Origin of the sequence: Streptomyces sp. NPDC046831 (assembly GCF_040645305.1) — a bacterium.
Classification (GTDB): Bacteria; Actinomycetota; Actinomycetes; order Streptomycetales; family Streptomycetaceae; genus Streptomyces.
The window spans coordinates 127,961-183,316 of sequence record NZ_JBEYXZ010000002.1 but is presented as its reverse complement, the minus strand read 5'-3'; the positions used below and the strand labels follow the sequence as shown (position 1 = coordinate 183,316).

At 71.3% G+C, this 55,356-nt stretch carries 53 protein-coding genes, 3 pseudogenes and 1 riboswitch (1 of these 57 running past the window's edge); of the genes and pseudogenes, 33 read left to right on the top strand and 23 right to left on the bottom strand.

Going from position 1 to position 55,356, the window contains the following annotated elements:
- Positions 1–959, bottom strand: the 5' portion of a protein-coding gene (locus ABZ920_RS02750) for a hypothetical protein (RefSeq protein WP_361498055.1). 52 nt of this gene lie to the left of the window's left edge; 959 of the gene's 1,011 nt are visible here — the first part of the coding sequence; it begins with the start codon at positions 957–959; its stop codon lies off the left edge, out of view.
- A 110-nt stretch (positions 960–1,069) separates the two neighbouring features.
- On the opposite strand from ABZ920_RS02750, the gene ABZ920_RS02745 reads away from it, so the two are divergent.
- The 7 genes from ABZ920_RS02745 (at position 1,070) to ABZ920_RS02715 (ending at position 8,869) form a co-directional block, all read left to right on the top strand.
- Positions 1,070–1,456, top strand: coding sequence for a PPOX class F420-dependent oxidoreductase (locus ABZ920_RS02745; RefSeq protein WP_361498053.1), 387 nt, complete (start codon positions 1,070–1,072; stop codon positions 1,454–1,456).
- Positions 1,457–2,165: 709 nt separating this feature from the next.
- Complete coding sequence (locus ABZ920_RS02740) at positions 2,166–3,341, top strand: glutathione-independent formaldehyde dehydrogenase (protein WP_361498052.1); 1,176 nt, start codon at positions 2,166–2,168, stop codon at positions 3,339–3,341.
- Between the two features lie 435 nt (positions 3,342–3,776).
- Complete coding sequence (locus ABZ920_RS02735; protein WP_361498050.1) at positions 3,777–4,715, top strand: SRPBCC family protein; 939 nt, start codon at positions 3,777–3,779, stop codon at positions 4,713–4,715.
- Positions 4,712–5,887, top strand: coding sequence for a zinc-dependent alcohol dehydrogenase (locus ABZ920_RS02730; protein ID WP_361498048.1), 1,176 nt, complete (start codon positions 4,712–4,714; stop codon positions 5,885–5,887). Before ABZ920_RS02735 ends, ABZ920_RS02730 begins: the two co-directional genes overlap by 4 nt.
- A 292-nt stretch (positions 5,888–6,179) precedes the next feature.
- A complete protein-coding gene (locus tag ABZ920_RS02725) occupies positions 6,180–7,250 on the top strand; it encodes an NADH:flavin oxidoreductase/NADH oxidase (protein ID WP_361498046.1) in 1,071 nt (356 codons plus the stop codon).
- Positions 7,251–7,308: 58 nt separating this feature from the next.
- Entirely contained in the window at positions 7,309–7,695 is a 387-nt protein-coding gene (locus ABZ920_RS02720) for a TraR/DksA C4-type zinc finger protein (RefSeq protein ID WP_361498044.1), read from the top strand.
- A 73-nt stretch (positions 7,696–7,768) separates the two neighbouring features.
- Positions 7,769–8,869: an FAD-dependent oxidoreductase gene (locus ABZ920_RS02715; protein ID WP_361498042.1), complete on the top strand. Its 1,101-nt coding sequence runs from the start codon at positions 7,769–7,771 to the stop codon at positions 8,867–8,869.
- Between the two features lie 142 nt (positions 8,870–9,011).
- Here the strand turns inward: ABZ920_RS02715 and ABZ920_RS02710 are convergent, their stop codons facing one another.
- The 3 genes from ABZ920_RS02710 to ABZ920_RS02700 all read right to left on the bottom strand — a co-directional run bounded on the left by ABZ920_RS02710 (position 9,012) and on the right by ABZ920_RS02700 (position 12,485).
- Positions 9,012–10,187 (bottom strand): zinc-dependent alcohol dehydrogenase, encoded by a 1,176-nt coding sequence (locus ABZ920_RS02710; RefSeq protein WP_361498040.1) that lies wholly within the window; start codon positions 10,185–10,187, stop codon positions 9,012–9,014.
- Positions 10,184–10,690, bottom strand: coding sequence for a hypothetical protein (locus ABZ920_RS02705; RefSeq protein ID WP_361498038.1), 507 nt, complete (start codon positions 10,688–10,690; stop codon positions 10,184–10,186). The genes ABZ920_RS02710 and ABZ920_RS02705 overlap by 4 nt, the downstream gene beginning before the upstream one ends.
- 637 nt (positions 10,691–11,327) lie before the next feature.
- Positions 11,328–12,485 carry a hypothetical protein gene (locus ABZ920_RS02700; RefSeq protein WP_361498361.1) on the bottom strand — a complete coding sequence of 386 codons (1,158 nt, stop codon included), beginning with the start codon at positions 12,483–12,485 and terminating at the stop codon, positions 11,328–11,330.
- 253 nt (positions 12,486–12,738) lie between these two features.
- On the opposite strand from ABZ920_RS02700, the gene ABZ920_RS02695 reads away from it, so the two are divergent.
- A complete protein-coding gene (locus tag ABZ920_RS02695; protein ID WP_361498036.1) occupies positions 12,739–14,520 on the top strand; it encodes a helix-turn-helix domain-containing protein in 1,782 nt (593 codons plus the stop codon).
- A 172-nt stretch (positions 14,521–14,692) separates the two neighbouring features.
- Here the strand turns inward: ABZ920_RS02695 and ABZ920_RS02690 are convergent, their stop codons facing one another.
- Positions 14,693–16,117 (bottom strand): NAD-dependent succinate-semialdehyde dehydrogenase, encoded by a 1,425-nt coding sequence (locus tag ABZ920_RS02690; RefSeq protein WP_361498034.1) that lies wholly within the window; start codon positions 16,115–16,117, stop codon positions 14,693–14,695.
- A 230-nt stretch (positions 16,118–16,347) separates the two neighbouring features.
- On the opposite strand from ABZ920_RS02690, the gene ABZ920_RS02685 reads away from it, so the two are divergent.
- The 3 genes from ABZ920_RS02685 to ABZ920_RS02675 all read left to right on the top strand — a co-directional run bounded on the left by ABZ920_RS02685 (position 16,348) and on the right by ABZ920_RS02675 (position 17,491).
- Positions 16,348–16,728, top strand: coding sequence for a fic family toxin-antitoxin system, toxin component (locus ABZ920_RS02685; protein ID WP_361498032.1), 381 nt, complete (start codon positions 16,348–16,350; stop codon positions 16,726–16,728).
- Positions 16,729–16,804: 76 nt separating this feature from the next.
- On the top strand, positions 16,805–17,278 hold the full coding sequence (locus tag ABZ920_RS02680) for an ATP-binding protein (protein ID WP_361498031.1): 474 nt from the start codon (positions 16,805–16,807) through the stop codon (positions 17,276–17,278).
- Positions 17,279–17,359: 81 nt separating this feature from the next.
- Entirely contained in the window at positions 17,360–17,491 is a 132-nt protein-coding gene (locus ABZ920_RS02675; protein ID WP_361498029.1) for a hypothetical protein, read from the top strand.
- Positions 17,492–17,508: 17 nt separating this feature from the next.
- Here ABZ920_RS02675 and ABZ920_RS02670 read toward each other — a convergent pair whose 3' ends face one another.
- From ABZ920_RS02670 to ABZ920_RS02660, 3 genes and pseudogenes are all read right to left on the bottom strand, one after another.
- Positions 17,509–17,808, bottom strand: a complete 300-nt coding sequence (locus ABZ920_RS02670) for an anti-sigma factor antagonist (protein ID WP_361498027.1) — start codon at positions 17,806–17,808, stop codon at positions 17,509–17,511.
- Between the two features lie 38 nt (positions 17,809–17,846).
- The gene (locus ABZ920_RS02665) at positions 17,847–19,181 is read right to left on the bottom strand and encodes a GAF domain-containing SpoIIE family protein phosphatase (protein WP_361498026.1); all 1,335 of its coding nucleotides are present in this window, start codon (positions 19,179–19,181) and stop codon (positions 17,847–17,849) included.
- A gap of 400 nt (positions 19,182–19,581) precedes the next feature.
- Positions 19,582–19,881 (bottom strand): annotated as a pseudogene (locus ABZ920_RS02660) (MFS transporter); the annotation flags it as partial.
- Positions 19,882–20,017: 136 nt separating this feature from the next.
- Here ABZ920_RS02660 and ABZ920_RS02655 point away from each other — a divergent pair.
- Positions 20,018–20,377, top strand: coding sequence for a metalloregulator ArsR/SmtB family transcription factor (locus tag ABZ920_RS02655; RefSeq protein ID WP_361498024.1), 360 nt, complete (start codon positions 20,018–20,020; stop codon positions 20,375–20,377).
- 63 nt (positions 20,378–20,440) lie between these two features.
- Here the strand turns inward: ABZ920_RS02655 and ABZ920_RS02650 are convergent, their stop codons facing one another.
- From ABZ920_RS02650 to chrA, 3 genes are all read right to left on the bottom strand, one after another.
- Complete coding sequence (locus tag ABZ920_RS02650; protein WP_361498022.1) at positions 20,441–21,157, bottom strand: DUF1775 domain-containing protein; 717 nt, start codon at positions 21,155–21,157, stop codon at positions 20,441–20,443.
- 61 nt (positions 21,158–21,218) lie between these two features.
- Complete coding sequence (locus ABZ920_RS02645) at positions 21,219–21,869, bottom strand: hypothetical protein (RefSeq protein ID WP_361498020.1); 651 nt, start codon at positions 21,867–21,869, stop codon at positions 21,219–21,221.
- Between the two features lie 315 nt (positions 21,870–22,184).
- On the bottom strand, positions 22,185–23,603 hold the full coding sequence (chrA, locus tag ABZ920_RS02640; protein WP_361498018.1) for a chromate efflux transporter: 1,419 nt from the start codon (positions 23,601–23,603) through the stop codon (positions 22,185–22,187).
- Positions 23,604–23,904: 301 nt separating this feature from the next.
- Here chrA and ABZ920_RS02635 point away from each other — a divergent pair, with 301 nt between their 5' ends.
- The 3 genes from ABZ920_RS02635 to ABZ920_RS02625 are packed head-to-tail and all read left to right on the top strand — an operon-like array spanning position 23,905 to position 25,254.
- Positions 23,905–24,417 carry a Chromate resistance protein ChrB gene (locus ABZ920_RS02635; protein ID WP_361498016.1) on the top strand — a complete coding sequence of 171 codons (513 nt, stop codon included), beginning with the start codon at positions 23,905–23,907 and terminating at the stop codon, positions 24,415–24,417.
- Positions 24,414–24,848, top strand: coding sequence for a chromate resistance protein ChrB domain-containing protein (locus tag ABZ920_RS02630; RefSeq protein WP_361498014.1), 435 nt, complete (start codon positions 24,414–24,416; stop codon positions 24,846–24,848). The genes ABZ920_RS02635 and ABZ920_RS02630 overlap by 4 nt, the downstream gene beginning before the upstream one ends.
- Positions 24,849–24,885: 37 nt before the next feature.
- Entirely contained in the window at positions 24,886–25,254 is a 369-nt protein-coding gene (locus ABZ920_RS02625) for a hypothetical protein (protein ID WP_361498012.1), read from the top strand.
- A gap of 186 nt (positions 25,255–25,440) precedes the next feature.
- Here the strand turns inward: ABZ920_RS02625 and ABZ920_RS02620 are convergent, their stop codons facing one another.
- Both ABZ920_RS02620 and ABZ920_RS02615 read right to left on the bottom strand, forming a co-directional pair.
- A complete protein-coding gene (locus tag ABZ920_RS02620; protein WP_361498010.1) occupies positions 25,441–26,211 on the bottom strand; it encodes a CbtA family protein in 771 nt (256 codons plus the stop codon).
- A 24-nt stretch (positions 26,212–26,235) separates the two neighbouring features.
- Complete coding sequence (locus ABZ920_RS02615; protein ID WP_361498009.1) at positions 26,236–26,457, bottom strand: CbtB domain-containing protein; 222 nt, start codon at positions 26,455–26,457, stop codon at positions 26,236–26,238.
- Between the two features lie 36 nt (positions 26,458–26,493).
- A riboswitch (cobalamin riboswitch) is annotated at positions 26,494–26,647 on the bottom strand.
- Between the two features lie 84 nt (positions 26,648–26,731).
- Here ABZ920_RS02615 and ABZ920_RS02610 point away from each other — a divergent pair.
- Entirely contained in the window at positions 26,732–27,316 is a 585-nt protein-coding gene (locus tag ABZ920_RS02610; RefSeq protein WP_361498007.1) for a histidine phosphatase family protein, read from the top strand.
- A 119-nt stretch (positions 27,317–27,435) separates the two neighbouring features.
- Here the strand turns inward: ABZ920_RS02610 and ABZ920_RS02605 are convergent, their stop codons facing one another.
- Complete coding sequence (locus ABZ920_RS02605; RefSeq protein ID WP_361498005.1) at positions 27,436–27,609, bottom strand: hypothetical protein; 174 nt, start codon at positions 27,607–27,609, stop codon at positions 27,436–27,438.
- 183 nt (positions 27,610–27,792) lie between these two features.
- A complete protein-coding gene (locus ABZ920_RS02600; protein WP_361498003.1) occupies positions 27,793–28,797 on the bottom strand; it encodes a DUF1259 domain-containing protein in 1,005 nt (334 codons plus the stop codon).
- Positions 28,798–29,556: 759 nt separating this feature from the next.
- Here ABZ920_RS02600 and ABZ920_RS02595 point away from each other — a divergent pair.
- Positions 29,557–30,135 (top strand): annotated as a pseudogene (locus ABZ920_RS02595) (IS5 family transposase); the annotation flags it as partial.
- A 61-nt stretch (positions 30,136–30,196) separates the two neighbouring features.
- Here the strand turns inward: ABZ920_RS02595 and ABZ920_RS02590 are convergent.
- A pseudogene (locus tag ABZ920_RS02590) lies at positions 30,197–30,343 on the bottom strand (pyridoxal-5'-phosphate-dependent protein subunit beta); the annotation flags it as partial.
- Positions 30,344–30,494: 151 nt separating this feature from the next.
- Between ABZ920_RS02590 and ABZ920_RS02585 the strand changes: the two are divergent.
- Complete coding sequence (locus ABZ920_RS02585; protein ID WP_361498001.1) at positions 30,495–30,875, top strand: DUF2267 domain-containing protein; 381 nt, start codon at positions 30,495–30,497, stop codon at positions 30,873–30,875.
- Positions 30,876–31,006: 131 nt separating this feature from the next.
- Here the strand turns inward: ABZ920_RS02585 and ABZ920_RS02580 are convergent, their stop codons facing one another.
- The gene (locus tag ABZ920_RS02580) at positions 31,007–31,897 is read right to left on the bottom strand and encodes a LysR family transcriptional regulator (RefSeq protein WP_361497999.1); all 891 of its coding nucleotides are present in this window, start codon (positions 31,895–31,897) and stop codon (positions 31,007–31,009) included.
- A 266-nt stretch (positions 31,898–32,163) separates the two neighbouring features.
- Between ABZ920_RS02580 and ABZ920_RS02575 the strand changes: the two genes are divergently transcribed.
- The 3 genes from ABZ920_RS02575 to ABZ920_RS02565 all read left to right on the top strand — a co-directional run bounded on the left by ABZ920_RS02575 (position 32,164) and on the right by ABZ920_RS02565 (position 34,931).
- Entirely contained in the window at positions 32,164–33,351 is a 1,188-nt protein-coding gene (locus ABZ920_RS02575) for an MFS transporter (RefSeq protein WP_361497997.1), read from the top strand.
- 100 nt (positions 33,352–33,451) lie between these two features.
- A complete protein-coding gene (locus ABZ920_RS02570) occupies positions 33,452–34,297 on the top strand; it encodes an aldo/keto reductase (RefSeq protein ID WP_361497995.1) in 846 nt (281 codons plus the stop codon).
- A 22-nt stretch (positions 34,298–34,319) separates the two neighbouring features.
- Positions 34,320–34,931 carry an NAD(P)H-dependent oxidoreductase gene (locus tag ABZ920_RS02565; protein WP_361497993.1) on the top strand — a complete coding sequence of 204 codons (612 nt, stop codon included), beginning with the start codon at positions 34,320–34,322 and terminating at the stop codon, positions 34,929–34,931.
- A gap of 49 nt (positions 34,932–34,980) precedes the next feature.
- Here ABZ920_RS02565 and ABZ920_RS02560 read toward each other — a convergent pair whose 3' ends face one another.
- The 5 genes from ABZ920_RS02560 to ABZ920_RS02540 form a co-directional block, all read right to left on the bottom strand.
- The gene (locus ABZ920_RS02560) at positions 34,981–36,039 is read right to left on the bottom strand and encodes an LLM class oxidoreductase (protein WP_361497991.1); all 1,059 of its coding nucleotides are present in this window, start codon (positions 36,037–36,039) and stop codon (positions 34,981–34,983) included.
- Positions 36,040–36,375: 336 nt separating this feature from the next.
- Positions 36,376–36,966 (bottom strand): thioredoxin domain-containing protein, encoded by a 591-nt coding sequence (locus ABZ920_RS02555; protein ID WP_361497989.1) that lies wholly within the window; start codon positions 36,964–36,966, stop codon positions 36,376–36,378.
- 71 nt (positions 36,967–37,037) lie between these two features.
- Positions 37,038–38,120 (bottom strand): glycosyltransferase family 4 protein, encoded by a 1,083-nt coding sequence (locus ABZ920_RS02550; RefSeq protein ID WP_361497987.1) that lies wholly within the window; start codon positions 38,118–38,120, stop codon positions 37,038–37,040.
- Between the two features lie 5 nt (positions 38,121–38,125).
- Entirely contained in the window at positions 38,126–40,309 is a 2,184-nt protein-coding gene (locus ABZ920_RS02545; RefSeq protein ID WP_361497985.1) for a glycogen debranching N-terminal domain-containing protein, read from the bottom strand.
- Positions 40,310–40,317: 8 nt separating this feature from the next.
- A complete protein-coding gene (locus ABZ920_RS02540) occupies positions 40,318–40,695 on the bottom strand; it encodes a DUF2267 domain-containing protein (RefSeq protein WP_361497983.1) in 378 nt (125 codons plus the stop codon).
- 538 nt (positions 40,696–41,233) lie between these two features.
- Between ABZ920_RS02540 and ABZ920_RS02535 the strand changes: the two genes are divergently transcribed.
- The 12 genes from ABZ920_RS02535 (at position 41,234) to ABZ920_RS02480 (ending at position 52,847) form a co-directional block, all read left to right on the top strand.
- Positions 41,234–41,683, top strand: a complete 450-nt coding sequence (locus tag ABZ920_RS02535; RefSeq protein ID WP_361497981.1) for a DUF1931 family protein — start codon at positions 41,234–41,236, stop codon at positions 41,681–41,683.
- A gap of 220 nt (positions 41,684–41,903) precedes the next feature.
- Positions 41,904–42,467 carry a type 1 glutamine amidotransferase domain-containing protein gene (locus ABZ920_RS02530; protein WP_361497978.1) on the top strand — a complete coding sequence of 188 codons (564 nt, stop codon included), beginning with the start codon at positions 41,904–41,906 and terminating at the stop codon, positions 42,465–42,467.
- A 214-nt stretch (positions 42,468–42,681) separates the two neighbouring features.
- The gene (locus ABZ920_RS02525) at positions 42,682–43,209 is read left to right on the top strand and encodes a general stress protein (protein ID WP_361497975.1); all 528 of its coding nucleotides are present in this window, start codon (positions 42,682–42,684) and stop codon (positions 43,207–43,209) included.
- A gap of 78 nt (positions 43,210–43,287) precedes the next feature.
- Entirely contained in the window at positions 43,288–45,192 is a 1,905-nt protein-coding gene (gene dnaK, locus ABZ920_RS02520; protein WP_361497972.1) for a molecular chaperone DnaK, read from the top strand.
- Between the two features lie 10 nt (positions 45,193–45,202).
- The gene (gene grpE / locus ABZ920_RS02515) at positions 45,203–45,787 is read left to right on the top strand and encodes a nucleotide exchange factor GrpE (RefSeq protein WP_361497969.1); all 585 of its coding nucleotides are present in this window, start codon (positions 45,203–45,205) and stop codon (positions 45,785–45,787) included.
- Between the two features lie 6 nt (positions 45,788–45,793).
- Positions 45,794–46,729 carry a J domain-containing protein gene (locus ABZ920_RS02510; RefSeq protein WP_361497966.1) on the top strand — a complete coding sequence of 312 codons (936 nt, stop codon included), beginning with the start codon at positions 45,794–45,796 and terminating at the stop codon, positions 46,727–46,729.
- Positions 46,726–47,100, top strand: coding sequence for a chaperone modulator CbpM (locus ABZ920_RS02505; protein WP_361497963.1), 375 nt, complete (start codon positions 46,726–46,728; stop codon positions 47,098–47,100). Before ABZ920_RS02510 ends, ABZ920_RS02505 begins: the two co-directional genes overlap by 4 nt.
- A complete protein-coding gene (gene clpB, locus ABZ920_RS02500; RefSeq protein WP_361497960.1) occupies positions 47,091–49,730 on the top strand; it encodes an ATP-dependent chaperone ClpB in 2,640 nt (879 codons plus the stop codon). The genes ABZ920_RS02505 and clpB overlap by 10 nt, the downstream gene beginning before the upstream one ends.
- Positions 49,727–50,173 carry a thioredoxin gene (gene trxA / locus ABZ920_RS02495; protein ID WP_361497957.1) on the top strand — a complete coding sequence of 149 codons (447 nt, stop codon included), beginning with the start codon at positions 49,727–49,729 and terminating at the stop codon, positions 50,171–50,173. The genes clpB and trxA overlap by 4 nt, the downstream gene beginning before the upstream one ends.
- Positions 50,174–50,178: 5 nt before the next feature.
- Entirely contained in the window at positions 50,179–50,442 is a 264-nt protein-coding gene (locus ABZ920_RS02490; RefSeq protein ID WP_361497954.1) for a UBP-type zinc finger domain-containing protein, read from the top strand.
- A complete protein-coding gene (locus tag ABZ920_RS02485) occupies positions 50,442–52,256 on the top strand; it encodes an FAD-dependent oxidoreductase (protein ID WP_361497951.1) in 1,815 nt (604 codons plus the stop codon). The genes ABZ920_RS02490 and ABZ920_RS02485 overlap by 1 nt, the downstream gene beginning before the upstream one ends.
- A gap of 48 nt (positions 52,257–52,304) precedes the next feature.
- Positions 52,305–52,847 (top strand): Hsp20/alpha crystallin family protein, encoded by a 543-nt coding sequence (locus tag ABZ920_RS02480; protein WP_361497948.1) that lies wholly within the window; start codon positions 52,305–52,307, stop codon positions 52,845–52,847.
- 302 nt (positions 52,848–53,149) lie between these two features.
- Here ABZ920_RS02480 and ABZ920_RS02475 read toward each other — a convergent pair whose 3' ends face one another.
- On the bottom strand, positions 53,150–55,327 hold the full coding sequence (locus tag ABZ920_RS02475) for an FUSC family protein (RefSeq protein WP_361498359.1): 2,178 nt from the start codon (positions 55,325–55,327) through the stop codon (positions 53,150–53,152).
- Positions 55,328–55,356 lie beyond the last annotated feature (29 nt).

Genomic DNA, 55,356 nt, shown 5'->3' with positions numbered 1-55,356 from the left:
TGCGCCGGCGGACCGAGACGGGCCCAGCTCGCGGCGTCGCCCCACACGGAGGACGCGCCGGCATAGGGCCGCAGCAGCGCGGTCAGCTCCGCCTCCCCGCGCCGGTTCAGCTCGTCGGAGGCGAGCTTGCGGGCGATGCCGGCGAGGAAGTCGGCGAGCTGCACCCGCGGGTCCTGCCGCGAGTCCACGAGTTCCAGCCCGGTCAGCCGGACGCCCTCCTGCCGGGCCGTCCGCACGATCCAGGCGACGCGGTCCGCGGTGAGCATGTTCTGCTGGTCGTGCACGAGCCGGACGGGAGCGCCGTGCGCGCTCCAGTGGGCGGCCGTGCGGACGATGGCGGGCAGCAGCGGGTTGAGCAGCGGGGCCACGGCGGGTCCCTGGAGCGTCCGGGTCCGGAAGGAGCCGGCGCGCGCCCGGCTCCCGGCGAGCCGCGCCAGCGTCGCCGCGACGTGCGGGTCGCAGGGCAGGGCGCGCAGCGCCGCCACGGCCCGGAGGAAGTCGTCCACCGGCGCGGCCGGGTCGGCGGTGTGCCGCACGCGCAGGAGGTGGTTGGCCGCCTCCAGGAAGGTGCGCCACGGCTCCTCGCCGAACGCCGCCGGCCCCGTCCGGTACAGCGTCGCCGCCTCCGCCGGGTCGCCGAGCAGCACGCCGAGGGCCCGGTCCACGACGAAGAACGCCTTCTCGGTGAGGTGCACGTGCGCGTGCCCGTACAGTGGGCCCGCGGGGGAGAGCAGCCATTCCAGTACCGCCCGGTGCTTCTCCCGCAGCAGGTGGTTGGCCTTGTACTCCTCGGCGGGCGAGCGGATCCGGTCCCGTATCTCCCGCACGCACCCGGCGGCGACCGCCATGGGCAGCCGCACACTGGCGTGGGCGAACACGTCGGTGTTGCCGCCGGTGAGGTTCTCACCGTCCGACCCCGACTCGTCGCAGGCGACGTCGAGGAGAGAACCCTCCGCCATCCGCCGCGCCCCGTCCTCGTGATGCCAGGTCAGCTCCGTGTCCGACCCTACCTTTCCCGTGCCGTGCGACGGATGTCATTTTCCGCGGGCGGCTGCCTACACTGCCGCGCATGGACGACACCGTGGTGGAGCGGCTCGCGGCCGGCAAGTACGTACTGATCACCAGCTACCGGCAGAACGGCACCCCGGTCGCCACCCCCGTGTGGGTGGTCCGGGACGGTGACGCGCTAGGGGTGTGGACGGCCGCCGGCTCGTGGAAGGTGAAGCGGATCCGCAACCGGCCCGACGTCCTCGTCGGGCCCTGCGACGTACGCGGCAACCCGACCGGCGACCAGCTGCCGGCGACCGCGGAGATCTGCGACCCGGCCACCACCGCACGCTACCGGGGCCTGATCGCGCGCAAGTACGGGGTGTTGGGCCGTCTGACGCTGCTCGGCAGCAGACTGCGCCGGGGCAAGCGGGGCACCGTCGGCATCCGGGTCACCCCGGCGCGCTGACGCCGGCGCGCCGGCCCCGAGCCGGGCGGCGGGCCGCGCCGGTCGACGCGCCGGATGGTGGACGGCGCTCGCGATCTCACCCTCGGCGGCGGGCGAGGCGGTCCCGCGCACGCCGGCCGGCGCTGCTGGTGCCGCCCCGGCGGCAGGGCGTTCCGGTCCCGCGCACGGCGGCCGGCGAAGCCCGTCCCGCGCCGGGAGGCCGGCCGCCGGCGCTTCCGTGACGCCACGTGACCGGCTTTCCGTTCGTGCCGCCGAAGGCGATCGTGGGGACGCGTCACGCAAGCCGGCCTCCCCTCCAGAGGGTGGCCGACCCGCGAGAGAGTGATCCCCCTCCATGTCGGGGACCGCATCCGCCGGGCAGCCGGTCACCCACGCTCGTGGGGACACATCGATACCGACCGATGGGATCCGCTGACCACGAACTTCTGTTGAGTTCTACGGCAGCGGCCGGAACCTGCGCCCCTCCCGACCCGCCGTGGTTGTTTCGGGTGGAGGCTGACGGGGACCCGGACCGCAGGCCGTCGGCGGGCCGGTTCTGCCGCAGGGCCGACGGCGGCACCGTCGTTCCACCCGGTCCGGGTGAACGGCCTTCCAGAGGCGTGCCGGAGCGAAGGCCCCAGCCGCAGCAAACTCACGGGCCTCAAGGCTCCTCGCGCCGTTTCCGTCACCGCTGCGCTGCGGCCGTGCCGCGGCGCCGAGGGAAGTCATCATGAAAGCAGCCGTATACGAGGGACCGCGAACGGTCGCGGTGAAGGACGTACCGGACGCGAAGATCGAACACCCCTGCGACATCATCGTCAAGATCACCACCACCAACATCTGCGGTTCCGACCTGCACATGTACGAGGGCCGCACTTCGTTCGAGTCCGGCCGGACCCTGGGCCACGAGAACATGGGCCAGGTCGTGGAGGTCGGCTCGGCGGTGCGCAAGGTCAAGGTCGGCGAGTACGTGGTCCTGCCCTTCAACATCGCCTGCGGCTTCTGCAAGCAGTGCGAGCGGGGTCTGACCAACTACTGTCTGACCATGCAGCCGGAGCCGGACCTTGCCGGAGCCGCCTACGGGTTCGCCGACATGGGCCCGTACCAGGGCGGTCAGGCGGAGTTCCTGCGCGTGCCCTACGGCGACTTCAACGCGTTGCGTCTGGGCGAGGACGCCGCCGAGCGGCAGACCGACTACGTGATGCTGGCCGACATCTTCCCCACCGGCTATCACGCCACCGAGATGGCCCATGTCAGGCCGGGCGCCCAGACGATCGTCTTCGGGGCCGGTCCGGTCGGGCTGATGGCGGCCTACTCCGCCCTCATCAAGGGTGCCGGCCGCGTCTGGGTGGCCGACTTCCACCCCGACCGGTTGCGCAAGGCGGAGGAGATCGGGGCCATCCCGATCAACACCGCCGAGCAGAAGCCGGCGGAGGTCGTCAAGGAGGCCACCCTCGGTCTGGGCGCCGACAACGGCTGTGAATGCGTCGGCTACCAGGCGCACGACCCCCAGGGACACGAGGACGCCAGCCTCACGCTCAACGGCCTGATCGACTCGGTCAGGTTCACGGGCCGCATCGGCGTGGTGGGCGTGTTCCTGCCCGAGGACCCCGGCGGTGCCGAGGCCCAGGGGGAACTGGAGGCGCACGGCAAGGTGCCGATCGACTTCGGCAAGATGTGGTTCAAGGGCCAGCACATGGGCACCGGGCAGGCTCCGGTGAAGAGGTACAACCGGGCGCTGCGGGACCTGATCGCCGGCGGAAAGGCGAAGCCGAGCTTCGTCGTCTCCCACGAACTCCGCCTGGACGAGGCCCCCACCGGCTACGAGCACTTCGACGCCCGTGACGAGGGCTGGACCAAGGTGGTCCTGCATCCCGACGGACACGGCAACGGCCACAAGCAGTGAGGGACTCCGACGCCGCCGTCCCGCCTGTCTCTCCGGGCCCATCCGGGGGACGGGTGGCGATCTCCCCGGCTCCGCCGGTAGGGGACGGGCGTTGCCGCCCCTGCGCTCCGGTCGGACCACCAGCGGCGGTCGCCCGCCTCCGGCCCGGTAGGACGGACGCCGACTCCGCCCGCCCGGCTTGACGGGCGCGTACCTCGACGCGAGGTCTGAACCCGTCCCTCAAGTCAACGCCATGGGCCTGCCGGTCATGACGCTTGGCAAGCCCATGGCGCGCGTCACGTACACGCGCGACCGGACGACTGCGCCGGTTGGGCCGACGGAGGCTGACGTCGAACGCGGGCCACGCGGCAACTCCGGCGTCGTCCGCTGTGCGTGCTTCAGCTTCTCCCTCACGTGACCTGCCTCCCTTCACCTCATCTCACGTTTGAAGCACCCATGAAGACAGACACCCACTCCACCTCCCGCCTGCAGCACGATCCGCTCGTACGCGGCCTCGGCTGGGCCAGTGCGCTCATGGGCGTGCCCCAGATCGCCGCCCCGGCGGGCTTCGCCCGGGCACTGGGCGTGGGCGGCGCCCCCCGGCACCGTCTGGCCACGACCGCCGTCGGAGTGCGCGAGCTGGCGGCGGCGACCGGGCTGCTGGGGCGCCCGCATCCCGCCTGGCTCTGGGGCCGCGTCAGCGGGGATCTCATGGATCTGACGATGCTGGCCCGGGCCCTGAAGAACCACGACGGCCGCGGCCTCGGCCGCACCGTTGCCGCGACCGCCGGGGTCACCGCGATCACGGCCACGGACGTCTACGCGGCCGTGACCCGCACGCGTAGGAGCACTCCCATGGAACTGACCGCGACCACCACCGTCGTCCGGCCCCCGGACGAGGTGTACGGCCTGTGGAGCGACCTGAAGCGGCTGCCGGAGTTCATGGCGCACCTGGACGAGGTGCGCGTCACCGGCCCGCGCACGAGCCACTGGCGGGCCAGCGCGCCGTTCGGCAAGACGGTCGAGTGGGACGCCGAGACCACCCAGGACGTCCCCGGCCAGCTGATCGCCTGGCAGTCGGTCCACGGTGCCGACATCGGCAACTCCGGCGAGGTCCGCTTCGTGCCCGCTCCCGGCGGCCGGGGCACGGAGATCCGGGTGACCCTGCGCTACGACCTGCCCGGCGGGGCGCTGGGCAAGGCCGCAGCCCGCTACTTCGGCGAGGAACCGCACCAGCAGCTGGACGACGACCTTCGCCGGTTCAAGCAGGTCGCGGAGACCGGCGAGGTCGTCCGCTCCGAGGGCGCACCGGGCGGCAAGCGGGCCCGCGGGGAGTTCCCGCAGCGTCCGGCCCGACCGCTGACCGAAGACGAACTGAAGGAGGCCCTGGCATGAAGGCGAACTGCTGGACGGGACGCAACACGGTCGAGGTGCAGGACGTCCCCGAACCGTCGATCCTGAACCGCCGCGACGCCATCGTGAAAATCACCTCGACGGCGATCTGCGGCTCCGACCTCCATCTGCTCGACGGCTACGTCCCCACCATGGAAAAGGGCGACATCATGGGCCACGAGTTCATGGGTGAGGTCCTCGAGGTCGGCCCCGGCATCAGTGACGACAAACTGCGCGTCGGCGACCGTGTCGTCGTGCCCTTCCCCATCGCCTGCGGCGCCTGCGCGGCCTGCCGCGCGGAGCTGTACTCGTGCTGCGAGAACAGCAACCCCAACGCCGGCCTCTCCGAGAAGTTCTTCGGTCACCCCGTCGCCGGCATCTACGGCTACTCGCACCTCACCGGTGGCTTCGCCGGCGGCCAGGCCGAGTACGCCCGGGTGGTGCTCGCCGACGTCAACGCTCTCAAGATCGAGTCGGACCTCACCGACGAGCAGGTGCTGTTCCTGTCGGACATCCTGCCGACCGGGTACATGGGCGCCGACATGTGCGACATCGAGGAAGGTGACGTCGTCGCCGTCTGGGGCGCCGGTCCGGTCGGCCAGTTCGCCATGGACAGCGCCCGCGTCCTGGGCGCGGAGAAGGTCATCGCGATCGACAAGGAGAATTACCGGCTGGAGATGGCCGCCGCCCAGGGCTACGCGACCGTCGACTTCGAGGACGTCGACGTACGGTCGGCTCTGCTGGAACTCACCGGCGGCCGCGGCCCCGACAAGTGCATCGACGCGGTCGGAATGGAGGCCACCCACGGTGCCTCCCACATCCACCTCTACGACCGAGCCAAGCAGGCGGTCCGCGCCGAGACCGACCGGCCGCACGCCCTGCGCCAGGCCATCCTGTCCTGCCGCAGCGGCGGCGTGGTGTCGGTCATCGGCGTCTACGGCGGGCTGATCGACAAGTTCCCGGCCGGTGCGTGGATGAACAGGGCCCTGACCCTGCGGACGGGGCAGTGCCATGTGCAGAGGTACATGAAGCGGCTGCTGGGTCTGATCGAGCAGGGCAGGATCGACCCCACCCGGGTGATCACCCACCGGCTGCCCCTGACCGAGGCGCCTACGGGCTACGACCTGTTCAAGCACAAGAAGGACCGCTGCGAGAAGGTCGTCCTCAAGCCGTGAGCGCCGCGCCGGTCAACTGCGGCCCCCTGTGCCGCTGACGCCGGCGAGCGAGCCGGCCCAGGGTGACGTGCCTTGGGCCGGTGTCTCGGGAGCTGCGCCGCCTCAGCGGACCATGGACCGGCCGTACGCGCCGGGACCTGGGCGGCGCGCCCGGCCGGTGGTGTGTGTGGCACCAGCGGCCGGGTACCCGGGTGCACCGACCGCGAGGGGCGCCCCGCAGGAGCCCAGGCCGTCACGGCTCGACGGCTGCGGGGCACCCGTCCGTCCCTCATCCCTCCCTGCGAGGCCTGCGATGAGCCGTCTCTTCTCGCCGCTCACCCTCCGCGGCACGACCTTCCGGAACCGGGCCTGGGTGGCCCCCATGTGCCAGTACAGCTCGGTCGACGGGTATCCGCAGGACTGGCACCTGGTCCATCTCGGCTCCCTGGCACGCGGCGGGTCCGGCCTGGTCATGCAGGAGGCCACGGCAGTGGTGCCTGAGGGCCGGATCACCCCTTCCGACGCCGGCATCTGGGACGACGGGCAGGCCGCCGCGTACAAGCGGATCACCGACTTCGTCCACGGGCAGGGAGCCATCGCCGGCATCCAGATCTCCCATGCCGGCCGCAAGGCGTCGACGGCACCGCCCTGGGAGGGTGACGTCTACGTCGGACCGGAGTCCGGTGGATGGCAGACGGTGGCGCCGTCACCGCTGCCGTTCGGCGACTGGCCGACCCCACGGGAACTCGGCGCGGACGACATCCGCGCTCTGGTCCGGGCCTTCGGCGAGGCCGCCACGCGGGCGCTGTCCGCCGGCTTCGAGGTCCTGGAGATCCACGCTGCGCACGGCTATCTGCTGCACCAGTTCCTGTCACCGCTGTCCAACCACCGCAGCGACGAGTACGGAGGCGATCTCGACGGGCGCAGCCGGTTCCTCGTCCAGGTGACCGACGCCGTACGGGCGCAGTGGCCGGAGACCCGTCCGCTGTTCGTACGCTTCTCGGCCACGGACTGGGCCGACGGCGGCTGGACCCCGGAGGAGACCGTCGAGCTGTCGCGGCACTTGGTGGCCCACGGCGTCGACCTGGTGGACGTCACCAGCGGCGGGCTCGTGCACAACGCCCGTATCGAAGTGGAGCCGGGCTACCAGGTGCCCTTCGCCCGAGCCGTCCGCGAGGGCGCGGCCCTGCCCGTCTCCGCGGTCGGCCTGATCACCGCACCGGAGCAGGCCGACCAGATTCTCGTGGACCGCTCGGCCGACGCGATCATGCTGGCGCGCGAACTGCTGCGCAACCCGACCTGGCCCCTCCGCGCGGCCCGCGTGCTCGGTGACGACGTCCCGTGGCCGAAGCAGTACCAGCGTGGCCGCCCGCGTCATCGCTGAGGCCGCCGTCGCCCGGGCACCCGGGAATTCAGCACGAGGCAAGGAGGTTTTCTCCGATATGAGCGATCCAGGCAGCAATGCCTCCTTTCCCGCACCTCAGAGCGAGTCGGTACGTGAGCTGCTCGCGGCCGACCGTGTCGGCACGCTGCAGCAGATATCCGCCCTGAGCCGTGAGTTCGAAGGGATCGTCGAGTCGAACGCACTGGTGGCCATCGACGACGAGCACGACCCGGAAGGGGCGAGCACGGCCTTCGAGCGGGCGCACGTCGCCGCCCTGCTGTCCCAGGCGCGCGAGCATCTGAACGATCTGGATCACGCCTTGGAGCGGTTGGAGAGAGGCGACTACGGGCGCTGCGAGCAATGCGGTGAGCCGATCCGGAAGGAGCGTCTCGAAGTTCGTCCGGCGGCGAGGACCTGCGTGCCCTGCGCGTCCGTGGCTCATTGAGGCGTGCACGGCTGAGGAGCGCGACATGTCGTCCTGTCCTGGACGGCTCCGGCAGGCGAAGTGAGGCGATCGAATGGACCGGGCCCCCGAGGTGGCCGTGATAGGAGCCGGCATCGTCGGACTCTGCACCGCCTACGCGCTGGCCGAACGCGGAACGACGGCGCGGGTCTATGAAAGGGGCGTTCCGGGCCACGGGCAGTCCAGTGGTCAGTCCCGCATATTCCGTCACGCGCACGACGACGCCCGCCTGGTCGAATTCACCCGGCAGGGCCGCGCCGTCTGGGACGAGTGGGCCGACCGGTTGGGCGCCGAACTCGTCTCCCAGGACGGAGTGGTCGCCCTGGGCGGTCCCGTACCTCGGAGACTGCGTATTCTGCAGGATGCCGGCGGCATACCGGTCCGTGCCGTGGACAGCGCCGAGCTTCACGCCCGCATGCCGCTGCTCGCCGACTACCGCGGTCCCGCGATGCTCGACGACGGCGGCGGTGCCATCCGCACCCGTGCCGCGGTCGAGTGCCTGGCCGGCGCGCTGGGTGACTCTGTCGTCACCGACGAGGTCATCTCGCTGCAGCCGACGGGCCGCGGCACGGTGGAGGTGCTCAGCGCCGCCCGCCGCGAAGAGTACGCAACGGCCGTGGTGTGCGCGGGCCTGGGCACGGCGCGACTGGCGCGCACCGTGGGGCTTTCGCTGCCCGTACGGCCGGCAGCCCACGTCCGTCTCACCTTCCAGGTCAGGGGAGCACCGCCGGAACGGGTCGCCTGCCTGCAGGACAGCAGCGGCGACTTCGGGGAGGTGGGCGTCTACGCAGCCCCCTACCCCGGCAACAGCCGCTACGCGGTGGGCCTCAGCCAAACGGTCGAGGTGCGGGAGGACGGCAGCTTCGTGGACCCCGAAGCGCTGACGGCGCTCGCCGACCGCGCCCGGGGGTACGTCTCCCGCGCACTCCCCGGCCTCGACCCCGAGCCCGTCGAGTACCTGCACTGCTGGGTGACAAGCCTGCCGTGGAGCGAGGACGGCATGGCGGTCTGGGAAGCCGACAGGATCTTTTTCGCCGCCGGGCACAACCTGTTCAAACAGGCACCTCGACTGGGACGGGCACTGGCCGGCGCGGCCATGGCCGAAGGGCTCGAGGAGGACCTGCGTCCGGCGGCAGCACTCGGCCGGCCCCGGTGAAGGCCCCAGCCGCTTGACGCGGCCCGCTCCGACGACAGGGCTCTGCCAAGGCGCGGTGAAGCCGGTACGGGTGCCGCAGGCCTGCTGCCTGCGGCACCCTGTGTCTGCCTGCGACGCGCCTTTGCCGGGGATCCCTCATCCCTCACCGGCTAGGTTGGAAGACGGCGCGTACGCACCCGTCGAGCTTCTCCTTGAAGAGGTGGTATCCCTTCGGCCCGTCGTCGAGGGACATGACGTGGGTGGCCAGGTGGGCCGTCTTCAGCTCGCCCCTTTCCATCCGCTCCAGGAGCATGGGGATGTAGCGGTGGCCGTGCTGCTGGGCGCTGCGCAGGGTCAGGCCCTTGTTCATCACCGCGCCCAGCGGGAATTTGTCGACGAGGCCCGCGAAGACGCCGAGGATGAATACGCTGCCGCCCTTGCGGCATGCCAGGATGGCCTGGCGTACGGCGGCGGATCGGTCGGTCTGCAGGTGCAGCTGCTGTTTGGCCTGGTCGTAGAGCTGCTGGACTCCGGGGCTGTGGGCTTCCATGCCGACCGCCTCGATGCACACGTCCGGGCCGCGGCCGCCGCTCATCTCGCGCAGCTCGGCGTCGATGTTGGTCTTCTCGTAGTTCAGGGTCTCCGCACCGATGTGCCGGCGGGTCATGTCCAGGCGGTACTCGAAGCGGTCGATGGCGATGACCCGGTCGGCGCCGAGCAGTATCGCCGCCCGCGCGGCCATCTGGCCGACCGCTCCGCAGCCCCACACGGCAACCACGTCGCCCGGCTTCACCCCGCCGAGGTCGGCACCCATCCACCCGGTCGGCGCCGAGTCGGATGCGAACAGCGCCGTCGTGTCGTCCAGGGCGTCCGGTACCGGGAAGGCCCCTTGGTCGGCGTACGGGACGCGGATGTACTCGGCGTGGCTGCCGGCGAAGCCGCCCAGGGCGTGGGAGTAGCCGTAACAGCCGCCCGGGGCGGAACCCCAGAGGTGCTCGGTGATGGCGGGATTGGTGTTGCCGTTGTCGCACAACGAGAAGAGACCCTGCTTGCAGTACCAGCAGCGGCCGCAGGAGATGAAGGAGCAGACCACCACGCGATCGCCCACCTTGTGCCGCTTCACCCGCGGTCCGGTCTCGACGACCTCGCCGATGAATTCGTGGCCGAGGACGTCGCCGGCCCGCATGAACGGGATGTACCCGCCCAGCAGATGCAGGTCTGAGCCGCACGTCACGGTCTGCGACACCTTGACGATCGCGTCCTGCTCGTTGCGCATCGCGGGGTCGGGTACCTGCTCGACGGACAGGTCGTTGGTGCCCTGCCAGGTCAGTGCCTTCACAGCCGCCCCCCGCCTCGAGCCTTTTCGATCATCTTGTCCAGCGGGCGCCCGGTGACCGTGGGCCGGTTGGTCGGAGGCCAGTCGGGGAGGAGGATCTCTCCCGTCTCGACCAGCGCCTTGGCCTCCCGCAGCGCGGTCCGCAGTTCCTGGACCGGGTCGTCTCCGGTCTCCCGCTCGGAGGTGCCGCGCGGCCCGGCATGCTCCTTGTCGTGCAGCCGGGAGGCCAGTTCCGTCCCGCGGTCCCCGGGGGCGGGGCGCAGCTGGGTGTCGATGGCGTCGCCGAGCCGGGCGAGCGGCTCCGGCAGCTTCCCGCCGGGCGCCACCTCGTCGGCGGACGCGCAGACTGTCATCACGTGCCAGCGCGGCTCGGTCTCCTGGGCGTGGGAGGCTCCCGGTCGGATCGCTTCGCCGGCGCGGCGGGCCACTGAGACCGCGGCACTCAGGGCCTCGGTTCCCATGTCGACCACGGTGGAGACCGCGCCGCCTGCTGTGGGCTTCTTCACGACTTCGTTCCTTTCTGAACGGCGACGTCGTCCCGGGCTGACCCCGTAGGCGCGTGAGTTGTGGAACGTCCTGCGGGGGCCTGGGACGCAGCTTCTCGCTGCCGGGCTGGGCGCGGACCCCGCGTGACGAGGCCCGCTGTCCCCGTCAGTGGGCCGGACGCGGCGGTCTGCCGTTGATGGGGGCCGGCCGGAGCGCGGGCGGCGATCGCCCGTCCGGTTCCGCGGCGCCGGGGCGTCTGTCACCCGTTCGCCGGACCGGTGCGGGGCAGGCAGGTGGTACGGCGGCCCTGTGGTTCTTCACTGCCCTTCGATCTTCGCGTCCGGCACGTCCATCACCGTGACCGTTCGCGAGCCTTGATGGACCGCTGCTTTCATGAGTGCTTCCCTTGGCGCCGCGGCACAGCCGCAGCGCAGCGGTGACGGAAACGGCGCAAGGACCTCGGGACCCGTGAGCCTGCTGCGGCGGGGCCTTCGCTCCGGCACGCCTCTGGGCGCCGTCCCACCCGGACCGGGTGGAACGACGGTGTTCCGCCGGCCCTCCGGCGGAACACCGGCCCGCCGACGGTCTGTCGTCCGGGTCCCCGTCAGCCTCCATCCGAAACAGCCACGTACCGATCGGCCAACGGTCGTCCCCGCGTCATTCCTGCTCTGTGCGAGAGCCGTTCGAAGACGGCCCCTCGTCACCGCGGTCGTCCTGCAGCATCCGGCGACGTTCACTTTCGCGCTTGGAGAAGGCGGCTGCCCGGATCGCCTCCTCACTCTCCAGGCCCGATCCCAACGCGCCGCCCACCGTGGCAATCGAAGCGACGAGCCAGGCCAGCGTCCAGTACTCCGCGGCGTGCAGCGGAGTCCGTGTCGTGGAGGCGAACACTCGGTCGTTGAGGATGAACAGCGCCCACACCAGGTTGACGACCAGCAGACCCGCGTAGCAGACAAGAACCCCGAAACCCACGGTCACGATCGTCGAGGCGTTGTAGAGGGTCGTCCTCTTCCTCTCCTCCAGCGAGGTGTCTGTCGATCGATGCCACAGGTGCGCGTCCAGGATCAGCCAGACGATCATGAGCGTGACAGACCCGACCATGGCGATCACGAGGCGCAGCGTGCTCTGGGACTGGGCCAGGCTCCAGATGGTGGAGTTCACGGTGGCGATGGCTCCCGTGGCGAGTGCGGCGGCCAGGGCTTTCTTCAGACCCGGCACCAACCGCCACGGCCGGTTGGCGCGGACCATACCGCCGAGCACCCTCAGGTAACCGCGCGGCCCGCTGACGACGTACCGCAGATCGGCGATCTCGTCCTCACCGATCGGGCCCGGGTGAATAGGCGCCAGACGACTGGCGAAGCGTCCCAGCGGCTGACGCTGCGGAGGTTCCTCAGCCCCGGTGGCCCGCGGACTCGCCAGGCTGAGCACGACTTCTTCCACCGCCCGCAGGGCCTTTCTCCTCAGACGCAGACCTCCCAGCGGAGGAAGGGACAGCAGCGCCACGCAGTGTTCGTGGCTCAGCTCCACAACGAGCTTGCGCCCATGGGTGTGCAGCGGAAGGTCGGTGATGGCGACGACGATGTCCCAGTTCTCCGCTTTCCCACGGTCGATGATCCGGCGTATCAAGGTGGGGAGGTCCTCGGTCCCTGCGGTGAAGGGCTCACTGACTACCTGGACGTCGAACCGTCGTCCCTGGCCCGACCTCTTGGCGAGCCGAGCAGGAAGTATCCCGGCCATGTGCTCCGCGATCACCGTCGGCGTGTCCGGATCCGCCAGGAGAGCCACGCACGTAACGCTCTGCGACGACATCCGTATCACCGGACCCTTCTCGTCGGCTGCCCCGCCGGTCACCAGTGCCCGAAATGTCCCCGGGGTAACGCCGGCGCTCCGTGACACGCCGGCCCTCGCCCACAGGCGCAGCCGGTACGGCCGGGTCCCCCCGTCCTCCCGGTGCAGGACTCGGCCCACGAGTACCAGAGAAGGGATCCACACATCTCGGGTAAGCAGCCCGGGAGCGGGTACGCGAAAGCCGCTCGCCTCCTGACGGGTCGGAGGACGGAGTGATCCCATGGCCGGCAGTTGGGCGCACAGCCTGTACCACCGCTACTCCCACCGGAAGGGCGGCCTTCCGCGAGGCAGAGCGTGGCGGCACCCCGGAGTCACGCGCAGAGGGCCCCGCCCACCCGCTCGCACCCCGGCCGACCCTGCCCTGCCCGAGCTGGTCGTGCTCTCCCGCGCCCTGTTCGAGGCCTCGGACGAAGGCGAGATCCTGCGCCTGGCCATGGACCACATAGCCGCCGCGGGGCCGTTCAGCGCCGAGGCCGGATACCTCATGGTGGGCGGCGACCTGGTCCCCGCCCCGAGGAACGGGCAGATGCATGCCTTGTCCGTGGGCCGGAGGGTGCGGGAGCTGGCCGGGCAGGACGGCTCTGTGATCGTACCCGGCAGACCATGGGGCCGGGCCCTGGGACTACGCGGGCCTGAGGGACTGCACGGCTACCTCGTGGTGACGTCCCGCTCCCGGCCCAACGAAGCCGAGCGATTCCTGCTCGCCACGCTCGTCCGGCACACCGCTGCCGCCCTGTCGGTCGCCTTCGCACAGCGCCGTCACCGCGAGGACGCGCTGGAGCTGAACCGACTGAGGGGCGAACGCGCAGCCCTCCAGAGGCAGCTGATCTCCGTCGTGGCCGAGCTGGGGTACCAGCGGGCCGTTCACGCGCTCATGGCCGACGTCGCCGCCTCGGGTGGCGGCGAGGAAGCCATCACCCGGGCACTGCACAGGCTCACCGGACTTCCAGCGCTGGTCGAGGACCGCTTCGGCCGGCTGAGGTCCTGGACCGGCCCCGGCCGCCCCGATCCCTATCCCGAACCGGACCCCGTACGCCAGGACGAAATACTGCACGTGGTCGCCAGGGAAGTCGGGCCGGTGCGGATAAAGGACCGGCTGATCGTCCCGGCCCGCCGACACGGCGAGATCCTCGGCGTGCTGGCCCTGGTCGATGCCCGGGACCAGGCGGACGAGCACACCGTACTCGCCCTCGGACACGCCGCCACGTCGCTCGCCCTGGAGCTGGCGCATCTGCGCAACCTGGCCGAAGTGGAGCTGAGGCTGCACCGCGAACTGGCCGACGACCTCCTGACAGGGACGGACCGGGCGAGCGCCTACGCCCGGTCCGAGGCGGTCGGACACGACCTGCACCGCAGCCACTACATCGTCGTGGTGCGATGGTCGAACCGGACCGCGGACGATTCCTTCACACGGACCGTGAGCCGGGCGGCCTCTGCCGTGGGCATGCGCTCGCTGCTGACCCGCCGCTCCGACCACGTCGTCCTCATCGCGGACGACAGACCGCACGCCCACGCGTTGTACGAGGCGCTCGCCCGGGAGACGGGGACACGGTCCGGGACGATCGGGGTGAGCGCCTGCTGCGACTCCCTGGACGACATCCCCCACCACTACCGCGAGGCGCAGCGCGCCCTGGAAGTGCGCCGCCACTGCCGCGAACGCTCCGGCACGTCGTTCTTCGACGAACTCGGCATCTACCGCATCCTGGGACCCGGCAACGACTACCGCGAACTGGAGACGTTCGTCCGGGAGTGGCTCGGGCGGCTGATCGACTACGACTCCCGGCACCACGCGGCCATGGTGGAGACCCTGGCCCGGTACTTCGACTGCGGCGGCAACTACGACGAGACCGCGGAATCCCTCGCGATCCACCGCAGCACGCTGCGCTATCGGCTCCAGCGCATTCGCGACATCAGCGGCAAGGACCTCGGGAACGTCGAGGACCGGCTGAACCTCCAGGTGGCGACCCGGGTGTGGAAGATCGTGCTGGGCGGGCCCGGCTGACTCCTCGCTGGAACCGTGCGCGAGTTGTGTCAGCAGCAGTGGGGCCGGCGGCACGTCAGACGGTGATGCTTTCCCACGCCGGCCACCCACAGCCGGGGGGCCGGCGTCCCGTCACCCGGCAGCCGGTCGGCGCCGCCACGGGCATCCGCCGAGCGCGCGACCGGCTCGGAGGTCAGCCCAGCACCTCTTGGATCGGGGCGTCGGCGTCCACGTAGTGCACGAGCTTGCGGTTCGCGAATTCGACGATGCCCAGATCGCCGAGTTCGCGCCCGTAGCCCGAGCGCTTGATGCCGCCGAAGGGCAGTTGCGGCCGGGACGCGGTCGGGTGGTTGATCCACACCATGCCCGCCTCCAGCCGGTCCGCGACTCCGCGAGCACGTTCCGGGTCGGCGGCGAAGACCGCGCCTCCCAGGCCGTAGCGGGAGGTGTTGGCCAAGGCCACGGCCTCGTCCTCGTCGGCGACCCGGTAGACCGTGGCCACGGGGCCGAAGAGCTCTTCCCGGTAGGCCCGCATGTCCGGTGTGACGTCGGTGAGGACGGTCGGCTCGACGAAGGCGCCCGGCAGGTCGGGCCGCCCGCCGCCCAGCACCACCGTGGCTCCCTTGTCCACCGCGTCACGGATCTGCTCCATCAGGAGTTCGGCCGCGGTCTCGGAGGACAGCGGGCCCAGCGTGGTGGCGGGGTCGGCCGGATCCCCCGGTCGCACCTCGCTCATCCGGTCACGCAGCCCGGTGAGGAAGGCGTCGTAGACGTCGGCAAGGGCGATGAAGCGCTTGGCCGCCACGCAGCACTGCCCGGTGTTGCCCATCCGGCCGAGGAACGCGGCGTAGACGGTGCGCTCGAGGTTGTGACCGTCCAGCACGACGAAGGGGTCACTGCCGCCCAGCTCGAGGACGGACTTCTTGACGTTGTGGCCGGCGATCTCGCCCAGGCTCATGCCCGCCCGCTCGCTCCCGGTCAGTGACGCTCCCTGCACACGAGAGTCATCGATGATCTTTCCGACGTCCTTGCCCCGCACGAAGAGATTGGCATAGACCCCGGGCGGCACACCCGCGTCCATGAACAGCTGCTCGAGTGCCAGTGCGGACTGGGGGCAACTGCTCGCGTGCTTGAGCAGGATCGTGTTGCCCAGGACGAGGTTCGGACCCGCGAACCGGACCACCTGGTACAGCGGGAAGTTCCACGGCATCACCCCGAGAAGGACGCCGAGCGGCTCGTTCACCAGCACGGCCGTGCCCTCGGGCACCGGCAGGGCCCGCTCCTCCAGCAGCTCGGGGCCGTGCTCGCCGTAGTAGGTGAGGATGTCGGACGCGAGGTCGACCTCTGCACGGCTCGAGTTGATCAGCTTGCCGACCTCGAGGGTCAGCAGCCGGGCCAGTTCCTCCTTGCGCTCCCTCATGAGCCGGCCGGCGCGTTGCACCAGGGCCCCGCGGTCGGCCCTCGACCGGGCACGCCAGCCGGGAAAGCTCCGGTACGCCGCGTCGATCGCGCGCCCCACCTCCTCCGCGCTCAGCGGGGGGAACTCCCGGACCCTTTCCCCGGTGTACGGATTGACCGTGGCGATGGGGCTTCCCTGGGCAGTGGCGTGGGCGTCCATGACGCCTCCCTGAAGTCGGGACACCTCGGGTCCCCACGCCCGGACCCGCTCACACCTGCCGATGTCTCCGCCGTGGCCCGGCCTGTCGTGGCCCCTTGACGAGCGCGATCGCAGGTGAAGCGACAACGGTTGCCTGCCTGCGGCGGCCCCGGTTCGCAGGAGCGTGGCCCGACCCCCGCACCCATGGGCAGCCGCGACCTGAACGGGTTCTCGCAGCACGGTCACGCGGCGTGATCCGGTTCCTTACCCCGCAAGAGCTCCTGCAGATCGCGCAGACCCTCCCGGGCGATCCGGCCTGTCTCGACCTGGGCGTGTCGGACGCCGTCTGCGCCCGGGTCCAGGCCCACTACATGGGCCGAGACGTATACGCGAGCGACTGGCTCAAGGCTGCGGCCATGCTGGAGACCATCGCGCTGCACGAGCCGCTGGAGGCGAAGAACCAGTTCTTCGCCTGGCTGGTCGCCGAGACGTTCCTCAACACCAACGGCGTCACACTGGACTACGAGCCGGAGGAAGCCGTCGCGCTCGTCATGCGCGCCAAGCACAAGGGCGCCCGCGTTCGACGACACCGAGGCCCGCGCAGACGTCCCAGATACCGGCCTCCTGCCTGACCCGCGCACGCCTGATGTGAGGATTCGGGGGTAAGCAAGCGAAGCACGTTTGGGCACGGGGGCAAGGCGGACCGGCATGGTACAGACAGCAGGCGACGAGCCCGGCCAATCGCTGCTGGGGGACGTCCCAACGGTATCCGGCGCGTTCGAGGGCAGCGAGGACATCGCCGCAGCTCGTGACCTGGCCCGCGCCTTCCTCACCGATGTCCAAGCTGTGCACGGTCTGCCAGTGTCCGGGCGCGCGATGGGCATGGTGCAGCTCGTGGTCAGCGAGCTGGTCACCAACGCCCGTAAGTACGCACCCGGCCCGTGCCTGCTCACCTTGGAGAGCAACGGCGGCGCGGTCGGGGTGACTGTGTGGGACAGCAACCCGACCCCGCCTGTGCTCCTCGCGCCCGATCCGACCCGGATCGGCCAGCACGGGCTTGAGATCGTCATGGCGGTCGGCCAGAGCTTCGCCATCCACCGCGAACCCGCGGGCAAGCGGATCACCACGGCGATCGTGCTGGCCGATGATCCCGGCGGGGACGCTGCCGGCCGTCAGCTGTGACCGGATGGGACTGCGGCAGGCGGTCATGCACCGGCCGTCGACCCCTCCGCCAGCACCACCTTCGACGTCCGCGACCAGGACATGGCCCGGCTCTCCCCGTTCGTCCGGCACCACGTCAACATGCTAGGCCGCTATAGCTTCCTGATGCCCGAGATGCCCGAGATGCCCGGCGGCCTGCGCCCGCTGCGCGACCCGGACCGCGGTGAGGCGTGAGCGCGGCGGCCGGGGTTTCAGGTGGTGAGTGCGGCGGTGAGGGTGGGGTGGACGGTGAACCAGGCGCTCAGGCCGGCGGTGTGCACGCGGCGTTGGAAGGAGGGGCTGAGGGGGCCCACCAGGTCCAGGCCGCCGGTGCGGCGGGCGTTGATGAGCAGGCCGAGCAGGGCATCGTCGCCGAATTCCAGGGCGCCGAAATCCACGATCAGCCGCAGAGCGGAGGCCGTGGCCCAGGCGAAATCCGCTTCGAGGTCCTCACCTGCGCTCGCATTGCTGCGATGGCTCAGGACGTAGGCGGTGGGGAACGGGGTGTGCATCACCAGCAGGTCACGCCGGTCGGATCCGCCCGGGCCGCTCACCGGTTCGGCCCGTCCGGGTCGATACGCAGGGCCAGCAGGGCGGTGTCGTCGCTGGACCAGCCCCCGTGCTGGGCCTCCAGAACGGCGGCCAGCTGCTTGACGGTGGCGGCGGCATCGAGGCCCCGGGTGGCGGCCAGGGCCCGGGCGAGGTCGTCCTCGCCGAACACCGCGCCCGCGTCCTTCGGGTCGGTGCCAGGCCGGGGGCGGGCCTCGATCGCGCCGTCGGTGTAGAGCAGCAGCACATCCCCCGGGCCGAGGGTGAAGGGCAAGTCGGTGAGCTCCACGTCAGGGATGACGCCCAGCACGGTGCCGGTGGCGCCGAGCTGCTCCACGGCCCCGTCGGTGCGGCGGATCAGGGCGGGCGGGTGCCCGCCGAGGGCGATGGTGCCGCTGGCGCCGGCGTCGGTGAGGTGGAAGCCGACGTAGGCGCAGGTCAGGAAGCGGTCGGCGTTCTGGGCGAGCATGGCGGTGTGCAGACGGGCCAGCAGGTCGGCCGGACTGCCGGTGTCGGCGGCATCCGCGCGGATGGTGTAGCGGGCCATCGAGCTGACCTGCGCAGCCTGCACGCCCTTGCCGCACACGTCGCCCATCACCGCGGCCCAGTTGTCCCCGTGGGTGCGGAACAGGTCGTAGAAGTCGCCACCGACCTCGATGTCGGTGCGGTCGCGCCGGGAAGCGGGCAGGTAGGACGCGGCGGCCTGCAATCCGGGGACGGTGCGCAGCGCGGCGGGCAGCAGGCCGGCCTGGAGGCTGTGGGCGAGGGCGGCCGAGCGGCGCTGCGCCTGCCGGGAGGCGGCCAGGGCCTGGCGGAGGTTGATCTCGGCGGACACCGAGCGGGCCAGGGTGGCCAGGTTGGCGAGGTCGGCGTCCGACCAGGTGCGGGGGGCGATGTCGATCACGCACAGCGCGCCCAGCACGTGTCCTTCGGTGTCGAGCAGGGGCTGGCCGGCCCAGGCGCCGATGTGCATCGGGGTGGTGGCCGGGTGGTCGGCGGTACGCGGATCCGCGGCGGTGTCGTCCACGACGAACGGCTCGCCTGCCGCGCCGACCACGAAGGGGCAGTAGCTCTCCAGCACCGGGCCCTGCCGGTCGGCGGGGTCGGTCAGGTCCACGCCCGCGCACGCCTTCCAGAAGGAACGGTCGGCGTCGACCAGGGTCACGAACGCCCGGCCCGCGCCGGTGATCCGCGCGGCCAGCGAGGCGAGGTCGTCGAAGACCTCTTCCGGGCCGGTGTCCATCAGCCCGGTCGCCGCGACCGCCCGCAGCCGCGCCGGGTCCGACAGCGCCGCCGGCAAACCGTCCGCCCGCACCCCGCCCGGGTACTCCACCACCGCTGTCCGCCCTCTTCCCTGGCTCCGTGTCGCCCGCGAGTGGACCTTGCCTCCCGTCCCCTCCAGTGTGCCCGGAACCTCACGCCGCACCGGCGCACGGGGGCGGCAAGTGGGGTCAGACGATCGCATGCCCCCGAACGCGCTCCCGGTCGTCTTGCCCTAAATTCTCGCGTCAGATGTGATCCACGGAGAGCGGTGGCGGATGGGTGGGGACGGCCTCGTTCCAGGGTCTGCTCGGCTGCACCTGATCGACGGTCTTCCGCTGCTACGGCCGGACGAGCAGGTCTTCGAGGCGATGATCAAGCGCTGGCGCAACCAGCAGCTTGCCCGGAACCTCTCGCCGGGATACGTCGATGACCAGGAACGCACGGTCCGCGCCTTCACCCGGCACGCCGACGCTCTGCCAGACCTGGTCCACGAACGGCAGCGTCAGCGCGACACCGGCCCGGATCAGGTCCGCGCCCACCAGCACGGTCCGCCGGGGGAACTGGTGGGCTACGGCTCCGACGGCCGGGGCGATCGCGACGTACGCCACCATCTTGATTGCCAGCGCAGTACCGAGTACCGAGCCGGCGTCGGCGCCCGCGATGTCGTAGGCAAGCAGCCCGAGGGCGACCGTGGCCAGGCCGGTGCCGACCAGGGCGATCACCTGGGCGGTGAAGAGGTGTCGATAGGTGCGATTGCGCAGTACGGAGAGCATGCGGCGATCCCTGGTCGGGCGAAACGAGCGCGACTAGACTCCCACTGTATCCGTCAGGTGCGCACGTGTGCACTTATAGGTCTGCTTCGCATCCGGGCGGCCACTGCTACTAGGTTTTGGCCTCTACGCTGTGTGCATGCCTGCTCGCGAAGCCCTGCCAACTGCACCTGGTGCACATCTGCGCCCACCGGACAGCGCGCGTCTCGCAGAAGCAACCGAGGTGTTCGCGATGCTCTCCGACGTGACCCGGTTGCATCTGCTGTGGCTGATCGCGCAGGGCGAGTCGGACGTCGGCTCGCTGACCGACCGGTGCGAGGCGTCCCGGACGGCGGTTAGCCAGCACCTGGCGAAGCTGCGTCTCGCAGGGCTGGTGACGACGCGGCGCGAAGGGCGGCACGTTTACTACAGCCTCCGCGACGGGCATCTGCGCCGGCTGGTGATGGAGGCGCTCAGTCATGCGGACCACCGGGTGAGCGGGCAGGCTCCGCACGACTGACATGTGAGGGCCCTCGCACCCGAGCTGCGGACGGAGTGCGAGGGCCTGCGGAAGAGGCGGCGACTACTGCTGGGCGCCGTTCCGGCGGCGTACGACGACGACCACGGCCGCAGCCACGACGAGGATCGCCGCGACGATGCCCGTCCAGGCACTCGCCGAAAGACCGCTGTCGTCATCCTTCTCCGTCTCGGCCGCCTGCGAAGAGGGCGAGGCCGGAGTCTCCTCGGCGGCGGGCGTCGGCGAGGCAGATGCACTCGCGCCGGCAGAGGGGCCGGTCGGCTTCGAGCTCGCGGCCGCCGCCTTCAGTTCAAGAACCGGGGCCGGGTTCTCGCCGCTGTTGTCCAGCTCGATCCAGCGGTCGACGCGTCCGTCGCCATAGGTCTGCAGTGTCTTGAAGGCCAGCTCCTTCGCGTCAGGCAGCTGCTGGACGACGATCGAGTACTCGGCGTTCTCACCGATCTTCACAGCCGGACCCTTGACGGTATAGCCGTCGGCGGCAGCAGTGAACTTCCAGCCCTTGGGGCCCTCGCCATACCTCACGGCGGCCGGGGCGATTCCCTCGGGCAGGACGACTCGGATCTGCGTGATCCCGGCGGTGTCGGACTCCGACTCGGCCTCGAAGTGGATTTCGACGTCCTCGGCGAGCGCCTGCGCCTTGTCGGACTCGACCTCCACGTGGGCGGCGGCCGGAACGGTGGTGAGCAGGAGGGTGGCCGCGGTGGCCACGGTGACCAGGGTCAGGCGCCGGGCAGGGCTGTGTGCCTTCAGGGCATGCAACACGGGTGTCTCCAGGAATGGGGGATCGCGGACGGACGTGCGGGACGCCGCCTCGATGGGTCAACTACGCGAGTGGACCCAGCCCGGGAGGGCCCCTGCGTACGACCACATCCGCGAGCACCGCCCCACGAGACGGTGCCCGTACCTGCCGGACCAGGGCCGGCGAACACACACCGGCCACGGGGGGAACAGGACACCTGTCCAACAGAGTGCGTGCCATGCCGATCCGCACGCGGACCGCGTCGACCGCCGCCGTCAGACCGCGAGTCAGTGACCAGCACACGGTGTCCGCGCGGTGCAGCAGCACGGCGACAAGGACGGCGGCGAGGGCGTGTACCGCCGTCATCGTCCACGAGGCGTGCAGTCGCTCGTGCAAGGCCTCGTGGGTGCCGGCCGCGTGACGCATGTGTGCAGGCACGGCCATGGTCATCGGGGGTGCACCGGCGGCATGCTCGGCCATCAGCCAGACGTGCAGCCCCGCCTGGGCGAGACAGCACGTCACCGCCACTGCTGCCAGTGAACGAGGCTGACGAGCCCCGACGAGGCCCAGCGCGTAGAACGCTCCCATCGCCATTGCACTCTGCCGCCACGGCACCGGACCCGCGGCGACCAAATGGTGCGCGCACACCCCGAGCACGGTCCCGACGACGGCGAACACGGCTGCCCGCAGAAGGGGCAGTGGCGCCTGGTGCGGCGTCGTACCGGGTTCGGCCATGGTCTGCCCATCATCATGCATGGCGCGGGCGCGCCGGAGGCGGGATCGTCAGAAGCGGTGCGTCTTGGCTGCCGGCGGCCGGCCCAACTACAGGAGCGATCACATGCGTACGACGGCGTGTACGTACGGCGAGGACACGCCGCTCACCTGACCCTCGGCCTATGGCGGGCAGGGTGATCGCCGCCGGACCGGATGAGCACCCGCTCCCGCCGTCCTAACGTGAGGGCCGAAGGGTGAACTCGCCCGCCTCGGCGGAGGGAGACGCAATGATCGCCTGGAGCCAGATCGGCTACGGAGCAGCGCTGTCAGCCAGGCTCAGGTGCCGGGCAGGCCGACGAGGACGGCGCCGAGGCCGAGGGCGGCGCAGACGCCGAGGGTGCGCAGAACGCTCCAGCGCAGCTTGAAGATCAGCAACGCGGCGGCGAGGGCGATACCCAGGGCGGCGGGGCGGATGGTGGCCGGGTCGGGCAGGGGCAGCTGCAGCGGCCCCGCGGTGTAGGTGTTGATGCTGGTGAAGAGGGTGTGCTCGGCGAAGTACAGGGCCAGGTTGGCGATGACTCCGACGACGGCGGCGGTGATGCCGGTCAGGGCGGCGGAGACCGAGCGGTTGCCGCGCAGGCGCTCGATGTAGGGGGCGCCGAGGAAGATGAACAAGAAGCAGGGCACGAAGGTGACCCAGGTCGTGAGCAGCGCGCCGAGCAGGGCGGCGGTCCATGGGTTGAGGGCGCCGGGGTCGCGGTAGGCGCCGAGGAACGCCACGAACTGGACCACCATGATCAGCGGGCCAGGCGTGGTCTCCGCGAGGGCGAGTCCGCGGACCATCTCGCCGGCGGACAGCCAGCCGTAGTGCTGGACGGCCTGCTGGGCGACGTAGGCGAGGACGGCGTACGCGCCGCCGAAGGTGACCAGCGCGGTGCCGGAGAAGAACAGCCCTTGTGCGGTGAACGTGCTGCCCGGCCCGGTGAGTGCGGCGACAGCCGCGACCGGGATGGTCCACAGGACCAGGCCGGTCAGCAGGATGCGGACCGCGCGGCGGCGGCTGGGAGGCTCGTGGTGCAGCGCGTCGTCCGGGATCAGCGGGGCGGGCCCGTTGCCGGCTGTGTGAGCGGCTGAAGGTTTGAGGGTGTGCGGGGCGTAGCGTGCCAGGAGCCATCCGATGGCGGCCGCGGCGGCGATGACGGCGGGGAACGGGACCGCGAACAAGGCGAGTGCGGCGAAGGAGGCGACCGCGAGGCCGATCAGGGCCGGGTGGGTCAGGGAGCGGCGGCCGACCCGCCATACCGCCTGGGCGACGATGGCCACCACGGCCGGGGCGAGGCCGGCGAACAGGCCGGTGATCGCGGCGGTCGTCCCGAAGCCGACGTACAGGGCGGACAGGGCCAGCAGCGCCAGTACGCCGGGCAGGACGAACAGGGTGCCGGCCGCCAGTCCGCCGCGGGTGCCGTTGAGCAGCCAGCCGATGTAGATGGCCAGCTGCTGGGCTTCGGGGCCGGGCAGCAGCATGCAGTAGGACAGGGCGTGGTTGAAGCGTTGCTGCCCGATCCAGCGTTTGTCCTCGACCAGGGTGCGCTGCATGACCGCGATCTGCCCGGCCGGGCCGCCGAAGGTCTGCAGCGAGATCGTGAACCATGCCCTGACCGCCTGCCGGAACGGTATGAGATCACCGGCCGCGTCCTCCGCGGGGGCCGGGGCTGCCCGGGGCGGGGACGGCGGGGTGTGGTCGGGGGCGGTCACTGGCGGTGTTCTCCGTCCGTGAGGGTTACAGGCGGGTTCGTCGTCCGGGGAGGGCGGATCGGGCGGTGCCGGGTGTTGGTGTGTCGGCGAACGCCCGGCACCCGTCCGCCCGATGATGTAACCGTGGTTACATCATCATGGAGGCTCAGGAAGGGAGCCCGGAAGCGATGAACGTGAACACTTCGTTGCGGCTGCTGGCTGCGGCCGGGGCAGCGCTGCTGGTCGGCCCCTGCGGGTCAGGCACCGGAGGCGGAAGCACCGGAGCACCGGAGGCCGCCCCCGGCATGCGGAATGTGCAGGGATGACCGGCCAGGACCGCCCGGAGCCCTCCGCCGGCGGGCCGGGGCGGTGGGTGCTGCTGTCCTACCGGCTTCCGCGCGAGCCCTCCACACCGCGCATCACCATCTGGCGCAAGCTCAAGCGGCTCGGCGTCGCCCAGATCAGTGACGGCCTGATCGCTCTCCCGGCCGACGCCCGCACCCGCGAACACCTGGAGTGGACCGCCGAGGAGATCACCGACTTCGGCGGCACCGCCACCGTGTGGATCGCCCACCCCGCCAGCACCGAGGAGGAGCGCCGTCTCGCCCGCACCATGGCCGACGCCCGCACCGCCGAATACCAGCAGGTCCTGGCCCAAGCCGAACAAACCCGCGCCCTCGGCGCCGAGGAACGGCAGCGAATAGTGCGCAAACTCCGCGCCGAACTGCGGCGTATCCACCGCCGCGACTACTTCCCCCCACCCGTCCGGCGTGCCGCCGAGGCCGCCGTGGCCGCCCTGCACCCCGCCAACGACCCGACCGAGGAGAGCGCATGAAGTGGGCCACCCGCGCCGGCATCCACATTGACCGCGCCGCCTGCGCCTGGCTGATCCGCCGCTTCATCGACCCCGACGCCGTCTTCGTCTTCGTCACCGACCCGGCCCAGGTCCCGGCCGACGCCACGCCCTTCGATATGCGCGGAGTCGATCTCGGCCACCACCACGGCGACTGCAGCTTCGAGACCATCCTGCGCCGCTACGAACTCACTGGCGACGCCGCCCTGCAGCGCATCGCCGAGATCGTCCACGAAGCCGACCTCGACGACGAACGCTTCGACGCCCCCGAAGCCCCCGGACTCGACGTCGTCCTGCGTGGCCTGTCCATGATCGGCGACGACGAGCACACCATCACCGTCACCCGCCCCGTCTTCGACGGCCTGTACGAGTACTACCAGCGGGCCACCCTCCTGGGCCGCGAACCCGCCTGACCCACCCGCCCGGCCCCCCGGAAAGGACCCCACCGCCGTGATCTCCTGGAGTCAGATCCTCTACGGTGCCGCCCTGTCCGCACTCCTGACCGCCGTACTCCTCGCCTTCGCCGCCCGCCCCCGGCGCCTCGCCGTCATCACAGCCGGCGCACTTGCCGCAGCAGCCGGGCCCATCGCCTGGAACGCCATCCTGCGCGCCGCCCACGGGGAGGAGTTCTTCACCGACGCACCCCTGGCCGTCTTCCCCGTCAGTTGGCAGGACACCGGCTCCGGCGTCTTCGCCCTCGCCACCGGCGCCATGGCCCTGGGCCTCGGCCCGCTCTGCAACGAACCCGCCCACCGCACCGCCACCTGTGCGCTGCTCGCGGGCCTGGCCGCCCTCGTCGTCGACGTCTACCTGTACTGACCCCAGCAACCTGCCGCGCACGGACAAGCCACCGGCCCAACCTCGGGTGCGCCGGCCGCCAGTCTTCGTGTTCCTCGTCCTCGATGGCGTCCGGGTCCAGGAAGGGACGCAGGCCCTGGCCGGGTCCGCTGGCCTTGATGTTGAACAGGTAGCGGCCCAGGAAGTTGATGTGCCGGTAGGACGTGCTCACTGCGGCACGGGGGCCTTGCGTGTGCCACTGCTCTGTTCACCGGCACCGGCCCTCGAGGGAGCCAGTACCCGTTCGGCGAGAGCTCCGAAGACCAGCCCGAAGGCAGTCCACAAAGTCACCTGGACGGCCAGCGCGGCCAGCCGGAACTCCCACAGCACGGCGGCCGGGAAGTGCTCCGGGACCTTGCTGAAGGACGGCAGGAACGCGTACGCGAGCCCGACGGCCAGGACGAAGAACGCGCCCGCGGCGACCGTTGCGTTCCAGTTGCCCAGCCGTGGCGCCAGGCGCTTGCCCAGGATCACCGCGCCGACAGTGAGCAGCACCCCGAGCACCATCATCAGCAAGTACGAAGTGGTGCGCTGGCCGATCGTGTCGGGGTCACCGACCGCGGGCGGGTTGGCCGGGTACTTCAGGAACGGTACGACGTACAGGGCGATCAGGCCGAAGGCCGCGAGGAGCAGTGCGCTCGCACGCGGCCCGAAGCGCCCGATACGGCCCAGCGCGAAGCAGTAGGCGAGGGCGGCGATGCCGCCGAAGGCGACACCGTAGACGAGGACACCGGTCGACAGGCCGGCGGTGGACTGCATGGTGCGGCTGACGACTTCCACGCCGTGTTCGTGTTCGTGGGCGTGTGCTTCCTCATGGGCGATGGCCGCGTCGACGCTCGGCTCGCCCAGGAAGTAGGAGACGAGGAGCGCGAGCATGCCCGCGGCGAGGCCCGCGAGCATGCCGCGCACGAGAAGTGTGCGGACGGTTGCCGAGTTCATGGGCTCGTGCGTTCCCTGCTGCCGTCAGTGGCAGGGGAAACCGAGCAGGTGGCGGGCGTCGTGCACCCATTCGTGGACGTCCTCTCCGCTCATCACGGAGGTGGCGCTCTGCTCGACCCCGACGAAGTAGAGCAGGACCAGCGTCAGGATGCCGAAGAAGACCGCCCAGGGCGCGATGGCGCCGATCGGCAGTTTGGCGGGTACGGCGGTGGGTGTGGTGGTCGGCTGAGCGACAGACTGCGCCATGGCAGGCCCTCCTGGGGAACTCGCGTCCCGTCTCGGTGGTGCACAGGACGACGGGGCGGGTCTGACTTGCGCGGCCCGCACCAGGGGTGCGAACCGGGCTTACAGTGGCGCGACCGTGCCGGAATCCCACCGGCTTCCGCGAATCCGTCGTCGATATCGACGAGAAGGTACCGCGCGGGGAGCAGCCGGCCAAGGGCGCGTGGAAGCACGACATTGAGGCACGGGGCTGTGAAGTCCACGAGACAGCAGCGATGTTGGAGGCCAGGGCGGACGTATGACGAGCCGAGTGACGTTGATCTCACCAGCCATCAGCGCGGCGCTGCGGGAGGCCCGCTTCGACGACGGGTGCCCGCTGGACGCCTCCGGCCTGAAGCTCGCACGGGCATCGGCTGAGGCCCTTCCCCCGGTGGACCGTGCCTGGGTCGCTCCAGCGGTGCGCTGTCGTGAAACGGCGAAGGCCCTCGATCTGGACGCGACTGTCGTACCCGAGCTGGCCGGGCTGGATGTAGGTCGCTGGCGTGGCGCGACCCTGGCCGAGGTGAGCACGCAGGAGCCGGCGGCAGTGGGCGAGTGGCTGGCGGATCCGGACTCGGCACCGCATGGCGGAGAGTCGGTACGGCACTTCTGCGACCGGATCGCTGCGTGGCTGGAGTCGGCCGCGGAGCCGGCGGGGCGTGGTGTGGCAGTGGTGGAGCCGGACGTGGTGCGGGCTGTGGGGGTGCGAGTGCTCGGCGCCCCAGAGTCGGCATTCTGGCGGATCGACGTTCCGCCCCTGTCCACAACAGAGCTCAGCGGGCGTGTGGGGCGCTGGAACATTCGGCTCGGGCAGCCTCTCAGGCGGCCGACCGCATCGCCCTGAAAAGGTCCTGCGGCCATATAAAGCCGCCGCTCACAGCCTCGAAGCCTCGATCACACCGACCACCTGCAGCACGGAGCCGACCCGCACGCCGCCCTCGCGCACCACAGCGTCGCGGTGCTTCAGTACAGGTAGACGTCGACGAGCAGGGCCGCGACGGCGGCCAAGGGCGCATAGCGGATGCTGGTGCGGGTCGGCTGTGCGACAAGCGGACCGAGCCCGTAGCCGAGGGAGGCAACGGCGAGGGTGAAGGCGCCGGAGCCGGTGTCCTGCCAGCTGACGGGAAAGACGATCACGGGTGCGTCGAAGAACTGGTCTCCATGGGCCGCGCGCAGGATCGCGTTCCAGTACAGGGGGCCGACCGCCGCGGCCAGCGCACCGGTCGCGACGACGGCACGGCTGCGGCCACGGGGGAAGGGCGACGAGGACGGCTGCGACGACGGCCGACAGCACGGCGCCGTAGACGATCTGGCCCCCGATCACGGCATGGGGGCCAGCGCGGTCGCGTCCAGGGCCGGCCGGAGTGCCTTGGCCAGGGTGACGCCGTCGCAGGTGGCCCAGAAGTGCATGTAGAAAAGGCGCGGCTGGTCGTTCAGGGTGTGGTTGTGCAGTTCGACGATGTCGATGCCTCCCTTGCGCAGCGCGCGGATGACCTTCTGCACCTCGGAGGCGGTCATCACAAAGTCGCCGTTGATGGCCGCCCTGTCGCCCCCCAGCGGCTGGAAGTTGGCGGCGGTGGTGATGCCGAGCGCGGGCGGCAGCACGTGCATGCCGTCGGTGATGGTGTCCCTGCGAGGGATGGAGAACTTGTAGATGCCGCCGTCCGCGGTGCCCTTGCGGCCGAGCGCCTTGTCGACCCCGGCGGTGTCCAGGCCGATGGGCGGCTGGGTGGCCGGAGACGGCGAGGAGGGCGGGATGGCAGTGGCGGCCAGCGCGGACTTCAGGCCCTTGGCCAAAGTGACCGGGTCGCCCATGGCATGGACGTGTGTCCACCAGATCGCCGGGGACTGCTGCAGCAGGTGCTTGTGCAGCGCGGTCTGCTCGATCCCGGCGGCCTGCAGCGCGCCGGTGACCCGGGGCAGCTCGTCCTCGGTGACGACCAGGTCGCCCATGAGCATGGTCCCGTCGCGGTACTTGGCGAAGGCCGCGTAGCCACCGAGCGCGAGGCCCGGCTGGACGGCGACACCCCGGGTCGTGACCTTGAGGTCCTTGCGGGGCAGCGAAACACGGTAGACGGTGCCCTTCATCAGGGTGCCGGTGCGACCGAGAGCGTCGGCGAGCGGCTTCCAGCCAGCTGTCGTGGTCTGCACGGGCTGCTGCGCCTGGCCGTGGATGGCGGTCGGCGCCGCGTCCGTCTGCGTACCGCCCCCCGCAGGGCCGTCTGCCGTCGCGGTGCCGCAGCCCGCCAGCAGGCCGGAGCCGACTATCAGAAGGCACGCGGCCGCTGCTCCTGCGGCCGGCTTCAGGTGTGAACGGGGTGACATGGCCACTCCTCGTCGAGTTTGTCGTCGATGGCGCCTGTGTGGCCAGACAAACCGCCGCCGACCAAGCTGGCATGAAGAGCGCCTCCAACCGGTGCGCACGGCGCGGTCCTTGGCTGCGCACTTCTCGAAAGATCTCGCCGTCCCTGATCATCCGCTTGAGAGTGAAGTAGCCGTAGACCCACAGCCGGTCTCGCGTCTCGGACGGGATCTTCGCGGGGCGTCCATCGGCCAGGACGCCGGGATCCGGATCGTCGTCTTCGTACCACTCATCCGCGGACACCGCGGCCGTGTCGTCATCGCCCTCGTACTGCACCGGCCAGCCGCCAGCCGACTCGGAGGCGGCCCATGGAGCGGCCTGCGGTACCGGAGCGTCACCGAACAGCCAGTCATCGTCCGCCTCATCCAGCGGCTCCCCGTAATGAGGGCACACGTGCTTCATCCTCAGACTCCTTATTTTTTCGGTGCCCTCTCTTATGTAGAAACCAGTCTTCATCCCACGCGAAATGCCGAACGAAATTTAGCGACGCGACGAAAACGCTTTTGACGTGCACAAATGACCTTCGACGGCGGTCCCTGCGCCCCGGGATGCACGCGCGGCGCCCAGCCGGAGCATGCGGGGGTCTCCCGCAGGGCCGACGCTCGCGGCGGCAGGAGCACTACCAAGGCCGTCTCCCGGACGTCAGAGATTCGACAAGGTGTTCCATTGGCGGGGCGCCGGCGGCGATCCCTCCGACGAGCGGTACGTCGACCGGTTTCAACTGGGCCGTCTCGGTCGACTCCACGATCGTGCGTGCGGGCCCACCAGCACGCGGCCGGAGCCCGCAAAAAAGGGCCCCGGCCGGCGAACCCGGCGACCACGCCATCGGCCGCTCCCGCGGCGGACTGACCACAAATCTCCACCTCGCCGCCGATGCCCGCTGCCGGCCCCTCGCGTTCGTTCTCACCGCAGGCCAGGCCGGTGATGCGCCTGCCTTCACCGAGGTCATGGCCCGCCTCCGCGTTCCCCGTCGGCGAGGCCGACCTCGCACCAGGCCGGACTTGGTCCTGGCCGACAAGGCGTACTCCTCCCGCGCGATCCGCGAGCACCTGCGCAAACGCAGCATCCGGGCCGTGATCCCCGTCCCCGCAGACCAGCGCAGCCACCGGCTCCGTCGGGGCAGCCGAGGCGGCAGGCCACCAGCCTTCGACCGCGAGACCTTCAAGCAGCGCAACACCGTCGAGCGGTGCGTCAACCGCCTGAAGCAGTGGCGAGGCATCGCCACCCGCTACGAGAAGACCGCCACCATCTACCTGGCCGGACTCGACATCGCGGGCATCTTCCTCTCGTCCGCCCGATGATCCAAACGAAACTGCCTAGTCGTCCTCGCGCCCGCGGGGCCACCCGCTCGCGCCTGGCCTACTGCCAGCCCCGTGCCGGGTGCGGCTCCCTCACGATGTGGACCTCGGCACCGTAGGCCCGCAGCAGTCCGGCGACCTAGGGTTCCATCCCCGGGGCGGTGACCACCGACACCGGATGCCCGAACGCCACGCCGGCCAGCACCAGCCCGCCGGGCCCTGCGCACCACGGGGTACGGAGGCGGCAGGCTGCGGGTGGCCGTGGCACCGCCGTCCGTGCGCGGGCGCGGGCCGGGGCGGCGTGGGAGGCTGGCAGGGGGTCGCGCCGTTCGTCGCAACACAGCAGCGAAGGAGGACGACGCATGGATGAGCAGGAATTCGTCCGAACCGTCGCCGAGCGCACCGGACTGAGCCGCCAGGAGGCGGCGGACCTGACCTGGGCCACGCTCGAGACGCTGGCCCACAGGCTGAGCCCGGGGGAGGCCAGGGACCTGATCACCGAACTCCCCGAGGGCCTCGCGGAGGCGGTGCGCCGGGGGGCCACGGACCGCATCGAGCGCTTCGGCCACTCCGACAGCGTGCGGCGCGTGGCCGAACGCACCATGCTCAAGGAGGAGGAAGCCGACCGGGGTGTGCGGGCCGTACTGGCCGTGCTCCGGGAGGCGATCAGCGAGAAGGAGTTCAACGACCTGATGTCGCAGCTCGGGACGGACTTCTCCCAGGCCCTCGGATCCGCCGGGTGACCGTTCTCCGGCTCCGCCGACCGTGCCACGGCGGCAGCGGCCGCCGCTGCGGATGTCGCGGCCGGAGCGGGGCGGGCGCAGGGGGCCGGACACCACCGACGGGTGACGCCCCGGGCAGCGGGCCCGGGGCGTCACAGGGCGATGACGTGGAGGTCGACCAGGTCGAGCAGCGCCCCGAGGGCCGAGCTGGGCCGCCGGGTCGACGACGTGCCGAGATGCATGCTCCAGCGCAGCACGGTGCCGTGGACGTCCAGGACGTGCAGTCCGGGGGTGCGGGCGACGGCGAAGGCGGGCAGGAAGGCGATGCCCAGCCCGTGCCGGACCAGTGCCGCCCCCATGTCGATGTCGGGCACTTCCAGCGCCACCCGGCGTACGACGCCCGCCGCCGCGAACGCCCGGTCGACCACCTCGCGGTTGCCGTAGCCCGGCGGGAAGTCCACGAAGGGTTCCGCCGTGAGGTCCCCGAGTGCCACCTTCCCCCGCTGCGCGAGCGGGTGGCCGGCGCTCACCACCAGGACGAGCGGCACGGTGGCCAGCTCCCGTGCGTCGATCCCGGCAGGCTTGTGCTGGGGCAGCGACAGGAAGGCCACGTCCAGGTCCCCGCTGAGCAGCGCGTGCGCCAGTCCGGCCGAGCCGGTCGTCGCCAGCCGCAGCCGTACGTCGATCGCCGGATGCCGTGCGTGCAGCTGCCCGAGGAGCGCGGGCAGGTCCACCACCTCGACCGAGGCCATGGCGCCCACGTTCACCGTGCCGCGCAGCGTGTCCTGTGCGGCGCGCACGGCGTCCTGGGCGGCCTGGGCGGCGTGCAGGGTGGCCCGGGCCTCCGGCAGCAGCGCCGCGCCCGCCCCGGTGAGCCGGACCTGCTGCGAGGTGCGCTCGAACAGCGCGCAGCCGAGCTCGCGCTCCAGGGAGCGGATCGCAGCGGACACCCCCGACTGCACCACGTGCAGCCGACGGGCGGCACGCGTGAAACTCAGCTCCTCGGCGACCGCGATGAAGTGCTCCAGCTGACGTAGCTCCACCCGTGAAGTATCACTCGCATTGCTCGATCCCAGCAAAAACATTCGTTGGCACTGATCCTGGCTGGTGAGGAGGATGGAGGAGGCCATCCACTTCCGCCCGAGGAGGGGTACTCCTGCCCGCCCTACCGACGCCGCTGAGCCGTCCCGCAGCCGACGCTCCCGGCGATCCGACCCACCGGACCCCCGCACCCGCTCGCGCCGACCTGCCGCCCCCTGCCCCCACCCGGCGCCGTGCCTCGCACACGACCGGCTTCTGGTTCGTGGCGGTGGCCTTCACCGTGCTGATGGCCTTCGGCACCGCGCCGACCCCGCTGTGGCCGCTGTACGAGGCCCGGGACCACTTCGGCGCGATTACGGTCACGGTGGCCTACGCCTCGATGGTGGTGGGCGCGGCGGCCGCCTTCCTCGGCCTGGGCCACCTGTCGGACCGGCTCGGCCGGCGGCGCATCATCGTCCCGGCGCTGCTCGTCGGCATCGTCGCGTCGGTCGTGCTGATCCTGTGGCGGGACCTGCCGGGGCTGATCGCGGGCAGGATCCTGAACGGTGTCGGACTGGGGCTGATGGCCTCGACCGCGACGACGTACCTGCACGACCTCCACCACGAGGCCCGTCCGGAACGGACGGGTTCGGTGCTGCCCGGCATCGTGGCCACCGCCGCCAATCTCGGCGGCCTGGCCTCGGGGCCCCTGGTCGCCGGAGCCGTCGCCGAGTGGCTGCCCACGCCCCTGATCACCACCCAGGCGATCTTCACGCTCGCCATGGCAGTGTGCCTGGCGCTGGTGCTGTGCACCCCGGAGACCGTGGACCGGGAGCTGCCCGCGGCCGAACCGCCCACCCGGTTCGTCCTGTGCCCCGGCGGCCGGCGGACGTTCGGCGCGGCCGGCGCGCTGGGCGCCTTCGCCTTCGCGATCCTCGGCCTGATCTCCTCCCTCGGGGCGAGCGTGCTCCACGGCACCCTGCACACCGATTCGCACCTCGTGGTCGGCGTGGCGGCCTTCCTCATGTTCGGTTCCGCGGCGGCCGCGCAGCTGGTGCTGGGGCGTCTGCCGCTGCCCCGGGTCCTGACCGTGGGGGCAGTGGTCTTCCCGGTCGGCCTGGTCCTGTGCGCCGTGGCCCTCTACCGTCCGGCGCTCGGGCTCTACCTGGTCGCCGTGTCCCTGTCGGGGGCGGGCTCCGGGCTGCTGTTCAAGGGAGGCGTCGAACGGGCCGTGTCAGTGGCCGGGCCCGCCTCACGCGCGGGGGTCCTCGCCGTGTTCTTCGTCGTCGCCTACGTCGGAATGGGCCTGCCGTCCGTCCTGTTCAGCATCGCCCTGCGGCATTTCGCCGTGCAGACCGCGATGATCGGCTTCGCCGCGGTCCTCTCCTGCGGCGCCGTCGTGTCGGTCGCTTTCGCGTTGCGCGACCGCGCACCCGGTTCCGCCCAGTTCCCGGCGCGGTCCGCCGGCTCCTCCTGACCCCTGCGGCGCACGCGACACCGGTTGTCTGGGAGGCGCGGTCCTGGGCACTCGGTGCGCGTGCACGTGACACGGATCCGCGGCGGACGGGAGGCCCAAGATGTCTGCGGAATCGGCCGGAACGATCGCGCTCCCCTCCGGTGAGGAGATCGCGGCCCTCGGGCAGGGCACCTGGTACCTGGGCGAGGACCCGGCCCGGCGCGAGCAGGAGATCGCCGCGCTGCGGCTGGGCGTGGACCTCGGCATGACCGTCGTCGACACGGCGGAGATGTACGGCGACGGCGCAGCCGAGGAACTCGTCGGGGAGGCCCTCCGGGGACACCGGGAGGAAGTCTTCCTCGTCAGCAAGGTGCTGCCCGGCCACGCCGACCGGAGGGGCACCGTCGCCGCCTGCGAGGGCAGCCTGCGGCGGCTTCGTGCGGAACGGCTGGACCTCTACCTGCTGCACTGGCGGGGACGGTGGCCACTCGAGGAGACACTCGCGGGATTCACCGACCTGATGGAGGCGGACAAGATCCGTTACTGGGGCGTGAGCAATCTGGACGCCGCCGACATGGCCGAGCTGACCGCCCTCCCCGGCGGCGACGCCGTGGCCGTCGACCAGGTGCTGTACAACCTCTCCCGGCGCGGCATCGAGTGGGATCTGCTCCCGTGGTGCCGCGAGGCCGGGGTGACGGTCATGGCCTACTCTCCGATCGAGCAGGGACGGCTCCTGAAGGTCGGGGCACTGGGTGCCGTGGCCCGGGCCCTCGGAGCCACGCCGACCCAGGTGGCACTTGCCTGGGTGCTGGCACAGGGGGTGGCCGCGATCCCGCGTTCCGGATCACCCGACCATGTGCGGGAGAACCGCGGCGCGGTGGACCTCCACCTTCCCGCCGAGGCGCTCGCCGCCCTCGACGAGGCGTTCCCGCCGCCCAGCGGGCCCACGCCCCTGGAGATGCTCTGAAGGACCTGAAGGAGTTGTCGGGATGGCGCACTCCCCGCTCGTCGTCGGAATGGGGGGTTCGCTGCGCACTCCGTCGACCAGCCTCACCGCACTGCGCGTGGCGGTCGAGGGGGCGGCCGATGCGGGCGCCGACACCGTGGTGCTCGACCTCAAGCGGCTGAATCTCCCGTTCTACACGTCCGGGCACGGGATCCCTCCGTCCGCTCGCCGGCTTGCGGACACCGTTCAGGCCGCCGACGCCCTGCTGTGGAGCAGTCCGACGTACCACGGGTCGGTCAGCGGCGCGTTCAAGAACGCGGTGGACTGGCTCGCCCTCCTGGCCGACCACGACCCGCCCTACCTGAGCAACAAGCCCGTGGGGATGCTGACGACCGCCGGGGGAGTGCAGGGCCTGCAGGCGATCAACGCGATGGAGTTCATCGTGCGGTCGCTGCGCGGCTGGGCCGTGCCGCTGGTGTTCGCGGTCCCGCGGTCCTCCCGGCTCTTCGACGGCGACGGACGGCTCACCGACCAGGCGGTCGCGGACCAGTTGCGCGGCCTCGGCGCGGAGGTGACCAGGGCGGCCCTGCAGTTCCGGGCGGAGGGCACGTGCGACTACGCGCTGGAGCGGCTGTCCGGGGCCGTCCCGGACTGAGCCCGGCTCTGCCACGCAAGGGGCCCCGGGGGCTGTCCGTCCCTCCTCCTCAGGGCCCGGTCCGCTCCACGGGCGCTTCGGGGCGCACACCGCGCGCCCCGGAGCGCCCGGGCGGGAAGTGCGGCAGCACGTGCTCGGCCAGTTCGTCGATCACTTCGGCGACCGGACGGCGGCTGTGCTTGAAGTTGATCATGAGCTGGTCGATGCCGATGTCCTGCCAGGCCCGCATCATCGCCAGGAACGACACCCGTCCCACCGAGAAGCCCTGGTGGATGCGCCGGGGCAGGGCCAGCGGGTCCTCGGTCAGGTCGAGGTAGGTGGCCTGGGCGTACGGCTTGAAACCACCGCCGTCGCCCTCCGTCAGCTCCCGCCACCGCTGGATGTTCTCGGCCTGCTGCTGGAGCGGCGGGGTGTAGTAAAGCCAGCCGTCCATGTTGTCGGCGATCCACCGGACGTCCTGCCTGCCGCGTCCCGTCATCAGTACGGGGATCCGCTGGTACACCGGCTTGGGCAGCAGATCGGTGCCGTGCATCCGGCCGAGCGGCGACTCCACGCGCGGGAAACGGTGCTCGAGGACGACACGGAAGTACTCCAGCGACTGCCGGAACCGCTCGGCCCGGCTGCCCAGGTCCTGTCCGAGGGCCGGGAACTCCACGGGCCGGTCACCCGTGGCCACCCCGAGCAGGAGCCGTCCGCCTGACAGCTGGTCCACCGAGGCGGCCGCCTTGGCCGTGTGCAGTGGATGCCGCAGCGGCATGACGATGCTGGCGGTCCCCAGGGTGATCGAGGTGGTGCGGGCGGTGAGCAGCCCCAGGTACACCCACGGGTCGAAGACCTGCCCGGCGTCCCCGAAGCTCGGGTCCAGCAGCGGCACGTCACGGACCCACACCGAGGCGAAGCCGGCCCGTTCGGCCTGCTGGATCCGTTCGATGTGCCCGGCCAGGGACGGGACGGGCCCGTCGAAGCCCTCCAGGGGCGTGATGGCGCCCACGGTCATCCTGCCGCCGGGATACGCCCTGGCCATGGCCGCGTGCTCGGAGAACGGCCGCTGCGCCACGCCTTCGACGTCCACGGGTGCGTCGGCTGAGGGAACTGTCGGTTCTGTCATGCGATCCTCCGGCGAATCGGCCGTGTCCGGGTCCGCATCCGTGCGCTGCGCCATGCGCGTCGTTCCAGGGCCCGTGACGCCCGCCCAGGCGGCGGGTTCCCTTGCCGCCGAGGGCAGATCCGTGCCGGCCCGGCACTCCCGAACCCGCCTCGGCGATGTCGTGCGGCGCGTGCGCGATCGTGCCGCAGTGAGCGATCAGAAGCCCGCCGGGGGACGCGCGCGGTGTTCCCGGCCGTGCGCAGGCCCGTCACCGGCGGGGAGTTCCGGCCCGTCATGGCGCGGCCGTCGAGCGAGTTCCACGAGCTGGTGGAGCCGGTCCGCGGCTGCCCGGGCGCCTCATCCGCCGACACCGGCGCGGGCGGCACGGACCGCGGCAAGGATGGTCTGGGGGTTGGCCGGCACCGCGACCCCCTCGACCGCCACGGTCGGCGTCCCACCCACGCCCCGCTCGACGGCCACCGCCGTCACGTAGGCACTCCAGTCCAGGTAGACGCCCTGCCGGACGCACTCGGCGAACGAGCTGTCCGCCAGTCCCACCGCGCGGCCGAGCTCGACCAGTTCGTCGTCGGACAGACCCGGCCCGCCCTCGGGGGGCTGGTTGGCGAACAGCGCGTACAGGTACTCCATGAAATGGCCGCCGTCGGACGCGCAGCCCGAGGCCGCCGAGGAGCGGGAGGAGTACCGGGTGGTGGACAGGTCGTCGAGGAAACCCATCGGGTGGTAGACGAGACTGATCGCCTCCTCGGTCACCAGCTCGTCGAGGAGCGGCCCGCTCTTCCCTTCGAACTGCTTGCAGAACGGGCACAGGAAGTCGATGAAGGCGTCGACCTGTACCGGGCCGGTTCCGACGACGATGCCGTCCCCGGTCGGCGAGGCATGGGCCGGAACACGGGAGGGCGAGCTGATGCGGGGCGTCTGAGTACTCATGCCGGGTCCTCTGTCGTGAAGTCGATCCGGGCGCCGGGATGTCCGGCGCCGGACGAGTCGTTCCGATGTGATCAGTGGTGTAGTCGGCGCCCTGAGGCGGCCGTCGCCGGTTCGGTCCGGTGGCCGGCCACCAGGTGATAGAGCGCCTGGTACGCGCAGGCCATGTTCAGGGTGTCGAATCGTTGGCGTACTCGTTCCCGGCAGGCCCGCGGAGAGAGACGGTCGACGCAACGGAGCGCGGCGGGCAGTTGTCCGGGCCGGTCGCAGATGAAGCCGGTGACGCCGTCATCGACGATTTCCGGTACTGAGCCGCGGCGCAGGGCGACCACTGGTGTGCCGCAGGCCATGGCCTCCACCATGACCATGCCGAAGGGCTCCTCCCAGCAGATGGGGAAGACAAGACACCGGGCGTGGGCGAGCAGGTCGAGTTTGGTGGCGTGATCTGCTTCGCCGATCCATCGGGTGTCCTCGCCCAGCCGGGGCACGATCTCCGCGTCGACGTAGGGGCGCTCCGCCGGGTCGTTGCAGGCGCCGGCGACGACGATCGGCATGTCCGCCTGGCGGGCTGCGTCCATGGCCAGGTGGACTCCCTTCTCCGCGGCGAGCCGGCCGAGGAAAAGGGCGTAGCGGCCCTTGTGCTGGCGGTACGGGTAGTCGGCGGTGCGTACCGCGTTGTGTACCTGGCCGGACCATCGGATGTCCGGGGCCTGTGCCTGCTGGGCCCGGGAGAGGGCCACCAGATGCACCGTGTCGCCCAGGGCGCGGTAGTAGTCGCCGGTCACTCCGGTGACGGGTCCGTGCGCGGTCACCACGGTGGGGGCGCGGCGCAGGCGTGCCTGGAGGGGGCCCGCGGTGCTGTGGTCGTGGATGATGTCGGGACGCAGAGCGGCCAGCGTTCTGGCCGCTCGTGCGGCATGCACCACTTCCGGCCCGGCGCTTCCCAGGCGGTCGCCCTGGGGGGTTTCGTAGGTGGCGACGAAGCGGCCCCGGGTTCCGTTGTGCCCCACGCCGATGACGGTGACCCGGTGGCCCAGTTCGACGAGCCCGTCGACCAGTTCCGCGCACATCGACTCGATCCCCCCGTAGCCGGCCGGCGGGAGTTCGAACCAGGGCGTCGAGATCATCGCGATGTCCAGCGGACGGATGCCGGGCATGTCGTTCACTCTCCTGACGGCACCGGGTCACAGGGTTGGTCGTGTGCCTGGTTCCGTGCCGCGCACAGGGGCCGACGGGGCTGGCGCACGATCTCGGTGTCGTCGGCCAGCCCTGTCACGCGGGTCGAGTCACCGTCCACCTCGAGGTCGATACGTCGGTCGGCCAGCGGGATGTTGTGGATGCGCAGACTTCCATACCGGGCCGGCCAGGCGGGGGCGACCCACACCTGACCGTGCGACATCCAGGGGTCGATCCGCAGCAGCGCGCGTACCAGTTGGATCGGGGTGGCAGCGGCCCAGGCCTGGGGGGAGCACGAGGTGGGATACGGCAGCGGCGTGTCGTATTCGCTGCGGTCGAAGCCGCAGAACAGCTCGGGCAGCCGGCCGCCGAAGGCCTCCGCGGCGTCGAGGATGCCGGTCGCCACCCGCTGGGCCTGTTCCACGAAGCCGTACCGCATCAGGCCTGTGGTCACGATGGCGTTGTCGTGCGGCCAGACCGAGCCGTTGTGGTAACTCATGGGGTTGTACGCACCCATCGTGGACGCCAGGGTGCGCACGCCCCAGCCGGTGAACATCTCCGGTGACAGCAGCCGCTCCGCCACCTGCTCGGCCTTGTCGCGGTCGGCGATCCCGGTCCAGAGGCAGTGACCCATGTTGGAGGCCAGCGCGTCGATCGGGCGTTTGTCCCGGTCCAGGCCGACCGCGTACCAGCCGCGTTCAGGCAGCCAGAACTGCTCGTTGAAGGCCTCCTTCAGCGCGGTCGCCCGCCGCGTCCAGTGCTCGACCGCCTTCAGGTCGCCGGCCTCGTGGGCGAAATGCGAGCGCACGACATAGGCCGCGTAGACGTAGCTCTGCACCTCGCACAGGGCGATCGGCGCTTCGGCCAGGGTGCCGTCGGCGAAGTTGATGCCGTCGTAGGAGTCCTTCCACCCCTGGTTGAGCAGGCCGTTGGCGGTCATCCGCTGGTACTCCACGAAGCCGTCGCCGTCCCGGTCGCCGTACTCCTCGACCCACTGCAGCGCCCGGTCGGCATGCGGCAGCAGCGCCTCGACGGCGTCGGGGGCGAGGCCCCACCGGCTGAGCTCCCCCAGGACGATCACGAACAACGGGGTGGCGTCGGCGGTGCCGTAGTAGACGCTGCCGCCGCCGCGGGCCAGGGGGAAGTCCAGGCCGAACCGGGTTTCGTGCAGGATGCGCCCGGGCTGTTCCTCGGTGTCCGGGTCGACCTTGCGGCCCTGGTTGCGGGCCAGAGTCTGCAGGGTGCCCAGGGCCAGGGTCTGGTCCAGCGGCAGTGCCATGTACGAGGACAGCAGCGAGTCGCGGCCGAACAGGGCCATGAACCAGGGGGCACCTGCCGCGACCGCCGTGTCCTCGGGGTGCCGCGGGTCGAAGATGCGCAGCGCGCCCAGGTCCTCAGAGCTGCGCCGCAGCGTCTTGTGCAGCTCGGGGTCCTCGATGTCGGCGATGCGCGGTGCGCTCTCGCGCCAGGCGCGCAGGCGGCGTGCCGGCGCGGACTCGCCCGGTTCCATCCCCAGGTGGAAGACGCCGCCGGCCTCCTCCCCCTCGACGCTGGGGCGGACCAGGACGGTGGTGTGCCATTCGCCGCGCGCCGGCACCTCGGCCACGAAATCCAGCCCGTCCGGCCGCGCGGTGGCATCGCTGCTCTCCACCCGCACGCCGCGCAGGGAATCACCCGAGTGCAACGCCAGTTCCAGAGCATCGCCGGCGGGCGTGGCCCTGACCTCGCCCACCACGCGTACGCGGCTCTCCTTGACCGCGAACACGTCGGCGAAGTCGGCGCCCGCACGCAGCGAGACCGGCACTGTCATCGGACGCGTGCTGAGGTTGCGCAACCGGAGGTCCTCGCGCATCCCCTCGCCGATGTAGCGCCGGCGTTCGAGCAGGAGTTCGCTCTGGGAGCCGTGTGGCGGGACGCGGGAGACGAACGTGGTGCTGTAGGGGTCCTGGGAAAGCACGGTGAGGTGGTGCGGCCAGCGGCCGTCCACCCGGATCTGCCAGTCGGAGATGACCCGCATGTCGCGGAAGAACAGCCCCTGCGGCTCCTCGGCCTCCATGTCGCCCGAGGTACCCGAGACGCAGAACGTCGGCCCCTCGACCAGTGTGACGGTGGCCGCCGCGAGCACGGCCGGTTCCGCTTCCTCGATGATGGCGCCGGCCTCGTCGGTCATGGCTCCTCCTAGCCCGGGACGCTGACGAGAGCCTCGAAGTCCCGGGGCAGCTGGGACATCACGTGGCGGAACTCGCCACTGCTGACCGCGTCCCTCAGGGTGCTCAGCACGGCCCGTACACCCTCGCGGGCCTCGTCCGGGCTCACCCCTGCTCGCCTGCTCACCCGATCGATGAACTCGTCGAGTCCGAAGCGTTCGGCCTCCGGAGTGGGAGAGACCAGCGGTTCCTTCAGCGGCTTGGGCAGTTCGGACGCGAGGTCGTCCGCCTCACCCCTGGTGAGCCGCTCGGCCAGTGTTTCCAGGGTGGCGCGGATCAGGGGCTCCGCCTTTTCCTGGGGGACGGAGGCGCGCCGGGTGACGGTGTCGAGAAAGGTGTTGTAGTCCATGAGCCGTCCTCCTTCTGAAGCCTTGCAGCCGTCTGGGGGTGGGACCTGGGACAGCCACCCAGGGGTGCAGCGTGCGTATGGGGGTGGCGGGCTGATACGTAGCAGGTCCGTGGGCCCCGGCAGAGGCCGCGTGACATCGGACATGTCTATGTTCCGGATGTGGGCCGCACTCTGCCTGCTCCCTGCGGGAGGAAAAGCGGTGGGCTCGATGCGCCTCCGAGCACAAGGGCAGACGGCCTCCACCACGGCAGGGCCGCGGTCCTCGGGGACGCCGGCGCGTGGACCGTGGGGGCACGGCCGACGCGGCTCTCACCCGCAGTCAGGAGACGGGCAGGACCTCGCCACGGCCGTACGGCCGGCCGGGGGACGCCAGGGCATTTCCTGCTGCTCTGCCAGGGCAGGAGGAAGCGTTCGTTTTCGGCCTCGGGTGCGGAGGCGTTCAGCAGGGGGCTCTGCGAATCTCGACCGGGTAACAGCCGATCGCGGCGCTGGCGGGAGCGAACGACGCCGTCCGGTTCCTCGTGAGGAGGCGAGAGGCATGGCCGTGATGGGTGTGTCGAAGTTCGAGAGGTTCTTCCGCGCCGCCGCAGGTCTCGATGTGGACAAGAACGACCTGAAGCGGTACGGCGACTTCATCGACGCCAAGCTCTACGACCTCCTGGTCGTCGGCCAGGCGTCGGCCAAGGCCAACGGCCGGGACACCCTCGAACCGTGGGACCTGCCGATCACCAAGGGCCTCCAGGAGAGCATCCACCGGTTCCGGCGGCTCGACGAGGAGGTCGAGCTCAAGCCGATCCTGGAACAGCTCGCCGCGCACCCTCCCCTCGACAGGACGCCCACCCCGGAGACCGAAGAGCGCTACCCCGAGATCATCGGCGGTCTCAGCGTCGCCCTCGCCGAGATGTTCAAGATCATGTATCCGGACGACAAGAACCCGCAGACCGGCCACTGGGAGAGCGTGACCGCGGCGTTCGACCGGCTGCTGTAGCAGTCCCGCCCCGGCGCGTGCCGCCGATCGCGATGACGGCTGGACCGAGGCCGTCCTCCACCGGGACGGCAGGTCCGGCCGACCGTGCGCACCGACGCGCTCGGGGCAGGCGCGGCCGGGCCTCGCAGTCCCCGGTCCGGAAAAGGGATCCGGACGGGCCCTGCCGGGTGTCCCTGCCGCTCGCCTCGTACAACCAGCGACTCGTGAAGGGATCCGTACCGTGACACAGGAACTCCGGGGGATGCGGGTGGGAATTCTGGCCACCGACGGCGTCGAACGCGTGGAACTCGACCAGCCGCGCGGTGCGTTGTGGGGTGCGGGGGCGAAGACCGAGATCCTCTCGCTCCACCACGGCGAGATCCAGGCCCGCCAGTTCGACCTCAACCCGGCGGGAACCTTCCCCGTGGACCGCCTGGTCGCCGACGCCTCCGTCGACGACTACCACGCCCTGCTTCTGCCCGGCGGCACCATGAACCCCGACCAGCTGCGCATGAACCGCGACGCGGTGCAGTTCGTCAAGGACTTCATGGCGAGCGGGAAACCGGTCGCATCGATCTGCCACGGCCCGTGGACCCTGGCGGAAGCCGACGCCGTGCGCGGCCGCCGTCTGACGTCCTGGCCCAGCATCCGCACCGACCTGCGCAACGCCGGCGCGGAGGTCGTCGACCAGGAGGTGGTCGTCGACGGGCAGCTGGTCACCAGCCGCAGCCCGGCCGACCTGCCCGCCTTCTGCGCCGCCGTCGTGGAGCAGTTCGCCCGGGCGCACCACCCCACGCCCGGCTGAACCGGGGGCCTCTGGTCGCCGCGGCCAGGGCAGGCGGTGGACGGAGGGGCGGGCCCGCTGGGCCCGCCCCGCCGTGGAGGGGCGGCTCCCTGCCCCCGCAGACCGAGCGCCGGTGCCACTTTTCGACCCGCCGGGCGCAGGCGGGTGACCGGGTGAAGAGCCACTCTGGGGCCTGCAGGGACCGCTCGGCGGTCCGCCGGCGAAAGGAGTCGCCATGACCGAGCAGGCCCGCAGGACCGTTGCCTCGTACGCGACGTACCAGGAAGCCGAACGTGCCGTCGATCACCTCGCCGACCAGGGCTTTCCCGTCCAGAAGGTGGCGATCATCGGTCGGGACGTGCGCCTGGTCGAACAGGTGATCGGTCGAATGGGGTATGGCACGGCTGCTCTCCACGGCGCATCCGCCGGAGCGCTGCCCGGCGTGCTCATCGGCTGGATCTTCGGGCTGCTGAACTGGCTGGACCCCGTCGTCTCCGGTCTGCTCCTCGCCCTGTACGGGCTGATCTTCGGAGCGGTCGTCGGTGCGCTGCTCGGCGTGCTGTTGTACGCGGCCCAGGGCGGCCGCCGGGACTTCGCCTCGGTCCGCTCGATGGAGCCGAGCCGGTACGACGTCGTGGCGGACGAGGACGTCGCCGATGAGGCCGTCCGGCTGGTCGCCGGGCTGGAGAGCAAGTCCGACGCGAACGCGGAGAGCGCCTCCTCCAGGGGCGACGGCCCGCGCAGCGACCCCGCCCCCAGCTGAACGCATTTCGGAACCGGGCGGACAGGGCCCGGAGGATGAACGGTCGCCGACGGACGTCGACCGCGGAAGGAGTTCCTCATGGCCAAGGCAGTGGGCATCGACCTGGGCACCACCAACTCGGTGATCGCCGTGTGGGAGGGCGGCGAGCCGACCGTCGTGCCCAACAGCGAGGGCAGCCGGACCACACCGTCCGTGGTGGCCTTCACCGACACCGGCGAGCGCCTGGTGGGGCAGTTGGCCCGCCGCCAGGCGATCCTCAATCCCAAGGGCACCATCTACTCGGCCAAGCGGTTCATCGGCCGGCACTTCGACGAGGTCTCCGACGAGGCCAAGGCCGTCGCCTACGACGTCGTCCCGGGAGAAAACGGCGAGGCGCGCTTCAAGGTGCGTGACAAGCTCTACGCGCCTGAGGAGATCAGCGCCCTGGTGCTGCGCAAACTCGCAGACGACGCCTCCAAGCAGCTGGGGGAGCGGGTCACGGAGGCGGTCATCACGGTGCCCGCCTACTTCAACGACGCCCAGCGCACCGCCACCCGTGACGCCGGACGGATCGCGGGACTGGAAGTGCTGCGGATCATCAACGAACCGACGGCGGCCGCCCTCGCGTACGGCATGGACAAGAAGGAGCACGAGACCGTCCTGGTCTTCGACCTCGGCGGCGGCACCTTCGACGTGAGCATCCTCGACGTCGGCGACGGCGTGGTCGAGGTGCGCTCCACGGCGGGTGACAGCCATCTGGGCGGCGACGACTTCGACCGGCGTCTGGTGGACTACCTCGCGGACGACTTCCAGAAGGAGAACGGCATCGACCTGCGCAAGGACCCGCAGGCGCTGCAACGCCTGTTCGAGGCGGCGGAGAAGGCCAAGACCGAGCTCAGCTCCGTCACCCAGACCCAGGTCAACCTGCCGTTCATCACCGCCGACGCCTCCGGGCCCAAGCACCTCACCGACACGATCATGCGGTCCACGTTCGAGCAGATCACCGCCGACCTGGTGGAGCGCTGCCTGGGACCGGTCCAGCAGGCCATGGCCGACGCCAAGGTCGGCGAGAACGACATCGACGAGGTCATCCTCGTAGGCGGCTCCACCCGCATCCCCGCCGTCCAGGCGCTGGTGCGACGGCTGACCGGCGGCAAGGAACCCAACATGAGCGTCAACCCCGATGAGGTCGTGGCGCTGGGCGCCGCGATCCAGGCCGGGGTGCTCAAGGGCGAGGTCAAGGATGTCCTGCTGCTCGACGTCACCCCGCTGTCCCTGGGAGTGGAGACGCGCGGCGGAGTGATGACGAAGATCGTCGAGCGGAACACCACCATCCCGGTGCGCCGCAGCGAGACCTTCTCCACCGCCGAGGACAACCAGCCGGCCGTCGATGTGGTGGTCCTCCAGGGCGAGCGCGAGCGGGCCGCCGACAACCGGGCGCTCGGCCGGTTCCAGCTCACCGACATCCGGCAGGCGCCGCGGGGCGAACCCCAGATCGATGTCACTTTCGACGTCGACGCCAACGGCATCCTCAACGTCAGCGCGCGCGACAAGGACACCGGCAAGGAACAGGGCATCACCATCAGTGAGAGCTCCAACCTCGACCGGGGCGAGGTCGAGCGCATGGTCCAGGAGGCCGAGCGCAACCAGGGCCAGGACCAGGCCCTGCGCGAGGCCGTCGACGCCCGCAACGAACTGGACGCGATCGCCTACCAGGTCGAAAAGCGCCTGAGCGAACTGGGCGACGCCGCGCCCGCGCACGAGAAGGCCCGTGCCGAGATGCTGGTGGCAGAGGCCCGCGACGCCGTCAAGAACGAGGCCGGAGTCGACAAGACCAGGCCGCTGATCTCCGAACTCCAGCAGGTCTACGCCGGGCTCGCCGCCCACCAGGCCGAAGCCGCGCAGGCGAGTGGTCCGTCGGACACCACCGGGCCGGAGGGCTCCGCACAGGGCGGGGCCGGCACCGACGAAGACGTGGTCGACGCCGAGTTCGACAAGGGCTGAGGTATCCGCCATGCCCATCTCTCCCCAGGACCGATCGTCCGACCCGCCGCCCGGAAGCGCCGCACATCAGCCGCAGGGCGACCTGCCCGAGCCCGCGCCGCCGACCACGCAGGCCGAACCGGGGCCCGACGCCGCCACCGGTCCCGCCGGGGCCGACGACGAGTACGCGGCCGCGCTGAAAGAGGTGGAGGACCGCTGGCGGCGTGCCCTCGCCGACCTCGACAACCTGCGCAAACGACACGCCAGGGAACTCGACCGGGAGCGCGCGGCCGAACGCGCCCGCACGGCCGCCGCCTTCCTTCCCGTCATCGACAACCTCGAACTGGCCCTGAATCACGCGGGCTCCGACCCAGGGGCGATCGTCGAGGGGGTTCGCGCCGTGCGCGACCAGGCCGTGTCCACTCTTGAACGCCTCGGCTACGAGCGTCACGCAGAGACCGGCGTCACGTTCGACCCCTCCCGGCACGAGGTCGTCGGCGTGGTCCAGGACCCCGACGCCGAACCGAACACCGTGGCGCAGGTGCTGCGTCCCGGCTACGGCGAGGCCGAGCGGCAGCTGAGGCCGGCCGCCGTGACCGTCGCCAAGCGGGAGTGAGCGGCCATGGCACGCGACTTCTACGAGGTCCTCGGGGTTCCGCGCAACGCCGACAAGGACGAGATCCAGCGGGCGTATCGCAAGCTGGCCCGCAAGCACCACCCCGACGTCAACAAGGACCCGGCCGCGGAGGAGCGGTTCAAGGAGATCAATGATGCCTTCAGCGCCCTGTCCGACCCGGACCAGCGGGCCCGTTACGACCGGTTCGGCGAGGACTTCCGGAAGGTCCCCGAGGACTGGGAGGAGCGGGTCGGTGCCGGCGCGGGACCCGGCGGCGGCTTCCGCTGGTCCACCGGGGGCGGCCCCCGGGGCCGGTACGCCACCAGCGGCTTCGGCGCGGAGGGTGTCGACATCGACGACCTGTTCGGCTCGTTCTTCGGGGGCGCCGGACGGATGCGTGTCCCCGGAGCCGACCAGGAGGCCGAACTGCCGCTCACCGTCGAGGAGGCCTACCGCGGAGGCCGCCGCACCGTCACCCTCGCCGGGCCCTCCGGGCAGCGGAGCTACGAGGTCGACGTGCCGCGCGGCGTCGTCGACGGGCAGCGCATCCGGCTGGCGGGCGAGGGCGGCCGCGGCAGCGGCGACGGCCCCGCGGGAGACCTGTACCTGCGGGTGCGGATCCAGCCGCACCCCCTGTTCCGCCTCGACGGCCGGGACGTGTACGTGCAGCTTCCGGTCACCCCCTGGGAGGCCGCGCTGGGCGCGACGGTTCCCGTGCCCACGCCGAGCGGGGCGACGGCCAAGGTGACCGTACCCCCCGGGTCCTCCAGCGGCCGGCGGCTGCGGCTGCGCGGCGAGGGCATGCCGGGACCGCGCGGCGCCAACGGCGATCTCTACGCCGAACTCCGGATCATGGTGCCGCCCAAGCTCAGCGACCGGGAGCGCGAACTGTTCGAGGAGCTCGCCGCCGTCTCCTCGTTCGACCCCAGGAGGACACGATGAGCGACCGACCGGTCGACGCGCGCCAGGCGTCTTCGCCGACCGCGCCCGCACCGGCACGCGTCCAGTACGCGATCGTGCCGGTGCCCAGGCTCTCCCTGCAGACCGCGGCCCGCCGCGCCGGCGTCCATCCCGACCTCGTCCGCCGGTTCGTCGCTCTGGGACTGGTCGAGGCCGAGCGTGACGCCGCTGGGGGGCTGGTGTTCGAACCCACCGCACCGGCCGCCCTCGCCCGCGTCCAGCGGCTGCGCATCGGGCTGTGCCTCAACTACGCATCCATCGGCCTGGTGCTCGACCTGCTGGACCGCATCAGCCTGCTCGAAGCCGCACTGCGCCGCGCCGGTACGAGGAGTGAAACATTCCCATGGACATGAACCGTCTCACCCAGAAGTCCCAGGAAGCCCTCCAGGAGGCTCAGACCGCGGCCGTCCGCATGGGACAGACCGAGGTCGACGGGGAACACCTGTTGCTCGCTCTCCTCGACCAGGAGGACGGCCTCGTCCCGCGACTGGTGCAACAGGCGGGCGGCGACCCGGAGCAACTGCGGGCCGCCGTGCGGGAGGAACTGGCCCGGCGCCCCAAGGTGACCGGCCCCGGCGCGGCGCCCGGCCAGGTCTTCGTCACCCAGCGCCTGTCCCGCCTGCTCGACGCGGCCGAGCGGGAGGCCAAACGCCTCAAGGACGAGTACGTGTCCGTGGAGCACCTCCTGCTCGCCCTGGCCGACGAGGGCTCGGCGACCGCCGCCGGACGCCTGCTCAAGGAGCACGGCGTGACCCGCGAGTCGTTCCTCAGCGCGCTGACCCAGATCCGGGGCAACCAGCGGGTCACCTCCGCCAACCCGGAAGTGGCCTACGAGGCCCTGGAGAAGTACGGCCGCGACCTGGTCCTCGAGGCCCGCTCCGGGCGGCTGGACCCGGTCATCGGCCGCGACGGGGAGATCCGCCGCGTCACCCAGATCCTCAGCCGCAAGACCAAGAACAACCCCGTCCTCATCGGCGACCCCGGCGTCGGCAAGACCGCCATCGTCGAGGGCCTGGCCCAGCGGATCGTCCGCGGCGACGTGCCCGAGGGCCTGCGCGACAAGACGGTGTTCGCCCTCGACATGGGCTCCCTGGTCGCCGGTGCCAAGTACCGCGGTGAGTTCGAGGAACGCCTCAAGGCCGTCCTCAGCGAGGTGAAGGCCGCCCAGGGGCGCATCCTGCTCTTCGTCGACGAACTGCACACCGTCGTCGGCGCGGGCGCCGCCGAAGGGGCGATGGACGCGGGCAACATGCTCAAGCCGATGCTCGCCCGCGGTGAACTGCACATGATCGGCGCCACCACCCTCGAGGAGTTCCGCAAGCACATCGAGAAGGACGCCGCCCTCGAACGCCGCTTCCAGCAGGTCCTGGTCGACGAGCCGAGCGTGGAGGACACCATCTCCATCCTGCGCGGCCTGCGCGAACGCCTGGAGGTCTTCCACGGCGTGAAGATCCAGGACACCGCGCTGGTGTCCGCGGCCACCCTCAGCCATCGCTACATCACCGACCGTTTCCTTCCCGACAAGGCGATCGACCTCGTCGACGAGGCGTGCGCCCGGCTGCGTACCGAGATCGACTCGATGCCCGCCGAACTCGACGAGATCACCCGGCGTGTCACCCGCCTGGAGATCGAGGAGGCGGCCCTGTCCAAGGAGACCGACCCCGCCAGCAAAGCCCGCCTGGAGGAACTGCGCAAGGAACTGGCCGACCTGCGCGCCGAGGCCGACGCCAAACGCGCCCAGTGGGAGGCCGAACGGCAGGCCATCCGCCGCGTGCAGGAACTGCGCCAGGAACTGGAACAGGTCCGTCATGAGGCGGAGGAGGCCGAACGCGCCTACGACCTCAACCGCGCCGCCGAACTCCGCTACGGCCGCCTCCAGGAGCTCGAACGCCGGCTCGCCGCGGAGGAGGAGCAACTGGCCGCCAAGCAAGGGAAGAACCGGCTGCTGCGCGAGGTCGTCACCGAGGAGGAGATCGCCGAGATCGTCGCCGCCTGGACCGGCATCCCCGTCGCCCGTCTCCAGGAGGGCGAACGCGAGAAACTGCTGCGCCTCGACGAGATCCTGCGCGAGCGCGTCATCGGCCAGGACGAGGCCGTCAAACTCGTCGCCGACGCCATCATCCGCGCCCGCTCCGGCATCCGCGACCCTCGCCGCCCCATCGGCTCGTTCATCTTCCTCGGCCCCACCGGCGTCGGGAAGACCGAGCTGGCCAAGACCCTCGCCCAGGCCCTGTTCGACTCCGAGGAGAACATGGTCCGCCTCGACATGAGCGAGTACCAGGAGCGGCACACCGTCAGCCGGCTCGTCGGCGCACCGCCCGGATACGTCGGCTACGAGGAAGGCGGCCAGCTCACCGAGGCCGTACGCCGCAAGCCGTACTCGGTGGTGCTGTTCGACGAGATCGAGAAGGCGCACACCGACGTCTTCAACACCCTGCTGCAGGTCCTCGACGACGGACGCATCACCGATGCCCAGGGCCGCACGGTCGACTTCCGCAACACCATCATCATCATGACGTCCAACATCGGCTCCGTGCACCTCCTCGACGGCGTCACCGCCGAGGGTGAGATCAAGCCGGACGCCCGCGCCCTGGTGATGGGGGAGCTGCGCGGGCACTTCCGCCCGGAGTTCCTCAACCGCGTCGACGACATCGTGCTGTTCAAGCCACTCGGTGAGCGGCAGATCGAGCGCATCGTGGAGCTGCAGTTCGACGAGCTGCGCCGCCGCCTCGCCGAACGCCGCATCACCGTCGAACTCACGGACGCCGCCCGGGAGCTGATCGCCCAGCAGGGCTACGACCCGGTATACGGGGCCCGGCCGCTGCGCCGCTACATCTCCCATGAGGTCGAGACCATGGTCGGGCGTGCCCTGCTGCGCGGCGACGTCCAGGAAGGCGCCACGGTCCGCGTCGACGCCGAGGCGGGGGAACTGGTGGTCACCTACGAACGGCCCGAGGACGTGGAAGGAGCGCGGGCGGCATGAGCACGATGCAGGCGACGACTGTCCGTTGTCCCCACTGCGGGCGCACCAACCGGGTGCCCGTGGCCGCGGAGGGCCGCCCCAAGTGCGGCCACTGCAAGCAGCCCCTACCGTGGATGGTGGACGCGGGCGACGACGACTTCGCCGAGGTCGCCGAGCGGGCCGACGTCCCCGTCGTGGTCGATCTGTGGGCCACCTGGTGCGGCCCCTGCCGCATGGTCAGCCCCGCGCTGGAGAAGGTCGCCACCGACCTCGCCGGCCGCATCAAACTCGTCAAGGTCGACGTCGACAAGAACCCGCGGCTGTCGCAGCGTTTCGAGGTCCAGGCGGTGCCCACGCTGCTCGTCCTCGACCGGGGTGAGACGGTCGCCCGGCAGGCGGGGGCGGCGCCCGCCCCCGCTCTGCGCCGGTGGGTGGAACAGTCGATCACCGGCCGGGAAAGGTGATCCGGATGACCCAGCACGCGGACCCCCACCTCGCGCTCGTCCGGCCGGTCCGGCCGCTGACGCCAGAAGGGTGTCAGGAGTGTCTGCTCCTCGGCTCCCCCTGGGTCCACCTGAGGCTCTGCCTGAGCTGCGGGCACGTCGGCTGCTGCGACTCCTCGCCGAACAAGCACGCGCGCAGGCACGCAGCTGCCGACGCCCATCCCATCGTGCAGTCGTTCCAGCCCGGCGAGGACTGGCGCTGGTGCTACGTGCACGAGGCGTTCGTCTGATGTCCGGCGACCATTCGCTGCCGGGCGGAGAACCGGTACCGGAGGAAACGGACGAGGGCGTCTTCTGGGAGACCCCGGACATCTACGGGGCGTATCCGCGCCTCACGGAGGACCAGATAGCACGTCTGACGGAGCACGGGCAACGCCGGAGCACGGCTCCGAACGAGGTGCTGATCCGGGAGGGAGAGCGCTGCGAGACGTTCTTCGTCGTCCTCAGCGGTTCCGTCGCCGTCGTCGAGGACTACGGCACTCCCGAGGAGCACCTGCTGCGCGTGCACGGCCCCGGCCGCTTCATCGGCGAACTCGGGCTGCTGCACGGACAGGTGGCCTTCTACACCGCTGTCGTCAGGGAGCCGGGCGAAGTCCTCGTCGTCTCCCTGGACCAGTTGCGCCACCTGGTGTCCCAGGACTCCAACATCGGGGACACCGTGCTCCGCGCCTGTCTCGGCCGTCGCGCGCTGCTCGTCGGACAGGGCGCCGGCTTCCGCATCATCGGCTCGCGCTACTCGCCCGACACCAGGCGGCTGCGCGAGTTCGCCATCCGCAACCGGCTGCCGCACCGCTGGATCGACCTGGAGACCGACAAGGAGGCCGAGGAACTGCTGCGCCGCTTCGGCGTCGGCCCGGCGGAGACACCACTCGTCATCTGGCGGGACACCACCCTGTTGCGCAACCCCAGCAACGCGGAACTGGCCCGGCTCATCGGCCTGCCGTCCCTGCCCGCCGGAAACCGTCACGGCGACGTCCTCATCGTAGGCTCCGGACCCGCCGGCCTCGCTGCCGCGGTGTACGCCGCCTCCGAGGGCCTGAGCACCACCGTGGTGGAGGCGATGGCCACCGGCGGCCAGGCCGGCACGTCGTCCCGCATCGAGAATCTGCTCGGCTTCCCGTCCGGCATCTCCGGCGCCGAACTCACCGAACGCGCGGTGCTCCAGGCCGACAAGTTCGGCGCCAGGATCAGCATTCCGATGGAGGCGACCGGTCTCGAGCCCGAGGGCGACGACCACTACGCGGTGGCCTTCGCCGACGGCAGCCGGATCGCCGCCCGCGCCGTCGTCCTGGCCATGGGTGCCCGCTACCGCCGGCTTCAGGTGCCCGGCATCGAACGCCTGGAGGGAACGAGCGTGCACTACTCGGCGACCGTCTACGAGGCCCAGCAGTGCCGCGCCGACCCGGTGGCCGTCGTCGGCGGAGGCAACTCGGCAGGCCAGGCGGTGCTGTTCCTCGCCCAGTACGCGCCGAAGGTGTACCTGCTGGTCCGAGGAGACAGTCTCGAGGCCAACATGTCCCGCTACCTGGTCGACCAGGTCGAGCGCCATCCGCGGGTGGAGGTCATGCTGCACACCGAGGTCACCGAGGTCATCGGCCAGGAGGTGCTGGAGGAGCTCGACGTCGTCGACAACCGCACGGGCGGGCACCGCCGGCTCGCGGTGCGGGGCCTGTTCGTCTTCACCGGCGCCGACCCTCACACCGAGTGGCTCGCCGGCAGCATCGCCCTCGACGCCCGCGGCTTCGTCCTCACCGGGCCGGAGGCCCAGGAAGCCTGTGCCCACCCCGAGGTGTGGCACGGCCGCGGGCGCTCGAGCATGACCCTGGAAGCCAGCCTGCCCGGAGTCTTCGCGGTGGGGGACGTCCGTAGCGGCTCGGTGAAGCGGGTGGCCTCGGCGGCCGGTGAGGGCGCGATGGCCATCCACTTCGTGCACCGGCACCTGGGGCACTCGGCCGTACCCGGCACCACGGGCACGCCGGCCGCCGCGGGCGGCTCGGACGTCTCCCCACGCATACGTCACAAGGAGTCCGCATGGCTCGCATGACACATGGCGGGCGATGAGAACACGAGAAGGAAGAAGGAGGCGACAGCGATGACGATGCCCGTCCGGCGCCACCGCGGTGGCGGTATGCAGGAAAGGCCCGTCTGGGTACCCACCCCTGCCAATCCCCTGGTCGAGTTCGACGAACTGCTCAACCAGATGAGCGGTCTGCTGGAGTCGACGGTGGGCGCGGCACCCACGGCCGCGTGGACGCCCCTCGCGGACGTGACGGAGTCCGAGGATGCGTTCCACATAGAGATCGAACTGCCCGGTGTGAAGAGCAAGGACATCAACGTCGAGGCCAACGGTCCCGAAATCGTGGTCACCGGAGAGATCAAGGAGCGGGAACGCAAGGGCGCCCTGCGTCGCAGCACCCGCCGCGTGGGAGCCTTCGAGTACCGTTTGCGGCTGCCCGGAGAGTTGGACACCAACAACATCAAGGCCGACCTGCAGGACGGAGTGCTCAGCATCACCGTCCCCAAGGCCGAAACCACCAGGCCCCGCCGGGTCCAGATCAGCGAGTCCGGCGAGGGCACGCGCGAAGACGCCGCCCAGAGCGGCGCAGCGGCGAGCGGCGGGACCACCTCCGCCTGAGACGCCTGAGATCCGACCGAGCCGGCGGTGCCGGACCTGGTCCGTCACCGCTGCCGTCGCGGCGGGGGCAACGCCCTGCACGGTGCGGTATGTCTCCGCCGCCCCCCACATCGGCACGGGGCTGCCGCCTCTGCGAACGCCTCGACCGCCCCCCCCAGCGCGCCGCACCACCCCTTGGCCGACCCCCACTGAAAGGGCATCACCGCCGTGATGCCGACAGCGGCGTACGGGTGCGGCGCTCGACGCGGCCGCGAGGCTGCCTGCCCCTCCAGCCGGCGCGGTGCCCCTCGCCGCCGGCGCCGTCACCCACCCCCGTGCGCGGGTCCTGATCCGTCACCTTCCGTCGCCACGGCGGCCCGCACCCGCTGCTCCTCGCGAGCAGAGACGACGTCCCGCTCCAGGGGGGTGCGGCTCACCGCCGTCGCGAGATCTTCCAACGCCCGTTTCTGCAGTTCCGCCTCGCGCCGCACGACCTGGCTCCGGTTGTCGGCGGCGGCGTCCTCCCAAGCGTGGAGCGCCTCCTCCACCCGCCCCCAGTCCGGATTCCTGTGCTCGCGCACGTCGGCCGCCGCCTCCGCGGTGTCCGCCTCCAGCGCCTCGGCGAACCGCTCCGCCTCGGGGACGACACGGCTGTCCGCCGGCCGTACGTGGCCCTCCAACAGCATCGCCGCGCGGCCGAACCCCTTCAGCGCCTTCTGCGCCTCCTGCGCCTCACGCGACGTCAGGCCCCGGGGGCGGACCGGTTCCTGCCGTGCCCGGTCGTATGCCTCCTGCCAGGCGGCATGTGCCTCCCTGCTGGCCAGCAGTGCCCTGCGCATGTCGGCGTAATGCTCCAGGGTCGGTTCGGCGTAGTTGCGGAGCACCGCGGCCGCGTAGCGGCCGGTGGCGGCGAGCCAGTCCGCGAGCCGGCCCGGCAGCCGGGGCGTCTCCCATGCGGGGAACACCACGTAGGCCAGCATCGCCAGGGCCCCGCCGAGCAGGGTGAGCACCACCCGCTCCGGGACCGTCTGCTTCCACGCCTGGCCGCCCATGCCGAGCAGGAAGACGACGTACGCGGCGGTGAAGCACTGGGAGTAGGCGTAGCCGGTCCGGATCACCGTGTACGACAGGCCCGCCGAGACCACCGCCAACGCGCCGAACACATGGGCGTCCGGGCCCAGGGCCCGCACCATCCCGGTGGCGAGCGCGACCCCTGCCACGGTCCCGGCGAGACGGGCCACGGCACGCGCGTACGTCCGGTGGAAGTCCGGCCGCATCACCATCACCGAGGCGATGGGCGCCCAGTAGCCGTGGCCCAGGGGGAGCCGGGCGGCGATCAGGTAGCCGAGCGTGGCCACCGCCGCCAGACGGACGGCGTGCCGGAACACGGGGGAGTCCCGGCGGAGCTCACACCGGACCGCCCGGACGACCACCGGGACCAGCCGCAACATCGTCGGGCGCACCAGGAACTGGGCACCGGCGGGGCCGGGCGGCGTGGGCGCCGTCCCGCGCGCGCCGCCGCTCCCGGCGATCTCCCACACCTCGCCGAGCAGGTCCGTGAGCCGCTCGGCAGCTTGCCGCGCGGGGCCCTCCAGCACCTCGTTCTCCTCGTCGACGCGCAGGACGTCCGTGCTCCCGGGCCGCACCTCGGCGGGAGTGCCGCGGCGGATCGAACGGGCGGCCGCGTCCAGGACGTCGGCGGCCGCGTCGAGCAACTCCCGCGCGCGGTCCCGCCCGGGTCCCTCCGCCGGGGCGCCGACGTCCGGGTCGGCGAGCGCGGCGACGACCGGCCGGATGCGCTCGGCGAGTCCCCGGGGGCCGTGCAGGACAGGGGGACGGGTGCGGGCCTGTGACGGCGTCACGGCAGCCGCCTCCCGGGCCGTCATCAACGGTTCCGGGTCGAACGGGGCGGTCGGGTCGTGCCGCAGCCGGCGGGCGTAGTCCGCCACGGCGGCCAGGGCGTCGGCGAGCGCGTCACGATGCGCTCCCCAACGCCGGATCGGGAACAGCATGATCAGCACGGCCTGCGTCGCGCCCCCGAGTGCGATGAGCCCGGCGTGCTCCAGGGCTTGCCCGAAGCTCGCGGGCAGGGTGACGGTCACCAGCATGCTGCCCACGGTCGTCGCTGCGACGATTCCGGCGGTCGATCCGACAGCCCACGCCATCCCCGCGGCGAAGGCCCATACGGCCAGCAGCGGGAGGAACGTCACGAGCCGCCCCGCCGCCAGGTAGCCGACGAAGGTGCTGAGCGCCAGACCCGCGCCCGCGCCGAGCGCGAGCACCTTGCGTGGACGCCAGGTGCGCTGGAAGGTGGCCGCACCCGCGGAGTAGGCACCGAGGGCGGCGGACGCGGCGTACGCGGGGGAGATCAGCCACAGCACCGGCCCGATGACGATCGCCACGCCGGCGGCCGTGCGCAGCGCGAGCAGGGGCTCCAGCCGCGTCTCCTCGATCCTGAGCCCGGATCGCACGACCTCACCGAAGGCCCGCAGCCACGTCACGGGTGCGCGCGCGGCCGGAGGGCCGCTGC

Excerpts from the sequence above, each read along its gene's own strand:
- ABZ920_RS02745 (WP_361498053.1), top strand. The coding sequence starts at position 1,070 with ATGGACGACACCGTGGTGGAGCGGCTCGCGGCCGGCAAGTACGTACTG.
- ABZ920_RS02740 (WP_361498052.1), top strand. The coding sequence starts at position 2,166 with ATGAAAGCAGCCGTATACGAGGGACCGCGAACGGTCGCGGTGAAGGAC.
- ABZ920_RS02735 (WP_361498050.1), top strand. The coding sequence starts at position 3,777 with ATGAAGACAGACACCCACTCCACCTCCCGCCTGCAGCACGATCCGCTC.
- ABZ920_RS02730 (WP_361498048.1), top strand. The coding sequence starts at position 4,712 with ATGAAGGCGAACTGCTGGACGGGACGCAACACGGTCGAGGTGCAGGAC.
- ABZ920_RS02725 (WP_361498046.1), top strand. The coding sequence starts at position 6,180 with ATGAGCCGTCTCTTCTCGCCGCTCACCCTCCGCGGCACGACCTTCCGG.
- ABZ920_RS02720 (WP_361498044.1), top strand. The coding sequence starts at position 7,309 with ATGAGCGATCCAGGCAGCAATGCCTCCTTTCCCGCACCTCAGAGCGAG.
- ABZ920_RS02715 (WP_361498042.1), top strand. The coding sequence starts at position 7,769 with ATGGACCGGGCCCCCGAGGTGGCCGTGATAGGAGCCGGCATCGTCGGA.
- ABZ920_RS02695 (WP_361498036.1), top strand. The coding sequence starts at position 12,739 with ATGGCCGGCAGTTGGGCGCACAGCCTGTACCACCGCTACTCCCACCGG.
- ABZ920_RS02690 (WP_361498034.1), bottom strand. The coding sequence starts at position 16,117 with ATGGACGCCCACGCCACTGCCCAGGGAAGCCCCATCGCCACGGTCAAT.
- ABZ920_RS02680 (WP_361498031.1), top strand. The coding sequence starts at position 16,805 with ATGGTACAGACAGCAGGCGACGAGCCCGGCCAATCGCTGCTGGGGGAC.
- ABZ920_RS02675 (WP_361498029.1), top strand. The coding sequence starts at position 17,360 with ATGGCCCGGCTCTCCCCGTTCGTCCGGCACCACGTCAACATGCTAGGC.
- ABZ920_RS02670 (WP_361498027.1), bottom strand. The coding sequence starts at position 17,808 with ATGCACACCCCGTTCCCCACCGCCTACGTCCTGAGCCATCGCAGCAAT.
- ABZ920_RS02655 (WP_361498024.1), top strand. The coding sequence starts at position 20,018 with ATGCCTGCTCGCGAAGCCCTGCCAACTGCACCTGGTGCACATCTGCGC.
- ABZ920_RS02645 (WP_361498020.1), bottom strand. The coding sequence starts at position 21,869 with ATGGCCGAACCCGGTACGACGCCGCACCAGGCGCCACTGCCCCTTCTG.
- ABZ920_RS02635 (WP_361498016.1), top strand. The coding sequence starts at position 23,905 with ATGACCGGCCAGGACCGCCCGGAGCCCTCCGCCGGCGGGCCGGGGCGG.
- ABZ920_RS02630 (WP_361498014.1), top strand. The coding sequence starts at position 24,414 with ATGAAGTGGGCCACCCGCGCCGGCATCCACATTGACCGCGCCGCCTGC.
- ABZ920_RS02620 (WP_361498010.1), bottom strand. The coding sequence starts at position 26,211 with ATGAACTCGGCAACCGTCCGCACACTTCTCGTGCGCGGCATGCTCGCG.
- ABZ920_RS02615 (WP_361498009.1), bottom strand. The coding sequence starts at position 26,457 with ATGGCGCAGTCTGTCGCTCAGCCGACCACCACACCCACCGCCGTACCC.
- ABZ920_RS02610 (WP_361498007.1), top strand. The coding sequence starts at position 26,732 with ATGACGAGCCGAGTGACGTTGATCTCACCAGCCATCAGCGCGGCGCTG.
- ABZ920_RS02600 (WP_361498003.1), bottom strand. The coding sequence starts at position 28,797 with ATGTCACCCCGTTCACACCTGAAGCCGGCCGCAGGAGCAGCGGCCGCG.
- ABZ920_RS02585 (WP_361498001.1), top strand. The coding sequence starts at position 30,495 with ATGGATGAGCAGGAATTCGTCCGAACCGTCGCCGAGCGCACCGGACTG.
- ABZ920_RS02570 (WP_361497995.1), top strand. The coding sequence starts at position 33,452 with ATGTCTGCGGAATCGGCCGGAACGATCGCGCTCCCCTCCGGTGAGGAG.
- ABZ920_RS02565 (WP_361497993.1), top strand. The coding sequence starts at position 34,320 with ATGGCGCACTCCCCGCTCGTCGTCGGAATGGGGGGTTCGCTGCGCACT.
- ABZ920_RS02560 (WP_361497991.1), bottom strand. The coding sequence starts at position 36,039 with ATGACAGAACCGACAGTTCCCTCAGCCGACGCACCCGTGGACGTCGAA.
- ABZ920_RS02555 (WP_361497989.1), bottom strand. The coding sequence starts at position 36,966 with ATGAGTACTCAGACGCCCCGCATCAGCTCGCCCTCCCGTGTTCCGGCC.
- ABZ920_RS02550 (WP_361497987.1), bottom strand. The coding sequence starts at position 38,120 with ATGCCCGGCATCCGTCCGCTGGACATCGCGATGATCTCGACGCCCTGG.
- ABZ920_RS02545 (WP_361497985.1), bottom strand. The coding sequence starts at position 40,309 with ATGACCGACGAGGCCGGCGCCATCATCGAGGAAGCGGAACCGGCCGTG.
- ABZ920_RS02540 (WP_361497983.1), bottom strand. The coding sequence starts at position 40,695 with ATGGACTACAACACCTTTCTCGACACCGTCACCCGGCGCGCCTCCGTC.
- ABZ920_RS02535 (WP_361497981.1), top strand. The coding sequence starts at position 41,234 with ATGGCCGTGATGGGTGTGTCGAAGTTCGAGAGGTTCTTCCGCGCCGCC.
- ABZ920_RS02525 (WP_361497975.1), top strand. The coding sequence starts at position 42,682 with ATGACCGAGCAGGCCCGCAGGACCGTTGCCTCGTACGCGACGTACCAG.
- dnaK (WP_361497972.1), top strand. The coding sequence starts at position 43,288 with ATGGCCAAGGCAGTGGGCATCGACCTGGGCACCACCAACTCGGTGATC.
- grpE (WP_361497969.1), top strand. The coding sequence starts at position 45,203 with ATGCCCATCTCTCCCCAGGACCGATCGTCCGACCCGCCGCCCGGAAGC.
- ABZ920_RS02510 (WP_361497966.1), top strand. The coding sequence starts at position 45,794 with ATGGCACGCGACTTCTACGAGGTCCTCGGGGTTCCGCGCAACGCCGAC.
- ABZ920_RS02505 (WP_361497963.1), top strand. The coding sequence starts at position 46,726 with ATGAGCGACCGACCGGTCGACGCGCGCCAGGCGTCTTCGCCGACCGCG.
- clpB (WP_361497960.1), top strand. The coding sequence starts at position 47,091 with ATGGACATGAACCGTCTCACCCAGAAGTCCCAGGAAGCCCTCCAGGAG.
- trxA (WP_361497957.1), top strand. The coding sequence starts at position 49,727 with ATGAGCACGATGCAGGCGACGACTGTCCGTTGTCCCCACTGCGGGCGC.
- ABZ920_RS02490 (WP_361497954.1), top strand. The coding sequence starts at position 50,179 with ATGACCCAGCACGCGGACCCCCACCTCGCGCTCGTCCGGCCGGTCCGG.
- ABZ920_RS02485 (WP_361497951.1), top strand. The coding sequence starts at position 50,442 with ATGTCCGGCGACCATTCGCTGCCGGGCGGAGAACCGGTACCGGAGGAA.
- ABZ920_RS02480 (WP_361497948.1), top strand. The coding sequence starts at position 52,305 with ATGACGATGCCCGTCCGGCGCCACCGCGGTGGCGGTATGCAGGAAAGG.